We start from the raw sequence: 52,921 nt of genomic DNA, 5'->3' as shown, positions 1-52,921 counted from the left end.
CAAAATGTCTTCGTACTATTGCTGCAGGCGATGAAGTGCAAATTGGTCAAGTTAAGGTTGGTTTTATCCAAACAAACCACTCCATTCCTGACTCTTGCGCTGTGTACTTTGATACACCAATCGGTACTGTACTTCACACAGGTGACTTTAAAATCGACCAAACCCCAGTTGATGGCCGTTTGATGGATATGCACAAATTTGCTGAGCTCGGCAATAAAGGCGTATTGGCCTTGATGTCCGACTCTACAAACGTTGAAAAACTAGGTACTACAGGTTCCGAAAGCTCCGTAGGCCCTGCTATTAAACAAGCTGTTGGTGAAGCGAAAGGCCGCGTTGTATTGGCTACATTCGCATCTAACGTATCTCGTATCCAACAAGCTATTGATGCGGCAGTTATGTTCAACCGTAAGGTTGTTGTTATGGGCCGCAGCATGGTAAATGTTACAGAAATCGCTCAAGAACGCGGTTACTTGAACATTCCACCAAATACAATCATCGACGTAGATGTAATGCACAACTACACTGATGATCAAATCATGATCTTAACAACAGGTTCTCAAGGCGAACCAATGGCAGGCTTGTCCCGTATGGCTACGAGCAATCACCGTACTGTAGAATTGGCACCGAATGATACTGTTATCATCTCTGCTACACCAATTCCTGGTAACGAAGGTGCTGTAGGTAGAACCATCGATAACTTGCTTCGCCTAGGTTGTCATGTAGTATACGGTAAAGATCGTGGTATCCACGTATCTGGTCATGCGAGCCAAGAAGAGCTTAAAACAATGCTTAACCTTGTTCGTCCAGAATACTTCATCCCAGTTCATGGTGAGTACCGCATGTTGCGCCGCCATGGTGAACTTGGTGTAGCTATGGGCGTAGATCCTAAGAAAGTCCTTATCGGCGACAACGGTCAAATCTTTGAGTTCGATAAAGATGGCGGTCGCAAAGCCGGTCGTGTACAAGCTGGCGCTATCTTCGTAGATGGTCTTGGCGTTGGTGACGTAGGAAACATCGTTATCCGCGACCGTCAACAATTGGCTCAAGAAGGTATGGTTATCGTTGTTATGGCGATGGACAAAGCTTCTGGTACAATCGTAGCTGGTCCAGACCTCGTGTCTCGTGGCTTCGTATACGTACGCGATGCAGAAGAACTTATGATTGCTGCAGAACATCGTGTAGACCAAGTCCTTGAAGAATGCGAAATGCAACGTATCAAAGATTGGACTACTATTAAGCAAAACGTACGCGACGCGTTGGGGAAATTCTTCTATGATAAAACTCGCCGCCGTCCTATGATCTTGCCGATTATTCAAGACGTATAATCAAATACAATATATGAAAGTACCGCACCTCATGGTGTGGTACTTTTAACATGTTAAAAGGAACCTTTTAAATCTACCATAAATAGCGGTGCTATCGCATTTATCTACTACATAGGGTATTTGAAGTTACCTTTTTAAACTGTTATAATTAAAAGATACCAATTAATCTATCTTCTTTTATTTAGAATGGAGATTTATGAAACAAACAAATACAAGAGCGATGGTAGAGACAGCATTTGTATCGGCCATCGTTGTTATGTTAACCATAGTAGGTTCTACGGTTCCTATCCTCAGTTTGTTAGCGACCTTGGTTGCGCCAGCTGGGATTGCAATCATTGGTATCCGTTGGGGCAGCCGATATAGTTGTGCTGCATCAGTGGTAGCATTCGTTCTTGTTTCCCTTTTAGTAGGTCCATTAATGGCAATGGCGACCATCTTGGCATATTCCTTGCCTAGTATCTTCCTCGGTGAAGCTTTCAGAGCCAATTGGTCTTTTGGTAAGCTCATCGTTATACCAGCTATTGCACTTACGTTAACGAGCCTTATAGGGATTCTCGTGTCTGCAGGACTTACATCCTTTGATTTATCTCAGATTAATCATATGATTGATGTAGACCTTAAGAATGCTATTATTGAGTCTGTGAAACAGCAACCTATGGCGCAAGAGCAAATGAATGAGTATATTAACCGCTTAGATTTTGCTTTTGATCAAGCAAAGCGTATGCTGTTAGCGTACTGGTTTGCTGCCAATGTAATCGTAACCTATATTTCCGCTAAGCTTGTATGCTATATTGGTCGTCGTACAAATAGTGTTATGCGTACATTACCAACAATGGATACATGGCGCATGCCGATTTGGGGTGCTGGTGTATTAGCAGTAGGTATTATCCTTGCTTATGGCGGACAGTATCTAGGCTATGCTAATGGCATTCTTTCAGACGTAGGCCTCAATATTGCCTTATTTGGGGGCATGATATGTGGTCTAAATGGCATTACATGTTTGCTATCCATTATGAAGTCTTATAACTTGGCAGGCATCTTTAAGTTTGCTATTATAGGCTTTTTGTATGTGATGAGTCCTATGGCACTCGTTATATATGGTATTTTAGATATGTTTTTAGATATGCGAGTACGTTTCCAAAAACGTAGCTTGTAATAGAAAGGAGGCCGTTATGAAATCCTTTCAACGAAAATGGGAAGGTTTAGAAGTTACCATTATTACCGTTATCGTATTGTTGTTATTGTTGCTGGCCTATTTGAACTGGGCTGTTGCAGTTTTAGCATTAATTATCGTAGTAGCGGCATATTTGGTTAACTACAATACCCTTCATAACCGGCGTCGTTTAGCAAGAGAACAGTTTGGGGCGATGATGAAAAACGTCACACAAGCTTCTAACTTTGCTTTACAAAATTTACCGATGGGCATTGTTCTTGTTAATAAACAAGGCACCTTGGTATGGAATAATAGCGTCTTTGCAGACTGGGTTACAGTAGACTGGAATAAACTTCAAAAAATGTCTGCTCTATTGCCTGGATTCCGTATCGATAAAATCTGGGGCAAATCCGGATATATGACGGAGAAATATGATGAAAGATATTTCCAAATTATCTATAAATTCATCGATCCTCGCGATACGCGACCAGATATTCATAGTGAAGATGAATTGGCTGAACATGCAGTCATGGCTCTGTACTTTAAGGACATTACGGCTCTCGAAAAGGCCCGTATTAAAGCTGAAGAGGATCAGCCTGTATGGGGCATGATTCAAATCGATAATCTCGAAGAATTGACAAAAGGTCTTAGTGACCGCGAGTATACTAGCGTTTGGGCAGATATTAACAATATCATTATGGATGAAATTGACCGTTATGAAGGCTTTATTCGTAACTTCCAAGACGATATGTATACCTTTGCTATTTCTCGTGGCGCCCTTCATGAGATGGAGGAAAATGGCTTTAAAGTGCTTGAACGCATTCGTAAATTGCCGTCCCCTCGTCAAGTGCCAGCTACGATTTCTGTGGGGATTAGCGAGAATGTAGGCTCTGTAAAAGAGGTTTCTAGTCGTGCTCGTGCTGCCTTAGATATCGCATTAGGTCGCGGTGGTGACCAAGTGTGTATTATGGATGGTGAAAGTACCCGCTTCTTCGGTGGCAATACAGCTGGCGTCGAAAAGAATACGCGCGTTCGTGCTCGTGTGGTATCACAAGCTTTACATGAGCTTATGCTTGATTCCGATAAAATTCTTGTAATGGGTCACAAACGTGAAGACTACGATGCATTAGGTGGTATTATCGGTGTTGTAGCCATTGCACGTACCTTGGGTAAAGAATTGCGCATCGTGCTTTCAAAAGAAACGAGCGCCATCGATAAAATGGTGACTGTTCTTAAAGAAGATGAGTTCTGGACGGAACATATTATCACCCCTGATGCTGCGAAAGCGTGGGTAGATGCGAATACGCTTACTATCGTATGTGATACGCATCGTCAAGAAATGGTAGCCGCTCAAGAGGCGCTTGAAATTTCTGAACGACGCATCGTTATCGATCATCACCGTCGTGCAGCGGACTTTGTTGAAAATCCATTGCTTACGTATTTGGAACCAACTGCATCATCTACATCTGAGCTCGTAACAGAACTTGTACAATACGCAGGTGGTGGCGTGAAACTTTCAAAAGCTGAAGCTACAGGTATTTATGCAGGTATCGTATTAGATACGAAGAACTTTGTTCAACAAACTGGTGCCCGTACCTTTGAAGCGGCAGCATTCTTACGCCGTGCAGGGGCGGATATTGAAAAGGTTAAACAATTGTTTATTGAAACCTTCGATTCCATCCAATTGCGTGCTAAAATGGTATTTGAAGCCAGTCGAACTGAAGGGATTGCTATTTCCGTAGCACCGGAAGGTTTGAAGGATATGATGGCATTAGCTGCACAAAGTGCGGACATGCTCATCAGTAATGAAGATATTGAAGCAGCCTTTGTACTTTACTCGTTGAACGACGGCGGTATCGGCGTTAGCGCTCGATCCAAAGGCAAGGTAAACGTACAGGTTGTAATGGAAGCCTTGGGTGGCGGTGGTCACAGAACCGTGGCTGGTGCCCAATTACAAGGTATGACGATAGAGGAAGCGAAGAAGGCTATCTTAGAGCATGCTCTTGAAGCCCTTCATTCCGCTGAGAAAGAGGAGGAAGAACAATGAAAGTAGTATTGTTAGAAGACGTTAAAAAGGTTGGTAAAAAAGGCGAAATCGTTGAAGTTAGCGACGCATATGGCCGCAATGTATTGATCAAAAAAGGTCTTGGCCTTGAAGGTACAGCAACTAACGTAAATAATGCGAAACAAAAACAAGAATCCATTGCTCACCACAAAGTTGTAGCGAATGATGAAGCTAAAATCTTGGCAGCTCAATTGGCTAAGGTTGAAGTAACTGTAAAAGTTCGCATGGGTGAAGAAGGTCGTGTATTTGGTTCCGTTACTGCAAAAGATATTTCCGACGCAGCTAAAGCTCAATACAAAGTAGATATCGATAAAAAGAAAATCGAAATCAAAGAACCATTGAAAACATTAGGCGTACATGATGTACTCGTTCGTGTTCATCCTGAAATTACAAGTACTATCAAGGTTAACGTAGTAGCTGAATAATAGTGTTCACCATGCTCTTTGAGTATGGTGAATTCTTTTATCCATAGTGGTTTTATAAAGGGGATTATCATGGATGTACGCATTCCACCGCATAATTTAGATGCGGAAAAAGCCGTTTTGGGGGCTTTATTAACGAATGGATCCAACTCGGGTGCCGTTGTCGATACGGTAACGAGTATTCTAAAATCTGAAGACTTTTACCGCGATGCGCATCGTATTATTTATGATGCTATCTTAGAAATCGTGCATGCTAACAAGACGGCGGACTTTATCACTGTTGGTGAAGAGCTAGATCGTCGTAAGCGTCTCGATGCGGTAGGCGGTCTTGCATATATTACATCTTTGGCTAATGAATCGGTGTCCTACAATGTGGAGGAACATGCGAAGATCATCAGTGAGAAAGCTCAGTTGCGCCGCCTTATCGATGCAGGGAATAAAATCGTAGGCATGACGTACGCTGGCGAAGATGAGCCAACGGCTATCCTTAACAAGGCGGAACAAATGGTACTAGACGTAAGTGGTCAAACACAGTCTGAATCATCATTTGCTCCTATTGGGGAGGTTGTATTATCTAACTTAGATAAATTAAATGCATTGCAACAGCATGATGGTGCTATTACAGGCGTTCCAACAGGCTTTAAAGATGTAGACCATGTCTTCAATGGTTTACAAAAATCTGACCTCATCCTCGTAGCAGCCCGGCCTGCGATGGGGAAAACGGCTTTCACCTTGAACATCGCCCAAAACGTAACGATGTTATACGACAAGACTGTAGCGTTCTTCTCCCTAGAAATGGGCAAGGAACAGCTCGTTGGTCGTATTCTATCCTCCGTGGCAGGTGTGAGCTCCGAAAAACTGCGCCGTGCGAACATGGACCCTACTGACTGGGAAAAGGTTATCGCCGCTGCGGACCGCATGAGCAAATCCAAGCTCTTTATCGATGATACACCAGGCCTTACCGTGCAAGATATGCGCTCTAAATTGCGCCGTCTTAAGGTAGAACATGGTCTCGATCTCGTTATCGTCGACTATATTCAGTTGATGCAAGGCCGCAACTCCGGTAAGGGCAGCGAGAACCGTCAACAAGAGGTATCTGAAATCTCTCGTAACCTCAAATTGATCGCCCGTGAGTTCAATGTGCCGCTCATCGCCTTATCTCAATTGTCTCGTAGTGTTGAAAGCAGACCAGATAAACGGCCTGTACTGTCTGACCTTCGTGAATCTGGTTCTCTTGAACAAGATGCGGATATCGTTATCTTCTTGTACCGCGATAAATATTACGATGAAAACTCGGAAAAAGGGGACAATGCAGAAGTCCTCATTCGTAAGCACCGTAATGGTTCCGTCGGTACCGTGGAACTCCAATTCATTGGGGAATTAACCCAATTTAGAGACGTGGAATTCCGAGATATGGGGCCGGAACAATAATGAAAACTATCGGGCCGTGTCTATATTGATGGGGCCCGACTTTATTTCGACAACTTAGTTACAAAAAAGCACCACCTATCTCGTGGCTCCAAACGACGCGTAAGTCGCCCCTCGATAGGTGGTGCTCTTTTTGTATTACGTTAGCAAAATAAGTCCCATCAATATATAATAGAGCTAGATAGTTTTCAGTGTATTGCTGGGAAAGGAGCGTGTGATGGGTAGCGGCTTTGAGTTTTTTGTATTTTACTTCTGTTGTGTGGCTCTTTGGTTAATACTTAGTGGGTTGTATTTAATTATCAAACGATTTGTATTACGTCGCAATGGAACTCCAGTAACGATTGTGTCTATACTTCCACGAGTTATAAAGGAAATACCATTTGTAGCTCGTGGTATGGATAAATATATTTATGGTTATGATATTAAGTATATCTTGAATGGTGAGACTCATACTGCTGAAAGTGTAGAGTTTTATATTCCTTTTGCACCAACCAGTGGACCTATGGTTCAATTTAGTCCGACAGGTGTGCTTGCAAAAAATGGAGAAGTAAGTATAGATAATGTGACGATAACTATTGAGTATGGCGCTGTTTCAATTGTATTAGGGGGATTAGTGTTATTAAGTTTGTTTTGATAGAAATAAATTAGCTGTCTTTAATAGTCTGTTAAACATATGGCATCTAACATTAGATTATATATCTAGTGTTAGGTGCTTTTTATTTTTCTATAAATTTACCTTTATAATAACAAACATATGTTTGAAAATACTCAGCATTTTTGTTATACTAATCATAGAAATTATTCTTCTTGTGATTCTTGTAAAATCTAGTGATTTAGCAGTTTAAGGAGGTGTTGATATGGGTTCAGCTGATACGGATCGGATGTATATGTGCATTGATTTGAAGAGTTTTTACGCATCTGTGGAGTGCGCTGATTTGGGGCTAGATCCGTTTACAACGCCTTTGGTGGTGGCCGATGGGTCTCGTGGCAAAGGGGCTATTACATTGGCTATTTCACCGGCTTTAAAAAAGTTAGGTGTTAAGAATCGCAGTCGCCTTTTTGAGATTCCTCCGCACATTGAATATTTAACGGTAAAGCCACATATGAAGCGGTATATGCAGGTATCCGCTCAGATTTATGGAACATTGCTCAAGTATGTGGCACCGGAGGATGTGCATGTGTACTCTATCGACGAGTATTTCATTGATATCACCCCCTACTTGCCACTTTACAAGAAAACGCCTCGTGAGCTAGCGCAGATGTTACTTGATGCGGTGCTAGAGGCGACTAATATTTATGCTACTGTTGGGATTGGCACAAATTTATTCCTCGCCAAAATTGCTCTCGATATCCTCGCAAAACATGCGCCTGATTTTATAGGGTATCTTGATGAAAGCCTCTTTAAAGAGAAAATTTGGTATCATCAGCCGTTGACCGATATTTGGCAGATTGGGAAGGGTATAGCCAATCGTTTGCACAAGTATGGAGCCTATGATTTACATGGCATCACCATGGTGCCAGAGACTAAGTTATATAAGGAGTTTGGCGTTAATGCAGAGCTCATTATCGATCATGCTTGGGGCCGTGAGCCGTGTACGATTGCAGATATCCATGCGTATCGTCCTATTAAGCATTCTATCTCGCATAGCCAGATTTTGTTGCGTAACTATACTTACGAAGAGGCCTACGTGCCTATGCGGGAAATGGTGGAGTCCTTGGTATTAGAGCTTTTACAAATCAAAGGGGTTACGAACCATATTCACGTCCATATCGGCTATGCAGATGAAATGGTGCGCTCCACAGGAGGCTCTAAGAAGCTTAAACAATATACAGATTCCCTACAGACGTTGACGGCGGCTGTTATTAAATTATATGAGCAGCATTGCCATAAAAATGAGCTCATCCGTCGTATTGGAATAAGCTTTGAGGATTTAGTAAATCGTTCCGCAATCCCTCAAGAGGAGGATTTATTTAGCGCCCTTACGACAGATACAGAGGAAAAGGAGCGACAAGTACAAGAGGCAATGCTATCCATCAAGGAACAGTTCGGCAAAAACTCTATTCTGCGCGCCTCTAGCTTGCAAGAGGAAGGGACTATGCGCTTTAGAAATACCTTGGTAGGTGGCCATAATGGGGAATAAATAGTGTAATGGATACAATGGCAATTGAACGAAGAACAGCAATTGAAAATAGATTAGTCGCATAAGGGGAGGTATACATTAATGAAACATCGTATGTCTCGTTTACAACGGGCGAAACAATTTATGCCCTTTGCGGCATTGAAGGGATTTGAGGCTCTATTGGCAGCGGTAGCAAAGCCAAAGGAAGCTCAAATAGAGCTATCGGAGGATCAAGTAGATGAGTTAAATAAGGTTTTACAGACTATACATTGCGGAGAATGGGTGCGAATTGTTTACTACAATAAACAAAGATATACAGAGCTTATAGGGGCTGTTGATATGATTAGTGCGCAAATGCAAATTATATCTGTTCAAGGCATAGATATTCCCTTTAGATCTATTAAGGAATTGAATCTGTATGATATGACAATATAAAGAGTTGTCTTTATATATGGTTTAAGGGCTAGAGTTAAGGTGTGATTCGGTATACAATGATGAAAAGGGTTGTAATTTAATTATATTCTCGTATAAAAATACCCTATATGATTAGCTGTTATATGACTATATATACTCTTTGTATTGTTTTATGAGAAAGGCGGTATCTGTAATGCATGAGGTCATATCATTACTTATCAATCGCTATGATTTTTTCCTCCAGTTGTTATGGGAACATATAGAAATTTCAGTATTAGCTTCTGTTATTGCTACCATCATCGGTGGATTATTGGGTGTGTTTATATACGAATATAAACGGCTAGCTGCGCCCGTTATGGTAGTGGTTAATTTCCTATATACGATTCCATCTATATCGATGTTAGGCCTTTTGTTGTATGTATCGGGTGTTGGTAATACGACCGCTATCATTGCATTGGTTATCTATGCCTTATTACCGATGGTACGAAATACATTTACTGGTCTTAACCAAATTGATCAAGCTATGTGTGAAGCGGGAATTGCGTTAGGACTTACGCGGATTCAACGTTTGTGGAATATAGCGATTCCCTTGGCCATGCCGACTATTATGGCTGGTATACGGACTATGCTCGTTATGACCATTGCCTTGACAGGTATTGCATCTTTTATTGGTGCTGGTGGCTTAGGTGTGGCGATTTATAGGGGGATTACAACAAATCAAAGTGCTTTGACAATTGCAGGCAGTCTACTGATTGCCCTATTAGCCATTACCGTTGATGCTCTCTTTTCTCTAGGTGAAAGAGTAACACGTATTAGCCCTCATATGAAGCGCTATACGATTATATTTGTTTCGATTATGACGATAATTGCGATGGGTATAGGTGGCTGGGCTATGTATTGCCATCATGTGAAGACTGATGTTATTCATATTGCAACGAAGCCTATGACTGAACAGCTTATTTTGGGGAATATCTTAAAAGAATTAATCGAGAAGAAGACTGATTTAACCGTAGAGGTTACAGAAGGTGTCGGTGGTGGTACATCAAATATTCAACCAGCTATGCTTTCTGGCCAATTTGATATATATCCTGAATATACTGGTACGGCTTGGTCTGCTGTGCTAAAACGTACAGATACGTATGATGAAAGTCTATTTAATGAGCTTTCACAGGCCTATAAAGAGAAATATAATTTTGAGTGGGTCGGCATGTACGGTTTTAATAATACCTATGGCATAGGGGTGCGTAATGAAATTGCTCAGAGTTATGGCGTAAAAACGTATTCTGATCTTGCTCGTATAGCACCATCCCTAACATTAGGAGGGGAATATGATTTCTTTGGACGTGAAGATGGCTATGCTGGATTACAACGCGTGTATGGCATGAGATTTAAAGCTACTAAAGATATGGATATAGGGCTAAAATATACGGCTATTAGTCGTGATGAGGTGGATGTAATGCCGATATTCACGACTGATGGTCAATTAAGTATCGCACCGATTACGGTGTTACAAGATGATAAACATTTATATCCATCTTATATGTCTGGTAATGTGGTGCGTAGCGAAGTATTGATTGCTCATCCTGAACTGCGCCCTGTATTAGAAAGTTTGAATCATACGATTACAGATCAAGAGATGGCGAAGATGAATTACGCCGTTGAAACGGAACACCAACTGCCAGCTGATGTAGCACATAAATTCCTGGTAGAACGAAATTTGATATAAGGTGAATATAGTTAGAACTAAAGTAAATAAAATTTGATATATGTTGAATATGATTTTGTATTGACATTTAATCTCCTTTGATGTAATATAAACATATGAACAGATATTCATATAAATAAAATATCTGATGAAAAATGTTTAGGAACATATATAACAAGATATGAAACAAGATATGTCTAATAAGTATTAGAAAAATATTACCTATTAATTTACAATACAGGATAGAAGATTTCACTATTATCAAAGGAGATATCATGGAAGAAACATTGCTATTGAAGGATTTGAACTGTCCGAACTGCGCAGCAAAAATTGAAGATCGTATCCGTAAAATGGATGTGGTAGAGACTGCAAATTTCACACTTGCTACACATCAATTAAAATTAACCGGCTCTTGGGAAGACCGTGAAGCTCTTAAACGTGACATTCAAGACATTTGTGATACCATCGAAGAGGGCGTAACCGTAGCAGATTATGAACGTAAATCTAAAGCGGCTATGAATGATCATGGTTCTGACCAGGATCGTGGTAGTGATGCTGTAACAATTGCAGTCATCGTAGCAGGCTTGTTATTCATAGCCTACGAAGGGTTGACTACAGTTGTGCCGTCTATCGGCTTGCCAGAGAGCATTGAAACACCAATTTACTATATTGCTTATATCCTTCTTGCGTTCCCAGTATTGCGTATCGCAGGCCGCAATATCTTAAAAGGCCAAGTGTTCGACGAGAACTTCTTGATGTCTATCGCTACATTGGGTGCTATTGCTATCGATGCATTGCCTGAAGCAGTAGGCGTTATCTTGTTCTACCGCATCGGTGAGTTCTTCGAAGAAAAAGCAACTGACCGTAGCCGTACAGAAATCATGAATGCAGTTGATATGCGTCCTCAAGAGGTGCGCGTTGTAGATACATGCTGCGGTGGTGAAATCGTAGTTATGGCGCCTGAAAAGGTTGAGGTAGGCTGGACTATCGAAGTTCGTCCTGGCGATTTAATTCCTCTAGACGGTACTGTTCTTGAAGGTGAAACACGCGTTAATACAGCTCCTGTAACAGGTGAACCTGTACCGGTTCGCGCTGTACCTGGCACTCAACTTATGTCTGGTTGTATCAACGAATCTGGTCGCATTACAATGCGTGTAGATAAGGTTCTTGAAGAATCCATGGTTACTAAAATTCTTGATGCCGTGGAAAATGCAGCATCTTCTAAACCTAAAATCGACCGTTTCATTACGCGTTTTGCTCGCGTATACACACCAATCGTTGTAGCTCTTGCATTGGCTGTAGCTATCATTCCATCCCTTATTACTGGTGAATGGCATAAATGGATCTACACAGCCTTAACATTCCTCGTTATTTCTTGCCCATGTGCATTGGTGCTTAGCGTGCCACTTGCATTCTTCTCCGGTATCGGCAATGCGTCTAAACACGGTATCTTATTAAAAGGTGGTCGCGTTATCGAGGCGTTGGCTAATGTGAAAGCAGTAGCTCTTGATAAAACTGGTACTATCACATCTGGTGAGTTCAAAGTTCACAGCGTAGAAACTGTAGGCTCTCATGTAAGTTCCAGTCAATTGTTATCCATGGCGGCAGCTATCGAAGCCGTTTCTACACATCCAATCGCAACAAGCATCGTGTCTGAAGCAAAAGATCAAGGCCTTACAGTGGAACCTTCTGATTTCGTTCAAGAGTTAGCTGGTGAAGGTATGGTGGGTATGACTGATGGTCAACAAGTACTTATTGGTAACCGTCGCCTTATGGAACGCTATAATGTGCAAGGCTATCCAACAGAGGCTGCTGAATATGGCACAGAAGTTCTTGTCGCAGAAGGTAATACATACTTAGGTCGTATCATCATCGCCGATGAAGCTCGCCCAGACTCTGCTGAAGCGATTGCTAATCTTAATGGTCAAGATATTAAAACTGTTATGCTTACAGGTGATGCTGAAGCAAGTGCAAATTACATCGCTAAAGAAACTGGCGTAAGTGCTGTTCGCGCTCAATTGTTGCCTCAAGATAAATTGTCCGTAGTACAAGATATTCGCTCTGAATATGGTCCAACTATGTTCGTAGGGGATGGCATCAACGATGCTCCAGTACTTGCAGGTGCTGATGTAGGTGGCGCGATGGGTAGTGGTGCTGATGCGGCTATCGAGGCAGCAGATGTTGTGTTCATGCGTCCATCCTTGACTGCTATTGCACATATCCTTGACTTGTCCAAAGCGACATTACGTGTAGCATGGCAAAACGTAGTATTCGCTATTGCTGTAAAAATCCTTATCATGGCGCTTGGCCTCATGGGCTATGCATCCATGTGGTGGGCAGTATTTGGTGATACTGGTGTATCCATCCTTTGTATCTTGAACTCTGTTCGTATCTTGCGCCGCAATTAGGTGAAAGCAGAGTTTATATCTCTGTAGAGGAACGAAATAAATTACATTCTCCTGATCTGAATGATTAGGGTTGATATAAATAACCTCTAGGTTAGTAACTGACTAACTTAGAGGTTATTTTATTGTGTGGATTAAACATTTACGATACTTTTACTATATACATTTGTACATCATAAATAGACATAAAACTGTATATGTATGTTCTAGATACACAAAACTTTCACAATTGAATTGAATAATAGCTATAAAATAGTATATAATTTATTAGATGATTACTATAAGTTCGTTGGAAGGAGGGATAGCATGATTACGGTGTATAAACATATAGAAGAAGAGTTAGTTTCCGATAGCACTGTATCAGATGCCACAAAAGGTTCTTGGGTAAATTTGGTGAACCCAGACCCCGATGAGTTATCCCTTATCAATATTTTGACGGAAATCCCAACGGACGTTTTAAAGACCGCTCTCGATATGGAAGAACGTTCTCACGTGGAGTTAGAGGATAACTACATCTTTATCGTTATTAATATTCCGGTTATCCGCGGTAACGATATGTATGATACAGTACCGCTTGGTATTTTCTTGACGCCAGACTTCTTCATTACTATCTGCTTAGAAGAGTCTGAAGTGTTGTATCCATTTATTTCTAATCAGATTTCTACGTTCTATACATACAAAAAGACGCGGTTCTTGTTCCAAATCTTGTATCGCACAGCAACTATGTTCTTGCGCTACTTGCAACAAATCAACCGCCGTACTGACGATATTGAAGTCCAATTGCGTCATACTACAAAAAATAAAGACTTCTTCCAATTATTGGAATTACAGAAATCCATGACATACTTTACATCTGCATTGCGCACGAATGGTACCGTTATGGAACGTCTATTGCGCTTGCGTGGTCATAGTTCCTATAAACATCTTCTCAAGATGTACGAAGAGGATGAGGACTTACTAGAGGACGTTATCATCGAGAATAAACAGGCCATCGAGATGGTTGAAATGTACTCCAATATCTTGATGAACATGATGAACGCCTTTACATCCATCATTTCTAATAACCTTAACTTGGTTATGAAAATGTTGGCGACCCTTACTATTGCTATGGCGGTGCCAACAATCGTATTTAGCTTGTGGGGGACAAACGTGCCGTTGCCATTCCAAGATGATCCACAGGGATTCTATGAGGTTATAGGTGTTGCATTAGTATTCTCTATTATTGCTATTATCGGTATGTGGAAAAAAGATTTGTTCTAATTTATGATAATTAGTGAATACTTAATTCAATAGTAAATAGTTGAACTATTAATTTAATAACAAATACACATGAAAAAGCTGGCTTTGAGCCAGCTTTTTTTCTTGTATGATATTACGTTGTTGCTTATTATTGGGCCAATCTGATATAATAATACCGTTATGGAGAGGTGTCCGAGTGGTTTAAGGAGCTGGTCTTGAAAACCAGTGACTCCGCAAGGGGCCGTGGGTTCGAATCCCACCCTCTCCGCCACAATTTAGAAAGCCCTTTAGGTTATGCCTAGAGGGCTTTTTATTGTATTTTGTTAATCTTTGAAGTTTGTAAAATACCCTGTATTTATAGTATGATTACTTTATATGTTTTTATTCTGTAGAAAGGAGCTCGTATGAATCGACTTAGTTTCTCACGAACTCAGATTTTAATTCTTGTCAGCGTATGGCTAACATTTTTGATTAGTTTTGTTATGCGCCTATCTTGGGCATCCTTGATGCCTATTGTTAATGAAGCGTTGAGTTTCACACCTCAAATGGGTACGGCTTATTTATCCGCTTTTTATATGGGTTATGCCATTATGGTTTTACCAGGCGGTATCTTAGCGGATCGCATTGGCTACCGTTATACGATTTTGGTGAGCTTGCTTTCTATGGCGCTCATTACGGCATTGATGAGTACCATCGATAATTACACCTATGGCTGGGTATTGCGCTTCTTATTAGGTATCGTATCTGGTCCAGTACAAGCATCTTGTTTAAGTGCTATTGGGGACTACTTTGGTCCTAATCAACGTGGTGCTGCAGTTGGTATATTTATGTCCTGTACATCTCTTGGGTTGACCACTGTAAACCTATACGCACCATATGTAGCCACTAATTATGGTTGGCAAAATGCATTCCTTTTAACAGCTGTATTACCAATCCTTGTTTTCATTCTTAGCTATTTTACTGTTCGTAAACCAAGTGCTGAAATCTTGGCACAACGAGAAGCAGAGGCGAGTGCTGCGTCTGCTCATATAGGTGAAAAGACTTCCTTAAAGGAAAATTTGCTACATGTTTTGAAAAATCGCAATATTTGCTGTCTTGCTTTTGCAGGCTTCTTTGCTACAGGCGCAACTTGGGCCGTGGCTCAATGGTCAAATTTGTACATGGTCAAACAACTCGGCGTTAATGCTATCTATGCAGGTCATGTAATGTCTGCCTTTGGTTTAGCCGCGCTCATTGCAAAGCCGACCATCGGTATTTTGTCCGATATCTTACCGATTAAGAAAAACCATTTAGTAGCTCTTGTTATGTTCTTATTCGCACCAGCATTGATCCTCTTTGCGAGCACTACAAATCCAGATATGCTCTTCATAACAGGTCCAATCCTTGGTATTGGTGCTTTCATGCATAGTGCATTGACCAATGCTCTCGTAATTCAATCCGCAGCACCTCATTTACGTGGTACTACAGCAGGGTTTGTAAACTTATTCAACCAAATCGGTGTTATGTTGGCACCTATGATTTTAGGTAGCATGTTAACGGCTACAGGTAGCTATCAATCTGCATTGATGACCCTTGCCATTGCACCAGTTATCGGTGCTATTGCATTGTTCTTTGTACGTCTTAAATAATGTGAAAGCATCATACAATAGGTTCCTCTGATTGTATGGAAACAAATAAAATATGAAACAAAAGAGACTGAATTAGATCTCCTAAATAGGGGACAGTTCAGTCTCTTTTTATACGTTACGAGTAACTATATTTTTTGATTATGGTTTTTGCGGTGCATGATAATCAGGTTGCGGTCTCCAATCACTCATAGGTGTATTTGGATCGGGCATGTCCTGATTTTGAATGTCGAGAATCCAATCACTAGGTCGAGGCCCTTGAGGCGGTGGTGGTGGAACGGGTCCATATATACCTAATTTAGAAGGAAATAACCGTGGTTGATTAGATGTATAAGGAGATTCTAATTGGTTTAGCGGTTTATAGATACCTTCTGGTGGCTGAACTCCAAATAATGGCCTATCTTCTGTTGGAGCCGGTGTACTTAATGGTTTATATGGACGAGGTGGTACGTATGGGTTCTTAGATGTATAGGTAATACGCTCTAATTCCAATGCATTATGTAAAATAAATTGACCTATTTCAGCTACAGGAGAACCCTTTGTAGCGACGTGAGCACCTGTAGATAGAACAGAACGCTGATTGTTAGCAGTTCCTATAGGTGCGCCATTTACTTGGTAGAATTTCGCCGGTGCTACATGCCAATCCATGAGGTAAATATCTTTAGATGTGTTACCACGATGGTATGTATAATTAGTTGAATAATCAGCAATAATATTCTGCTTTTTATAGAGACTAATTGTACGAGCGTGAAGCGTACTATATGTAGGACCTGACTGTGCTAGGCTAAGTGTACTTAAGTCGATATACACAGTCTCCGAAGGGCTATTATAAGCAACTTGGTATTGAGTAGGCTTGTTCTCTAATTCATATTGTGAAATCGCACTAGCTGATTGTAATGTTGCTAATGCTAGTATTAAAAAGGGATATAGTTTTCTCATCTTTGACCTCTCTTATGTGGAATTAGTATACCATAGTCAAACATGTAATTCTATAAAAAATGCATATAAAAATCCATAGTATGTATATTGTATATAATTGTCATTTTGTTATATGATTAATGCATAGTACAGGAGGTCTAGATATGGAAATTATCTGTTTTGGCGATAGCATTACCCGCGGTTATGATGTGCCTTATGGCCAAGGTTGGGTTGAAATTTGTGATGCATCTATAGAGGGTGTACATTTTACAAATTATGGTGAAGACGGCTGCTCCGTTCAGGGCATGATTTATAACATTGAAAAATGGCTACCTACAGCTGTAGCTAATTCAACGCGTCATATCTTCTTAATGTGTGGTACTAATGATATCTTACAAGGTCGAGATAGTGCATATGTGTTCAAGACCTTGGTGAAAGCTATTGAACTAGCGAGCACAAAGGGGAAGGTTATTATTGGTTTGGAAACACAAATCGATAGTGATATGGATGGACTCGACATTGTGGTGCGAGAGGTCAATGAACAACTGAAAGCCTATGCTGCAGAGCATGATTTGAAGGTTATAGACTTTTATACATCATTATACGAAGCGGATCAAATCGGCCAAATTGTCTTTGCCGGTGAAGTACATCCTAATGCAAGAGGCTATCGTTTGATGGCGTATAAAGCGTTAGAAGTATTTACAAGATTATCGTAAAAAAATAAATCTAAGAATTCAATTGATAAGATGCATAAAAAAGCCCCGAATGAGATACCTCATTCGGGGCTTTGGTGATTTATATAGTCTTTAGGTGTGAAGGCTTGTAGCTTTCACCATTATAGTTAATTCGTAACGAATTATAGTTAGAATTAGCGAGTACGTGCGTTAGATACGCGAGCGGATTGTGCAATTGCGTATGCAGTACCTTTAACTAAATCGTAAGTATCAGCAGTGTTGCCAGATACTGTTACAGCTGCTACAGTGTCGTCAGTAACTGCGAACAATGCAGTTGCGTAAGGGTGTTGTGCACCATTTGGAACTGTTACAGCACCAGATTTAACAACGATGTAACGGTTGCCGTTGTTGAATACGTCGTAATGAGCAGCTTGTTTTACACCATCATAGCTTTCATTGTAAGCGAACAATGCAGCTACTTCACCGCCTGCTACTTGACCAGTTTGTTGCATGGAACGCAATTTAGCAGCTGCTACAGCTGTTGGTTGAGTCATGTTAACAGTGATACGCAAGGAGTTGTTGTTTACAACTGCTTCAGTGATTACGTTTGTAGAGAATACATTTGCAACGCCGTCGCCAGCACGGTTGTAGGAGCTAGCAGTTTTCACTTGGTAGCCGTTAGTGTATGCAGGCAAGTCGTAAGTGTAAGATTTGCCGTTCAACAACAAGTCGAATGCGTTTAATTGGTTAGTTTTATAACGGGAAACATATGCACTGCCGTTACCATTAGCTGTTACGGAAGTTACAGTTTCTTGGTATACAGGTTGGCTGTTAGTAGCGATAGGGTCCATGATTTGAAGACCTACAGCTGTTGTTTCAGGTGCTACGAAGATTGGATCGCCTAATTCTTTAGATACAGGCATTTGTTGAGCCATGTCACCTGCTGTGTAAGGTACCGCTGGTAATGGTTTGTAACCAGGGCGTGGTGCGCTTGTTACATAACCAGATTGGTACGCTGGTGTAGCTGCTTGAGGTGCAGCGTAAGTATATTGCTCAGCTGCAGCGCGTTCGTAAGCACGTGCATTAGCATCAACAGATGCTGCGAAAGCAGAGAAAGACATAGTTGTAGCTGCAAATACTGCGAAAGCAGCTGCTAAATGTTTTTTGTTCATAATAATTCACTCCTAAATACATGATTTTTTACAAATAACACAAATACTAACATGTATTATATATGAAATTCTGTTAATTGTAAATAAAATATAAAATATTTTCTTAATTATAAACAAATTTAATCTAATGAGTCAAATATTGTACAATTTGCCTTTAATTACCCCATAATTAGGCACAGAATATCATATTACTATATAATAATACGTAGTATAGTAATATATTATATCGAAAAAATTAGTTTAAATCTATACTTGAGGAAAAGAAATTTAAAAATAAGATGAAATTTATGATTTCTATAAATTGAGATGGTGAAAGTTTCACTAGGGAGGTCTCATGAGTATTAGCGTCTATTATGGACGAGCAGGATCTGGTAAAACACGTGCCGTATATGAACGGATACGTCAAGTTATGACCGATTGTCCAGGGGAACCCATAATCTTACTCGTTCCTGAACCAGCTACGTATCGCGTAGAGCGAGAGCTTGCCGAGTTTATGCCTGAAAAAGGCTTTACCACAGTTCGCGTTGTAGGCTTTGGTCGTTTGGGGTACCAAGTATATCAATCCATAGGCTCTAAGGGGGCCGGTCAATCAAGCTTATCTAGCTTTGGCCGGTCTATGTTGTTGCGCCTTGTTATGAAACGAAAACAAAAGGAACTAGGCCTCTTAGAACAGGCTACCAAGCGGCCTGAGTTTTCCTCTGTATTGCAACAGCTCTTTTCTGAGTTTCGTGCCTTCCGCGTAGGTCCTACAGACTTAGAACGTGGGGCGGAGTCTGTAAAAAATAAAGTATTACAAAAGAAATTGCGTGAACTTGCCATTTGTATGGCTGCCTATGAAGAGGAAATCAGCCGTCATGGGGAGCGCGATATCGATCCTATTATGGAAATTGTAGAGGCCTTGCCTCAATCTCCATTAATGGAAAATAGTCACGTCTTCATCGATGGCTTTCATTGGTTTACACCTACACACTATGAGTTGATTTACACCTTGTTTGATTTGGCGAAGGAAGCAGTTATAACCATAGATTTACCGATGGCTCCAAAGGCCTTAAAGCTCGCTCGTCGAGGGGAACATCTCTTTAGTCGTCCTTTAGAAATTTACGATACCTTAGTGGCTCGTTATGGTTCTAGTATTAACTGGGTTGGATTTGATGGGAAACGGGGTCCTCAAATCGTACAAGAACTAGAGTCTAATTACTTTACTAGTCCTAGTAAGCCAAATTCTACAGATACTACGATTCCGCTCATTCGTGGCTATAACAGAGAACGGGAAGCTGACGCTATAGCTCGTCGTATTTTGGACTATGTGGAATCTTCTCCGGAGGCACGGTATCGTGATGTATGTATTATGCTTCGCGAGTCGGAAACATACGGAGACACCTTAGAGAAGGTTTTCGCTCGCTATGGTATTCCACACTTTATCGACCGTCAGCGTCCTATGAAAAATCATCCGCTAGGCGAATTATTGACGGCTCTCTTTGATATTGTGCGCCATAGTTACAGCCGGGACAGCATGTTCCTTTTGCTGAAAACGGACTTGATGCCTCTTACTCGTGAGGCCGTAGATGAATTAGAGAACTATGTGCTCGAGTTTGGCATTGATCATTATAAATGGGAACGTGAAAGCTGGCCGTATTTACGAGGCTTCCACGAAGGTCAAGACGAAGCTAGTCACGTAGATGCACCGCGTAGAGCTCGTGTTAATCAAGCACGACAAACCATTATGGATATATTATCGCCATGGTTTGACTTTGCTGCTCATAGCGAAGGCCATACGGGGGCCGAATGGGGTGAACAGCTCTATGGTTTATTAGAAACATTGCAAGTGCCACAGCGCCTCTATGAGTGGGCGAAGGATGCAGAAACTGTAGGTGATCAAGAGTCTAAAGCTAGCCATGAACAGATGTACAATGCAGTTATTTCTTTCATAGACGAAATCTCTATGGTCATGAAGGACGAAGTGTTGACCTTAGATGAGATGATGCTACTCCTCGAAGAAGGCTTGAGCGATGTAAATTATTCTATGATTCCACCATCTCTAGATCATGTGGTGATTACCACCATTGAACGTGGTTATAGCCAATGGTGGCCTAAGGTGTTCGTCATGGGCCTCAACCAAGGCATCTTCCCACAAAGTATGGGCGACGAAGGACTTATTAAGGATAAGGAACGTCAAGAATTGGCGGAGGCCGGTATTACCCTGGCTGAAGGAGCGTTGCCGAAGGCTTTCAACGAGAATTTCCTACTATACCTAGCTATGACACGGGCATCCGATTCGTTGACCTTGTCCTATGCAAGCTCTGGTGAGGATGGAACAGGCCTTGAGCCATCCCTCGTGGTGAAACGACTAGAATCCCTTGGTTACGTCGCTAAGGCTGTAGATATTCCTCTATCCATTGCACCTGATACCGAGTCTGATTATGTATGGCGTCCGCTTCAAAGCTTGTCTTTATTATCGGAGCGTTGGGGGGCTCTCTTTAGTGGTCATGAGGTCAATCCATTATGGTGGGGCCTTTATAACTGGGCTCGTGAAAGCGACACCTATCGTCCTCGTTTAGGTGAGGTGTCTCGTGGTATTCGAGATAATAACGATGTACCGGTTATTACGAAGGATTTAGTAAATGGATTATTCCTATCTAAAGGCTACATGTCTGGTTCTGTAACGCGTCTAGAGAGATATCAGCAATGTCCGTTCAAGTTCTATGCTCAATATGGTTTGAAACTGGAACCGCGTCGTGTACGCTCCTTTGGTGCTCCTGAAATTGGTACATTCCTTCACGCTAACTTAGAGCGTTTAGGTAATTATCTATTAGATAACAATAAACAATGGCGTGACCTCAATGAAGATGAACAACAAAATTTGTGCCGTACCGTAGCGGAAGAAATTTTACAAGAAAATCAGGGCGGTGAGGAAACGAGCGATGCCTACCAAAAGGCAATCGAGCAGCGTGTACAACGAACATTACATGTGACGGTAGACCGCCTTGTAGAGTGGTCCAAGCGCAGTGATTTTGATACGAAATACTTAGAACAAGATTTTGGACGTCAAGGTGGCTGGGATCCGATTCGTGTGCCTCTTGGAGAAGATCGCTATTTACGCCTTATTGGTCAAATTGACCGTATCGATGAATATACCCGAGACGGTCAAACCTATGGTATGGTTATCGACTACAAATCGGGTGGCGCACATGTAACGGCACAAGATGTGTATTATGGTCTTAAATTGCAGCTCATGACATATCTATTAGCCTTAGAATCCGCTTATGGTAACACGCAAGGCGAATCTATGGCTCCTGCGGCTGTGGTGTATTCCTATGTGAAGAACCCTAAAATCCCTGCTGGCGCGCCTATATCTTATGAAGATGCAGTAGCCTTGGCTAAAGAAAGTGATGCGTGGCAAAATAGCGGCTACTTCTCAGATGATGTTGAGTTGTTAACGCATATCGATAATAAGTTCTTATCCTACGGTTCTAAACGAGGTCCATATGTGCCGATTGCGACGAAAAAGGATCAAACAATTTCTAGTAGAGACTTGCATAAGGTTAAGAACACCGGTGAATTTGATGTAATGTGCCGTTATACTAATCACGTAATGGCTGACATTGGTCGTCATATTGGAGAAGGACAATTCCCAATTCAGCCGTACCAGTTAAATAAGAACAGACCTTGTACTTACTGTGATTACAATACCATATGCCGCTTTGACTCTAGTCGCAATCGATATAATTACTTATCTAGACTATCCGAAGATGATGCATTAGAACGGATGAAAGAGGTTCTAAACGACGAAAATAGCGATAACAACGGGAATCGCAATAATGGAAACAACAGTAGCGAAGGAGGTGAAAACCATGGGTGTTAAATGGACGCCAGAGCAGGAGTCTGCCATTATAGCGCCTAAGGATTCGTCCTTAGACAATCAAACCTTGCTAGTCGCTGCAGCGGCTGGCTCAGGTAAAACCGCTGTTCTCGTAGAGCGCATCATTACGCGTCTTAAAGATATGGATAATCCTTTATCCGTGCAAGAGCTCATGGTTGTAACCTTTACAAAGGCGGCGGCACAAGAGATGAGTGCTCGTATTGGGCTTGCCTTGGCAAAAGCCATGGAGTCTACTGATGATGAGGCTATGCAGCAGCGTCTTGAACGACAGCTTAATCTCTTACCATCTGCTCATATCTCTACGTTGCATTCCTTCTGCCAATGGGTGATTCGTTCCTATTTCTACAAGCTCGATATTAATCCAACGGCTCGCATTGGTAACGAAGCAGAAATGGCACTCTTACAACAAGAGGTATTAGCCGATTTATTGACTAAATCCTATGAAGAGGGTCTTTATAATATTTATGAGTTGGCAGACTTCTTCAGTGATGATAAATCTGATGCAGGCTTAACGGCGAAGATTATGTCCCTATATAACTACGCTATGTCCCTTGCTAATCCTGATGGATGGCTACGTAAAGCATTAGCACCTTATAAAGAGGCGATGGAAATAAACCCAAGTGATACGCTATGGGGTCAATATATGTGGAATCAACATATAGCTGTCATAGATCGCATTCGTGAGCGCTTAGAGCGGCTGGAACAAATCTTGCTCGATCCAGTAGGGCCTCACAAATGGCAAAACATATACGATAACCAATTAGCTGCACTAGGCATGCTTTTAAATGCTCAAACCTGGGATGATATGGGGGAAGCTTGTAAACATACGGATACCTTTATAAAAGACCGCTTTAATAAACTTGGAGAAGAGGTTGACCCTAGTTTACAAGCAGAGTTTAAATCTTTAGGTTCCCAAAATAAAGATGACCTTAAAGCGATGCAAGCTGCTGTATTCACAGTGCCGGAAGCTACCTTACAAGAGCAGTTCAAGGCTCAATATCCTATCATTGAAGGTTTAGTAGAGATTACCATTGCGTTCCATAAGGCGTATCGGGATATGAAACAAGAACAAGGCATCATGGACTTTAGTGACTTGGAACATCTATGTTTAGCCCTTCTCGTTGAGCCTGGCACAGAGGATGATCCTCAGCCGTCTGACGTGGCGAAGGAGCTGCAAGATACTTTCAAAGAAATCATGGTCGACGAATACCAAGATACGAACGGTGTGCAAGAGACGATTATCAACTTGATTTCTCGCGTCGATAATCGGTTCTACGTGGGCGACGTGAAGCAGGCTATTTACAGTTTCCGTATGGCCGACAGTTCCCTGTTTATGGAGAAATATAACACCTACGGCGGTACTGATGCGGTAGAGCGCCGTATTGATTTGGCGAAGAACTTCCGATCTCACGAAAATATCTTGGCTGCCACAAATTTCTTGTTCTATCAAATCATGACGGAAGAGGCGGCAGAGCTTAACTATACAGAGGCAGAATCCCTCATTCCTGGTCGCATTGTAGAGGATGCGCCTGAGGACTGGGTTGGAGGCGACGTGGAATTGCAGCTTTTAGATGTGAGCAAGGATACCCTCGGTGCTAGTGAAAGCGATGAAGACGAAGGGGATGACCCTGAGAACAACGAACGCGAGCTAGATTTCATTATTCAAAAGATTAAGGAAATTCACGCTGCTAAGAAGCAGGTGCAAAATCCAGATGGTACATTCCGTCAAATCGAGTGGCGAGACTTTGCGATTTTGCGCAGATCCTTGGCGGGGTGGGGCACCCGTGCCGTAGAGGCTATGCGTCAAGCAGGCATCCCTGCGGTGGTAAACGAACGGGATGGTTACTTTGAAGCCCAAGAAATCCAGCTCTTGTTAGCGTTGTTATCCATCATAGATAATCCTGAACAAGACTTGCCGATGGCAGCGGTCTTGCATTCTGGTCTCGTTGGGCTTGATGCAAATGAGTTAGGTGCGTTGCGCTTGTCTGGTGAGGGTTCTTTGTGGTCTCTCATGCCTGCTTATGCAGAAGAGGCACAAGATGAGCGCTTATTATCCTTTATTGGACATATGGAGCGTTGGCGTACCTTGTCACGTCGTCACGGTGTGACCGATTTATTGTGGGATATTTACGAATCCCAAGATTATGTAAACTATGTGGGTGCCATGCCAAATGGTCTTGTACGCCGTGCGAATGTTCTCGCCTTATACGACCGCGCTAAGGGCTATGAGGCCTCTGGCTTCCGTGGACTCTTTAGATTCTTGCGTTTTGTTGAAAGCTTGCGCGACAGTAATCAAGATATGCCTCTTGCCAATGTGGTCAGTGAAGCGGATAATGTAGTGCGCCTCATGACCATTCACAAGAGTAAGGGTCTCGAGTTCCCTGTTGTATTCTTATCTGGGATGCAAAAGAAATTCAATATGATGGACCTTCGCTCTGAGCTTCTTATCGATAAGAACGCAGGCCTTGGCTTAAAGGGATACTTCCCAGATATTCGAGTATCCTTCCCGACCATGCCGTGGTTCTACGTGAAAGATGTCAAAGAGGCAGCCCTGAAAGCCGAGGAACAGCGTATTCTTTATGTAGCGTTAACACGAGCACGAGATAAGCTGTTTATGACAGGCTTTGTGAAAGGCTTTAAAAATTCTAAGGGTGGGTTGAGCACCTTAGGTGAACTCATTAAAAATGCTGCCTCTGTAGAAGGCCAACAATTGCCAACGGATATTATCACTCAAGCCAATACGTATTTAGATTGGCTCATTATGGGCTTTGCTCGTCATTTAGACGGCGGCAATCCATTGCGTGTAGCCATTGAGTACGAAGGGCCAACCTATTTTGACTTACCGGACAAGAAATGTCGTATCAAGGTTGAAATTCACGATGGCTCTCTTTACGGTGATCTCGATTATAAAGCAGATATTGACGAAACCACTATCAACAAGGTACGTGAGTTAAAAGCTGTTAATGCTGTAGAATTACCACAGGAAATAGTAGACCGCTTTAACTATACCTATCCGTACAACGATGCCACACGACGGACTGCTAAAATCTCTGTTAGTGAATTGAAACGACGATTCCAAGAACGAGAACTAGAAGCAGGGACAATTGATACCCTTAATACACCTGCTGAAGCAGTAAATACGGTAGAGGCTGGCGCTCAACGAGCTGTTTCAGATACAATCTTAGGTCAAGCTATTAAGTTAGATATACGTAATGCTGATAGGAATGCTACCAGTAATGAAACTGTACCAATTAGAACAGTTTCTGCTGATGATTTAGCGAACTCTGTATTCGGTCGCAAGCCTCAAGCATTACAGTCCGAAGAGGATGTGTTAACAGGGGCTCAATGGGGTACCTTGATGCATGAGGCCATGCAATGGTTACCTCTTACTAAGTACACGCAAGCTTCTTTAACAAAAGAGCTGGATGAATTGGTAACGAAAGGGACTTTCACAGAGGAAGAACGAAATTTATTAAGCGATACCAGTCTTTATAAATTCTTCAGTTCTGACCTTGGAAAGCGTCTCATCAACGCTAAGCGTATCGAACGAGAATTGCCGTTTAGTATGCTCTTTGAAGGAAAACGCGTATATGACACCTTAGAGGATGGCGAAAATCTATTCCTTCAAGGTATTATCGATACTGCCTTTGAAGAAGACGGTGAATGGGTTCTCGTAGATTACAAGACAGATCGCGTCAAATCTGGAGAAGACCTTATCAAGCGCTATAAAATACAAATGGACCTCTATAAAGAGGCCTTGCAACGATTGACGGGCATGCCGGTAAAAGCATGCTATATCTATAGCTTCCGCTTGCATGATGCAATTGTTGTAGATTAATTTAGCCATTTACATATGATTAGCGGATTTCTCTATTCGTGTGTGATATGTTGTAATAATTAGATATGTAATACACATAAAAAGGGTTATAGGACAAAACGTGTTGGTTTTATAGGCGATGGAGCCAGTAAATTACTGGCTCCATCGCTATTTTAAGTTCTTTTGATAAACTTAGAGGGTGGACAAAATGTGTTGGTAAAAAGTCCCAAAATCCTTGATTTTACTGGCTTCAATAAGGTTATATCTTCTTAGAAAATCGTGTTCTAAGTGGAGGGAATAATCATGCTGGTAAGATGTATAAATTGTGGATTTTCTTGTCAAAAATATGGGAAAACTAAAGCTGGATCACAACGATGGCATTGTAAGCAGTGTAACATCACCTTTACACAAACTATTGATAATACTACTAAATGTTTTCATCGATTTCTAAATTGGTTATTTAGTAAAGAAACATAACAGGACATGCCTGGGCAGGGCCGTACATTTCGTAGACAGATAGCGGATTTCTGGCAAATATGGCCTATGCCGCCCAAAATTGAAACCTCGAGAGATGTGGTATTCGTTGATGGTATTTACTTAGCTAAAAAAGCTTGTATTTTGATCTGTTATGATGGTGAATATGTATTGGGGTGGTATTTATGTAGGTCAGAACAGTCTCGCTCATGGCAAGCTCTTATGCAGCGAATAGCGACCCCCATTGTGGTCGTTTCTGATGGTGGACCTGGTCTTAGAAAAGCATTAAAAAAAGTTTGGCGTACCGCCAAGCTTCAACGTTGTATTGTTCATGCCGTATGGCAAGTACATCGTTACACTACTAGGCGGCCTAAGACATTAGCAGGCATTATGTTAAAAGATTTAGCAAGCGATTTATATAACGTAAAAACACAGGAAGATGCAAAAATATGGATTCAACAATTATTTAATTGGAGGGTGACTTTTAAAGAGTTTCTAAGTGAAATGACACGTGATAGTAATGATAATTTAAGAGCTACGCATGAACGATTACTAAAAGCCTATAACTCTCTAGTGGTATTAATTAATACAGAGACAATGTTTCGATATTTAGATGAAACATTGGTGTTGGATAAAGAATGTCCGAGGACTAATAACCCTATTGAAGGCGGAGTAAACGCACAACTCAGACGTTTATTGCGTTACCATCGAGGAATGTCTGTAGAAAAACGTATAAAAGCGGTCTTTTGGTGGTGTTATTTACACTCACCAAGACCGCTTTCTGCAAAAGAAATACTTAAGGTAATGCCAACTGATGCAAGTATTTCTAAAATATATAGTTCTATGAATGAAAGAGCCCAACTTCAAGGCATAATTCCAACTTGGGGAGATGCCATTTCTTGGGGTGATTTGCATAACTATGACAAATTATCTTTCAATGATTGGGATTAAAGTACCAACACGTTTTGTCCTATAACCCCATAAAAAAGCTCTCTATCCTTGGATAGAGAGCTTTTGTGTTATATATGCGGTAATATAGGCAAATTCAAAGCCTTTTTCTTTTTGTGTTTTGCTGGTGCGAATACTTTTAGTACACGCGGCAATACTTCGATATCTACTGGCATGGATGGACCTTGATCGCCGTCCATATTAGTAGGTAAATCACCGATATTAGATAATAGTTCAATATGAGCTTTTTTTACAGTTAGTGTTGTTGTATAACGGGAATTATAGATGGCGCCACTGATGATGAGTGGTAGTACGCTTAGGATATCGAGGATGAAGTATTCCTTAAAGATGATGATACGCATATAGCCATCGTCTACAGAGGCTTCTGGCATAAAGCGTTCAAAGCTAGATACTACATTGGTAAGCAATGCTAACACGAGCGGTGATTTACAGATAAAATCATCGTTCTCTGTTTGGATGCGATATGTGTAGTCCTTCGTTGTGAACAATGCTTGGCCTGCGCGCAAGAAGTAGGCGAGTGGGCCTAAAATGCTTTTTTCCTTTGGGGTAACCTCTTCGATTACCTTTGGAATAACACCGGCTGCGATATTGTTGCAGAAATATTTATCATTGCAACGACCGATATCAATGGTACGAGTTTGATTGATATCAATTCGTTTGATTGCTTGTGTTGGGTTTTGGTGAATGCCAAGGGCACGAGACATATCGTTAACAGTACCTACTGGTATAAAACCAAAGGTAGATTTGAAGCCCCCTTGGGCAATACCGTTTACGGTTTCATTTACGGTGCCGTCACCGCCCATGCAGAATACAGCATCGAATCCGCGTTCGCAAGCATCCTTTGCAAAACGTGTAGCATCTCCTTCACCGGTGGTGAACTTGACCTCAATCGTTTCGAATAAGGTGCTCAATTTCCATTGTAAATCGAGGGCATAACGGCGCGCCGCACCGCCACCCGATACAGGGTTTATGATTACCAAACAACGGCTCATGGTATAACTTCCTTACTTTCAAAAATGAGATATAGCTATTATCTATCGTAAATTGACAGTCTTAGATATGGGCTCTATAATTGTATTATATGCACTTAATCACATATGACATATTTATTCAAAATAAAATATATTGCACAATATATTATACTCATTTTAGCCGTTCTTTGAAAGTATGAAAGATATAACGGGCCATAAGGTTAGGGGATAGTAATGGGACGACAAGATTCTAAAGATAAATACAAATTGTCCGCGGTGGACTCTATTGAAAGATTACCTCTTAGTGAACAAGTTTATTTGACATTAAAAACAGCTATCTTAACAGGCGAATTGATGCCGCAAGAAAAGCTTAACGAAGTAAAAATTGCAGAGCAATTGCAAGTGAGCGCTACACCTGTGCGTGAAGCATTCCGTAAATTGGCGAAAGATAATCTCGTAGTGATTGTTCCTTGGAAGGGCGTTACTGTAAAGTCTGATACACCAGAGGAAATCATTGCATTGTATCAAGTGCGTGAAGTAATGGAAGGCCTTGGTGCAAGACTTTGTGCACGTCATGCTACAGATGAACAAATTAAAGAATTACGTGAGATTTGTAAAGAAATGCATGAAATCGAAGATGCTACAGAACGTGTTGAAGTAAACAGTCGATTCCATACAATGATCGCTCATTACTCTGGTAATGAACGCGTTGTAGAATACCTTGCAAGCTTCCGTGAACGCGTTAATCGCGATATGTATATTAGCTCCTTTAATGCAGTGCGTACCCATGATTGCGACGATGAACATGATCATATCGTAGATGCCATTGAGCGTCATGATGAAGTAGCCGCAGAAACTGCTATGCGTCAGCACATTAACAATGCATTTATCTTCAAAAAAGCAAATGCAGAGGTACAACATAAAAAACTTAATGAAGTATAATGCCTTTTGTTGGGCATGCTATATGAAAGGCTCCGCTATTGGCGGAGCTTTTTATGTAGTAGATGTTTACTGTATTTAATTAATTTAATTTAACTTAGCTTAGCTTTGAATCAGCTTTTGCTGGTGTATTGTTACGTGTATGACTTAGAAATTCTAATCGTTTGTAGTGTGATGAAAGATGCGCATTACAGCTTTTATAATCTACGATGCGCAGCCTTACGAGTTGTGCTGCGTCAATTTGGAATGCTTCAGCGATTTTAAATAAAATCTCTAAGGACATGCCAGATATACCTGTGCCACATTCTAGCTTGCTTAAATAACTGCGGCTAATGCCCACGTGGTGTGCTAGCTCATATTGAGACATGTTTAGAGATATGCGAATATGGGCAATTTTATGGCCTAAACAAACATACTGATGCTGTAAGACCGGATCTTCATAGGTGTTGATTCGTAGCTCAGTTAGAGGTGTCGATGCAGATTTCATAGGGATTCCTTCCTTTTCCCTGCTCTCTAAATATAGTATACTGAGACTGTTGGTGATTGACTAATATAGAAAACTAGATAATTATCGGATATTTCAGATAATTACACGTATTGTGAAAGTCGTAGGATAGTACTGTAAGTAGAGGAGGCAATATGGAAAAATACATTGCAGTTGCCCTCGGTGGGGCCATTGGAGCATTATGTCGTATGACTCTTGGTGAATGGGTTATGACAAAGGTGAGCTCTTTTCCGTATGGCACGGTCGTAGTAAACCTCATCGGTTGCCTCATTATTGGCCTCGTTTTAGGGCTTTACATGCAAAAGCCAGATTTACCACAATGGGCTAGATTTTTCCTAGTTGTAGGTGGACTAGGTGCCTTTACAACCTTCTCTACCTTTGCTTTTGAAATGCTACAACTAATGATGTCTGAGTCCTATGTACAAGCTTTATTCTATGGCTTTGTACAAGTTGTAGGGGGCTTAATCCTTTGCTGGGTGGGTGTACTACTTGCGCGTATACTCTGTACAATCTAATTAACAAATAAGGTGACTTGAGTTACAGCGTAAATAAAGCCATTTTTATATGATTACTACATAAGACTATTTAGGTCTTATTCGGAATATATTTATAAACCAATTTGTAAGATATTCAGAATAGGATTAGATACATTTTGTTGTTATAACATACATTGTATAGAATTCAGAATTTAACATTTGAGAAGAATTTAGAATTTAATACTTGAGCAGACTTTAGAAATTAATATGTGAGTAGAATTTAGAATTCAATATATGACATAGAATTTTGAATTAAAGGGGAAAGAAATGAAATCCATTAGAACACAAGATGCTGTAGGGCATGCATTAATACATGATTTAGTACGTATTGTTATCGGCGAGGTGAAAGATACGCCGTTCCGCCGTGGCCATGCGATTACGGAAGAGGATATTCCAAAATTACTAGATCTTGGTAAAGAGCATATCTTTGTTATGGAGCCTGAAGATGAAGGCTTCTTACACGAAGAGGATGTGGCGCGTGCCTTGTACGATATGGCAGGCGGTGAAAATATGCATGACGGACCTATGGCGCAAGGTAAAATCGAAGCCATTGCAGACGTAGATGGCCTCTTTAAAGTAGATGTAGAGCGACTACATGCTATTAATAGCATTGGCGAGCTTACCATCGTAACAAGATTTAATAATACACCTGTGAAAGCAGGTGATAAATTAGCAGGCATGCGTTGTATTCCATTATTGTTAGAGGAACAACAAGTAGAAGATGCGAAGAAAATCGCTAATGGTCATCCTTTACTCAATGTAAAACCATTCGTACGCAAAACAATGGGTATCGTTACTACAGGTTCCGAAGTATTTGAAGGCCGCATTAAAGATGCTTTCACCCCAATCATTGAAGAACGTTGTGTTGAATTCGGTGTAAAAAAAGTAGCTCATGAAATTGTAACAGATAATACAGACGATATCGTGGCGGCTATCGACAAGGTAAAACAAGCTGGCGCTGATATTATTTTCTGTACTGGTGGCATGAGCGTTGACCCAGACGATTTAACACCAGGGGCCATTAAACGCTATGCAGATCGGGTAGTGACTTATGGTTTACCTGTATTGCCAGGCTCCATGGTTTGTATTGCATACTGCGCAGATGGTACACCAATCCTCGGCGTTCCAGGCGGTGTATTATTCAGCAAACCGACTGCTTTCGACGAAATCTTACCACGCCTTGTAGCAGACGATGAAATCACAAAAGAAGATTGTATTCGAATGGGCCATGGTGGCTTCTTGGGATAATCTTTTTATAGAATATCTAAAAACTGTATAAGTCTATACAAAAAGCGGGTAGATATCTACCCGCTTAATTTGTTAGTGCCATTATAGTATTAAAATGATTTTTTTCCTAGTGTAGGATGGCTACAACGTTTTAACGTAAGGGTGTCAATCATGTGGACTGCTTCGTCCAATGTAATGTCCTCACGCTTTGTCGGTGTTTCCAGAACTGCCAAAGGATGGTCAGTACCTACCTCACCAGAGGGCAAGTAAATATATTCTTGGTTTATAGTATCACCAAAAATATACCCCGCTTGTAAATGTTCTTTATGAATGCGACTCATGGTCTCTCCTTACATAATTTCTTTCAGTCTAAAGTCTAGATAGTCTGCAGATACGAGCTCTAATTTGGTGGATCCAAACTCCTTTGGAATACGTTTAAAGGATATTTGGTCGTGTAAATGTCCAAAGATGCACATATCTACATTGTATGTCTCCATGAGATCCGTAAAACCGGAAGGCGTGTTGGATTCATTGAATGGCGGATAGTGTAACAATAGGATTTTTGTTACTGGTATCTTGTCTATATCTATAGTTGGTGGATTGTTTTTATCAGAGTCCGTAGTATCCAAGTTTGTTTCTGATTCGAATGATTCTATTAGTGTTTCTATAGCTTTATCCATTTCTTGCAGTGCTGCTTCGGTGCGCATCAGTTCTCTATCGTAAATGGATTGGTCTGTTTCAGGTGTGAAATGGGAGTCTCCAGGGCAGAGGTAAGCGCGTGTGCCACCAAAGGCAATGATGCGTGGACCTTCTGCTGTTTGAATAAGCTGTGCTGTACCATGACCTTGTAAGAAGGTGATAGCATCGCCCATGAGGTTTCGCATCTTGTTGGCAGAGGCCCACCAGTAGTCGTGGTTGCCGCGGATCATATATTTCTTGCCCGGCATGGAGGCAATTTCTTGTAAGTCGCAAGCCGCTTCATCGAGGCGAAGGGCCCAACTCATGTCACCTACGAGAAAGACTATATCTTCGTCTGTTACACGGGTCATCCAATCTTCTTTGATGCGGCTCCAGTGATTATCCCAGTGGGGACCAAAAATATCCATCGGCTTCGTCGGAGGATTGCCAGATAGATGGAGATCGCCGATGGCAAATACTTTCATAAATATCCTTTCAAATATATACTCAAAGCTATTTAGAACAAAAATGTATTATCAAAACTCTTTAGATTAAATGTGTATCATTAAACTATTTAGAGGCGTGGAAGTACGGTGCAATGTCTTGGATGATTTTTGCAGCCCGCTCTTCGTCACAAGTTTGAGGAATTTTGTAGCCCACATAGAGTGGTGTTGTTACATAACGTGCCACAACCTTGATATAGTCGTAGCCGTCCTCAAGATTATATACAAAATAGTTATAGGAATGGCTATAGTTGGCGATGCTGCGCAATACATAGCGTAATACTTGTTGTAATCTTAGCGCTACGGAGCGTACAGGTGCATCTGGTTTAAAGCGTATATTGTACTCAAAGAAGCCAATGATGGGCTGTGTAGACAAGGTGATGCGCACATCTTGATCCTCGTGTAAGAGCCAGCCTTCCATATTTTGAGCTGTAATATCTTCGTGGTAATCGTAATCTTCAAGGCCTATGATTTGGCTGTGCGGATGACGAATGGAACCACCGGACATATAGCCATGGTTTTTAAAGAATAATACAGATTTGAATTCTTTCCGTTGTCGTGTTTCGCGCCATTTATCAAGGCCGAATTGGAGAATACGAGCCGCTTCATCAGCCGGCAAGGTGGAAAATTCACCTTCGTCCGTTTCTGTTTCGATAATAACCGTGGGCCATGTTTTATCTAGTACAGGATATTTGTTCATGAGCCATATGATATGACCAGATGTATCTAGGATATCCGTTAATTTTGCACGATCACAGAAGGGGCAGCGCACTTCTTCATTCCGAATATTAACAGGCTTAGTGCGCCCTAGTGCGATGTTAAATCGTAGTGGTTTATTCATCATGTGCCTCCTTCCTCGTAAGAAAATCTATACTCTTAATCATACCATAATTAGCCCATTCGTACATGAAATAATGGTATAATAATAGGGTATTATTTTAACGATAAAGGAGGCCTTATGAAACCGACGACGCTCGTATTTCCCATTGATGAACAAAATCGCATATTGCTAGGTCGTAAGAAACGTGGTTTCGGGGCTGATAAATATAATGGATTTGGCGGTAAACTCGAGGCTGGTGAAAGCTTCCGAGACTGTGCTATTCGCGAATTATTTGAGGAATCTGGACTTCATGGTCGCCCTGAAGATTTAGAATGTGTGGCTGTCTTTGATTTTCAATTTCCTTTTGATGAAAGCTTAACACATGTAGGTTATGTGTACTTTTTGCGTGCTTTCACAGGCAATGTAGAGGAAACAGACGAGATGGAGCCTCACTGGCTAAAAATCGATGAAATTCCCTATAAACACATGTGGGATGGTGACCGCCAATGGTTGCCAATGTTGCTAGAAGGCAAGAAGTTAAAAGGGCCTATCGTATTTGGCCGAGACAACAGTACGGTAGATAAGATGGATCTGACCGCGGTGGACACCGTTCTTGAAAGCGAACACTTGGCGCGCATTGATCTATATATTAACGGATAAGTTGGACCTTATTAGCTTATATCAAGATAAGGCTAGTGGATATTAAAGTACAAAAAGGGGCTATGTAGTTACGAAAGTGGTACTAGAGTCCTAAATTTATAATATTTTGAGGTAATATGACTGATAAAAAGAACCCTAAGTGGGTGCCACAGCTGTTGGCGTGGTATGATGTGAATAAGCGAGATTTGCCGTGGCGCGATTGTGGAGACCCTTATAAGATTTGGGTGTCCGAGGTGATGAGCCAGCAGACGCGCATTGAGGCAATGAAGCCCTACTATGACAACTGGATGCGTTTATTTCCATCCTTAGAGGCCTTAGCAAAGGCTACTGAGGATGAAGTTGTTCACGCTTGGCAGGGGCTTGGTTACTATAGCCGTGCTCGCAACTTGCGCCTTGGTGTAAAGGACGTCGTTGAAAACTACGGTGGTATTGTGCCCCGTGACCGCAAGACTATGGAGTCATTGAAGGGCGTAGGATCTTATACGGCTGGGGCCGTGCTATCTATGGCGTACAACGAACCAGAGGTAGCTGTAGACGGCAATGTGCTGCGTATTTACGCTCGTTTATATCGCATCTTTGATGATATTTTGAGCACTAAAGGTAAGAAGGCTATAACTGCTATTGTAGAGGAAACATTACCTCACGATCGGCCTGGTGATTTTAACCAAGCCTTGATGGACTTTGGATCTGCCGTATGTATTCCAAAGACGCCGCGCTGTGGAGAATGTCCTATTGTAAACATGTGCGAAGCATACCAACATAAGGATACGGACAAATTACCTGTACGAATCAAGAAAACAAAGGTTGTAGAGGTACCTGTATTTGTAGGTATCTTGCAATACGAAGACTATTATCTATTGCATAAACGCCCTAATCGTGGGTTGTTACGGTCTATGTGGGAATTCCCATCTGTAGAAATGATATCTGCTTTTGATGAAGGGGAACAAGGCCTTGAAGAATTAGTTAAAGATCTAGGTTTTGAACTAGCTTTACAACCTGTATTAGTAAAACAAATAACACATATTTTCTCTCATCGGAAATGGTTTATGAAAGCATTCCGCGGCGATTTGACGTACGTAGGAGATGCTGAAAATATAACGATTGGAGCTATCCAAAAGCAATTGCCAAAGGACTGGATGCTCATCAAGCGCGACGAGTTCGCCGATTATGCTTGGGCAGGCCCTCATGGTAAACTGACGGAGATGGCAAAATAATTTATAGGAGCAATGAATGAGAATTCTATTTAATATTATATTCTCTGCTATCCTCATAATAGGATTGGTAGGCTTTTGGGCGCTTTTCCTCAACTTGTGGAAGCCTAAAAAGAAATGGCCTGCTTGGGTAGGTTATCTAATTATTATCGGTGCGTGGTTCGCTGCCATCCGATACTATATACTCAATCAAGTAGATCTATACGGAACGATGTATTATCCGTTGATGAATATATTCCGTACTGAAAGTTACGGTTTCCTTTTTGGTCTATTCTTGGCTATTCCTGTATTTATCGTCCTAGGTTTACTATACTGGGCGGTTAATAAAATTTGGAGCAAAACGCCAGAGGAAAATAGAACGGGCCGTCGCGCATTCTTTAGAACGGCAGCCACAGTGGTGCCGTTAGCCACAATCGGTGGTTCTAGTTATGCTGCCTATGTAGGTCAACATGAGATTGAGGTCACTCATGAAAGCTTCGGTTATACAAACCTACCGCCTGGGTTAAAGGATTATAAAATCGTTCAACTCAGCGATATTCATGTAGGGCCAAGCATCGACTTAGACGATCTTGATGAAATTTTAAAGCTCGCCCTTGTAGAAAAGCCTAATCGCGTTGTTATCACTGGTGATTTAATCGATAAACTGGCTTGGTTGCCACAGGTTTGTGAAAGACTGACGACCTTTGCAAAACAAATTCCTGACGGTGTAGATTTCATTTTAGGCAATCACGAATACCATCACGATGTGAATAAGGTGTTAGAGGAATTGAAGCACAATACACCGATGAATATTCTTGTGAATAGCAATATTCAAATTATGGGCGGTAAACAACCTGTATATATTGCAGGTGTTGCGTACGACAATGATCGAGAAAAAGAAAAACGTGAAGCTATGATTGATAAGGCTTTATCTGGTATTCCAGACTATGCCTTTGTTATTCTATTGGCTCATCACCCTGAATTCTTTGAAGAAGCCATTGAACACAAGATTCCGTTGACCCTTTCTGGTCATACCCATGGCGGTCAAATTGTATTTATGGGGATGCCTTTAGTACCAACAGGTACACCATATACAAAAGGGCGCTACGTTGAAGAACAAAGCGTGTGCTACGTCAATAACGGTACAGGTCACTGGTTCCCAATTCGTATTAACTGCCCACGAGAAATTACAGTCATTACATTCTTTGATGGCGTAGCTTAGGTCATAAGCTATGCTCCTTATAGGGATACAATCATGTATAGTAAATCCTTTATCCATAAATTTCTTATATGTACCATTCTACTTGTGCTATTTGATATCTCTCTACTCTACGATATGACAACGGATATATATAAAGGATATCTCAAAATAGCAATACTAGTGGCAGTTGGATGCCATTTAGATATATACCTGGAACTCAGTAAACAAGAAGAACTGATAATACAAGCATTCAAAAATGATACATTTAACGAGACCTATGAACTACTAAATACGAAACAGATGGTTTTTATCATATCTTTGATCCTGGTAATGACTATAAAACTTGTGAGATATTAGAGAAGTAAAAAGTGGAGTATAAAAGAGTATTTATATAGAGTTTTTTGTTTTGTGGGAGTAGTAATGTGAAACGTGTTTTTAAATTTTTATTTTATAGTATTATAATCGTAGCTATTATATTTCCTATAGTTCAGATTGTATATCGTCTTTTAAATGGTATTCCAATTGATGAATTGCTAAGCTCATTACCATATGTATATTTTGGTGTAGTAATATTTTATGCTTTAGGTTTTCTTCTTATTAAATATGTAATGAAGTCGTAATTTAAAATAAAGCCCCGATACGTTATGTATCGGGGCTTTGTCCGTTCATTTGAGGTATGAGAGGATGTTACAGATATGTCATAGAGTTGAGAGAGTTTATTTCATGCGAACTGCTTCAGCAAATTCGTCTTCGGTCATGAGTTTTTCTTCCAAGATGATTTCTTTGATAGAGCAACCACGTTTGTATGCTTCTTTTACAACCTTAGCGCTCTTGTCGTAGCCGATATATGGTGTTAAGGATGTGGCAATCATGAGAGATTGTTCTACGAAGAAGTTGAGTTTTTCAGGTACAAATTCTACGCCGTTGATGCAGTGTGTTGTGAAAGAGTTCATAGCGTCTGAGAGGAGGCGACAGCTTTCAACGAAATCATAGATCATGATAGGCATGTACACGTTCAATTGGAACGCACCGCTGCCTGCACAGAGGGTCATCGTCGTATTATGACCGAATACTTGGGCGCATACCATGGCTAAGGCTTCACATTGTGTAGGATTTACCTTGCCTGGCATGATGGAGGAGCCCGGTTCGTTTTCAGGAAGATGCCATTCGCCATAGCCACAGCGAGGGCCAGAGCCTAAGAAGCGAACGTCGTTAGCGATTTTGAATAGTGTAGTAGCCAATGTGTTAAGTGCACCGTGAGCCATCATAAATGCATCTTTCAAAGATAGGCCTTGGAATTTGTTATTCTTAACACGGAATGGCGCGCCTGTTACCTCTGGCAATACAGTTTCCATAACGTCTAGATAGCCTTTAGGCGTGTTTACACCTGTGCCGACCGCAGTGCCACCGAGAGCTACGTCGAGTAGGTGGTCAGCGTTTTGCACGAGCATAGTTTTGGCAGTTTTTAGACCTTCCACAAAGGCGCTAATTTCTTGGTCTACCATGATGAAAGTAGCATCTTGTAGATGTGTACGACCAACTTTTTGTAAGCCTTTACCTTTTTCTTGCAATTTTTCAAAGGATTGGATAAGGCCGTCCAATGCAGGAATTACGCGTTTTGTAATTTCAAAGTACGCGCAGATATGCATTGCCGTAGGGAATGTATCGTTTGTACTTTGGCCGCGGTTTACATCGTCGTTAGGATGGAGCAGGTTGCTTTCATCTAACTGTTTTGCTCGGTGAGCAATTACCTCGTTCACATTCATATTAGTCTGTGTGCCAGAACCTGTTTGGAATACAGTTAATGGGAACTCATCATCCCATTTGCCGTCCATGATCTCATCGACTACTTGAGCGATGAGTTTCGCTTTTTCCTCAGTTACTGCGCCACATTTTGCATTGGTTAAAGCACATGCTTTTTTTACAAGCGCAAGCGCTTTGATTTGTTCAATAGGGATACGGTGGTCACCAATCTTAAAGTTATTGAACGAGCGTTGCGTTTGAGGTCCGTAAATTCGTCTAGCGTCGACTTCGACTGGTCCCATTGAATCGTATTCAATTCTTGTTTCCATAATGTTTACAACCTCCTTAAAAGACATGCCGACCTTATCGTCGGTACTTTAATTATATAAAATCCTGTATATTTGTACAGAATAAAAGATAATGATTTCTATTTTCATATAGAAGAGAGTTGTATATGCGATTTGTGCATATACATCTTTTCCCTTCTCCCAATATATATGGGATGATTTATATTTAATTTGTATACATGTTTCATATAAGGTCGATTTGAGAGGGGAAAGGCGATAGTCCAAAAACGACTTAGCGGCCCCGCGTAGCGGGGTGGGTGGCTTTGGAGGCTTTTGGACTATTGCCTTTTCCTACATAGTTGAGGGACTAATGAAACATGTATACATTATAAATATCGTATATATATTGAAATCATCGCTTTAACACGTTAAAATGGAAGTAGCTTATTATATTGTTGTAAGCTCTAGTTTCACAGAGGAGGTAAGTACTTATGAAACATGACTTTATGAGCCATGACCTTCATCTGCCGGAACTGACACTACGTGGGATGCTACTTGGTGCATTGATTACTGTAATTTTTACAGCATCTAACGTATATCTCGGTTTGAAGGTTGGTTTGACATTCTCGTCATCCATTCCGGCAGCCATTATTTCAATGGCAATCTTACGTTTCTTCAAGGATTCTAACGTTCTTGAAAACAACATGGTACAAACTCAGGCTTCTGCAGCCGGTACTTTGTCCGCAATTATCTTTATCTTGCCAGGTCTACTCATGCTTGGGTATTGGAACGGTTTCCCATTCTGGCAAACATTCTTGCTCTGCGCATGCGGTGGTTCTTTAGGTGTGTTATTCACCATTCCATTGCGTCGTGCTATGGTAGTAAATAGTGATCTACCATATCCAGAAGGCCGTGCAGCAGCAGAAATTTTGAAAGTTGGATCTCACAATGCTGGCCAAGGTCCACAATCTAGCTCCGGTATGGGTGATATCGTATCCGGTGGTCTTGTAGCTGGTATTATCAGTCTTTGTGCAAATGGTTTCAAAGTGCTCGGAGACAGCATGAGTTTCTGGCTTCCTGTAGGTAGCAAGGGGATTACTCAAATTCCGTTGGGCTTCTCTACAGCATTGTTAGGCGCTGGTTACCTTATCGGTATTGCTTCTGGTATCGCTATCCTAGTTGGTGTACTCATCGCTTGGGCTGGTTTTGTACCTTATTTAACTAATATGTTTGCTCCAGACGGCGGTGCTACAGCTAAATTTGCAATGGCTGTTTGGAAATCTAAAGTTCGTTTCATCGGTGCTGGTGCTATTGGTATCGCAGCGATTTGGACTTTGATTACATTGATTAAACCTATCATCGAAGGTATGAAAATTTCTGTTAAATCCATGAATAGCAGTTCCACTGAACGTGCATTGCATCGTATGGATACAGATATGAGCACAAAATCTGTTATCATCGTGTTCGGTATCATCCTTTTAGGCTTAGTTCTTACATTCTGGGATTTCGTATCTGCAGTACCTATTAGCGCAGGCTTAATGTGGACACTTGTTATCGTAGGTGTTCTCGTAGCATTGCTAATCGGCTTCTTCGTAGCTGCTGCATGTGGTTACATGGCAGGTCTTATCGGTACATCTGCATCTCCAATCTCCGGTATTGGTATCTTGGCGACTATTATTTCTTCCTTAGTGGTGTACTTCATCGCTTCTGAAAATAACTTGTTCGCTACAGAAGCAGGCGTACAATTCGCTACAGCTATGGCTATCTTCATGACATCCGTAGTTATCGCCATTGCATCTATTTCTAACGATAACTTGCAAGACTTGAAAACAGGTCAACTCGTTGGTGCTACACCTTGGCGTCAACAAATTGCGTTGTTACTTGGCTCTGTAGCTGGTGCAGTTGCAATTGCTCCTGTTCTTAACTTGCTTTACCAAGCATACGGCTTCACAGGTGCGTTACCACGTCCTGAAATGGACCCTAATGCTGCATTATCCGCTCCACAAGCAACTTTGATGACTACAATTGCTCAAGGTATCTTCAGTTCTAGCATGGATTGGGATTACATCTTGATTGGCGTTGGTGTTGGCGTCGTAGCAATTATCGTTAACTTAATTCTTAAGAGCACAACAGCTTCTTTAACATTGCCTCCATTGGCAGTTGGTATGGGTATTTACTTACCTCCAACATTGGAAGTGCCTCTCATCTTAGGTTCTTTCATTAGCTATTTCGTAGGCCGTTACCTAGTAGCTCGTGCTAAAATGCGTGCTGGCGAACTCGCTGAGTACGATGTTGAACAATCTAACCGCCGCGGTGTTCTCTTTGCATCTGGTTTGATTGTTGGTGAAAGCTTGATTGGTGTAATCATAGCTGTTATTATTGTATTGTCTGTTACAACTGGTGGTGGTGAATCTCCACTTGAATTAGTGGGTCCTCAATTTGAAAGCACAGCACAATGGTTAGGATTGCTTGCATTCATCTTTGCTGGTCTATACTTAATTCGTCGTGTTGTAGCACACAAATTCAATAAAGAAGAAGCTTTAGCGATGAAAGCTGAGCAAGAACAACAATAAGAGGTTAAACAATGAAATTAAAACAGTCTGTACTCATCATGATGGCTGCTGCATTGCCAGTAGTATCTTTCGCAGCAAGCGAAATTCCTGTAACTAAAGACACTGCAACAGTGCAAAAAGTTCAAGCTGATACGAATAAAGTAAATCGCAACGATTTAACATACCGTATCTCTAGTACTGCTACACCGGAGCAAAACCGTGCGTTACGCTCTGTAGCATCTAAGGTTGATCGCGATGCAGTTGAAGTAGTAGCACCTAATGCAGACCGCTATATGGACCGCAAAGAGGTGGCTGTATCTCCAGTGGAATCCACTACAGATCATCTTGATCTAGTGTTCCCAACAGTTAAATCTGTTAGTCCAGTTGTAGAAAAAGCAATCAATAATACTATCAAAAAATACGTTGCTAAAGTACAAAACGACGTAGAAAAATTGAATGCCAAAGACGCTGATAAAACAAATGTAGTTATGTACTACGATGTTAAAACAGACAAAAATGGTATTTTCAGTGTATTGATTCATACGTACACAATGCGTGATCGTGATGCTAATGGCGTCAACTATGTAAAAGGCTTCACATTCAACACTACAACAGGTCGTCAATTATCCTTGTATGACCTTGGTGGCCTTAACAAAAAAGACTTAGTGAATGCTATCGAGAATAATCAAGATGTGAAGAATCAATTGGGCGGCGAAGTAAACATCGACAAAATGCCTACTGAATTCTACACAACTGATGACTATTCTGTTGTAATGGTATTGCAACAAGACGTGGATGCAATCCACAGTGCAGGTACCGTATATGTACCAGTTGGTAACTTACGGGACCGCCAAAATGATGTAACAAAAAAATAATCGAACTGTGTGAATTCGATTATGTGTGTATAGTAACAGCTGTTTAATTGTGAAAGAACCGCTCCTTCGGGGGCGGTTCTTTTTTTGCATTATAGATTTAATAATAGTCTTATAATACATTTTGGTGGGGATACAATAAAAAGCCGTGTAAGAACACGGCTTTTTATTATTTTTTATTATTGAGTTTATTTAATTATTTATTTGTTGTATCGTAGTAGTTTACGCGTGGAGGCAATGGGAATTGGATCGCTGCATCTGCTTTTACTGTCTCTGGTTCTGGTAATTCTACGACTACATTGTTTTTGAATTTCTTTTTGAAAGCTTTCACAGTGTCCTTTTGAACGGAGTCTGCTGTGATGATAAGAGCGCTTGTATCGTCATTAGGACGTATGGAAATGATATTACCTTTTGGCTCTTTAGCTTTGTATAAATCAAGAGCATCGGATTGATAATCTTCAAGTTGCGCTTGATTTAATTTACCTTGAGATACTACAAGAGCACTTTCAAGTTGTGGGTCTTGAGTTTCAGAAATTGCATGAGCCACAGCATCAGCTTTTTTCTTATCTGTTAAAGAAGCATGTAATTTACCACCATCCCAGAAGAGGGCACCGTCTTGACGGAATTTAGTGAAGTCATTGCCATAGCCTAATGTTTTGTCGATAATAGTAGCTGTTTTGCTTTCTACTTGTTGTTTGAACAATGTATTGTGGAAGGCAAGTGCTTGCTCTGTTTGTGTCATGCGGTATGCAATCTCAGCTGCTTCAGCACGAGTTACATATTTTTCAGGGTTGAATAATGTGCCAGGAGCGTAGTTTGTGAAGCCAAGGTATGCAAGTTCACGAACTGCGTCTTGAGCCCAAGGAGCTACGAATTTTTGGTCTCCATAAGCAATACTATCAAGTGCTGTTGGATCCTCTGTTGTGTATCCTAAGTAGTGAATGTAGTTGTCTGCTACTACAGCAAATTCTTGGCGAGACATATATTTTTCAGGTTTATATGTGTTATCGCCATAACCGCTGATAATATTTTTGCGCGCTACAGATTCGATGGCAAGAGCGGACCAACGATCAGATGTAATATCTTTAAATTTGCTAGATAAGAAGGCTGCTGTACCATCATCTGTGATGTTGTTGAAGAGAGCAGCTACTTCTTCACGAGTCATAGGTTGGTTAGGTCGGAATGTACCGTCAGAATAACCTTTCATAAGATTTGCTTTTGTTACAGTACTGATAGAGTTGGCAGCCCAGAAATCGCTAGGTACATCAGAGAAGATGTGGGCACGGATTTTTTGAATATCTTGAGGCGTACCAATAGATGTATTTACAACTATAGGTGTGGCAGCTTTAGCAGCATCAAATTTAGAAGACTCTACTTTAGTTGCTTCTACGTTAGTAACATCTGTTTTTGGTGTAACTGCTTTTGTATTGTCTGCGGTAGACGCTTCAGCTTTAGTGGAGGCTACTGCAGGAGCATGAGTTGTAGTATTAGCAGAAACAAAACTAAGGCCTGTTGTAGCTAATAGTGTGCCTAAAACAAGGGCACGTAATACATAAGGGGTATTCTTGTACATAAAAATCCTTCCTAATTATGGTAAATGGCTAACGTTTTATAGCCGAAGAATATAAACTTTTACCAACAAAAAAATCTATATCCATTATATAGCGAATGATAAGGCATGCATAGAGATATAAACAAAGCAGCGTAATACTAAACGTATACGCTGCCTTGGCTGGTTGAGTGAACGCCGATTAGCGTTTTACTGTCATTTTTACTTTGGAACCGAATAATTTAGACATTCCTTGTTGAGTTTCTTTGGATGCAGTTGTTACAACAGCGTAAAGTTGGTTGTTTTCTACATCTGGGAATGTAGCTAGAATTGTACCAGCTTTTTCGTTTTTGTTGTAATAGTTGCGGAAGTTCGCATCGATTGCATCGTATTCAGTTTGGCTGTATTGGGATGGTTCAACTACAACGTAGTTATTTACAGTGGAATCACCACGTGCTGCAAGGTTTGCTTTAACTGTGGAAATATCGCTATCTGTTTTCAATGCTACGTGCAATTGATTGTCACGCCAGTACATTACACCGTAATCTTGGAACGCATCTTCTGTTTTGTATGTTTTATTCAATTCAGCGAATACTTTATCTTCCAAAGCAGCTTGTTGTTTTTGATCAAGTGCTTTTAACGTGCTGCGACGAACAGGACGAACTGTGCGAGTAGGTTCAGTTTTTTGAGCTACTGCAGCATTTTTATTGCCTTTTACGTCTTTTTCAACTTTTTTTGCATCAGCTTTTACGGCTTTGTCAGCTTTAGCTACATCTTTTTTAGCATCTTTGCTTACTTTGGACGCATCCTTTTCTGCTGCTGTATCAGCTTTTTTTACATCTTCTTTTACAGCTGTTTCAGCTTTTGCTTCAGTTGTAGTATGTTTTGGTGTTGCAAGGCCAGCACCATTAAGCATGCGGTTCAAGATTGTTGCCGCTTGTGCTCTTGTTACAGGTTGTTTAGGGTTAAAGTTTTCAGTTGCCCCAGATGCTACGATGCCACGTTGTGCCATGTATTGGATATCTGCCAAGTAAGCAGAGGAGATGCTAGCTTCGTCTTTGAATGTTACTTTTTCTGTTTTTACAGGTGTAGAAAGATTCAATTTTTTAGCTAGGTTAGCTGCGGAAGCAACGAATTGTTCGCGGTCCATAGTTTTGCTAGGTGTGAAAGCTGTTTTAGATGTGCCTTCCATTACGCCTGCAGCACTTACTAATTTGATAGCAGAGCTAGACCAACGATCTGCTTCTACATCAGAGTAGGAAGTAGAAGCTTCTTTAGTTACAATATCAGCTAATTCTTGCTCATTTAAGTTGTGTTGTAATACTTTACCGTAAATAGCAGCAGCTTGTTCACGAGTGATTTGTGCACTAGGTTTGAATGTATTATCAGCATAACCAGAAAGGTAACCAGCTTGTGTCATTGCTTGGATAGCATCGCGAGCCCAGTTATCTTTTGTGTCAGGGTAAACGCCAGCAGGTAAGTTTTCTTTAGCTTTTACAGCTTTTTTACCTTCTACCTTAGCAGCATCTTCTTTTACATCATTTTTAACAGATGTATCAACGCGTTTAGCGTCATTTTTTACAGAAGTGTCAACACGTTTTGCATCGTTTTTCATAGATGTATCTACACGCTTAGCATCGGCTTTAGCGGATGTATTAGCATGTTTTGCATCATGTTTTACAACTGTAGTGCCATGTTTAGCATCATTTTTTACGGATGTATCAACGCGTTTAGCGTCATTTTTTACAGATGTATCTACACGTTTAGCATCGTTTTTTACAGAAGTATCAATACGTTTAGCATCATTTTTAACAGATGTATCTACACGGTGTTCATCAGCTTTAGCAGCTACTTCAGCTTTATTAGCTGTAGCAGATATTTCAGATTTTACATGAGCCGCAGTTGTTTCAGCGTGAGCCATGCCGAATGTGGAACCGAGGGCCAATGTAATTGCCAAGGATAAAGATAATTTATTTAGTTTCATTGAAAAGGCTCCTTTCAAACTATACTTATATAAAATAAATTATAACACTTTTTAAATTTATACACTACTATAAGAAAATGTAATATATAAGGATAAAAATTACATGAATTTGAAATTTAAAGCCTATTTATATAAATATTCAATGAATTATAGGTAAATAACGATAAGAGAACCATTGAAGAATACAAAATGATAAACATTCCCAAAATCTAGAGTTTACGGGACTTTCACAAGAATCATTTATAAATAAGTAGGTATATGTGATAAAATGCAATGTTTATTATTACAAAAAGTCATAACGATATGAGAAATAAAAGGGTACATACTAATATAGCAATCCTTTGGACATTTTCTATATGATTAATTTATAATTATATCGATAAAGCTTTTGAATATTTATTTGAAAGCATAAGTAATGTTTCGGGCAGAAAATTATTGAAAAACTTTCACTAGAATTCTTGCCATAACACATACATATCAAAATTTTTTATTAGGTTAAGTACTAGAAAAGACGAGGACGATAATATGAAAATTCATCTTTTCCAACAGTGTTTGATTGACATGTTCTACCCACATGTAGGCATGGCTGGTGTAGAAGTACTTGAAAGATTAGGCTGCGAGCTCGTAGTGCCTAAGAAACAAGTATGTTGTGGCCAAATGTTCACTAACTCTGGTTACAATGACGCAGCTATGGATGCAATTAAGAATACAATCGAATGCTTCGAGAACGCTGAATATGTAGTCAGCATGTCCGGCTCTTGTGCATTTGCTATTCGTGACGAATACCAACATTTCTTGGAAGGTCAACCTGAATGGCAAAAACGCGCAGAAAAATTGAGCGGTAAAATTTATGAATTCACTGAATTCATTACTGATGTATTAGGTGTTGAAGATGTAGGGGCTCGTTTCAACGAATCCGTTACATATCATACATCTTGCCACGTTACTCGTTTGATGGGTGTTAAAGAACCTCCATTCAAACTCCTTAGAAATGTTAAAGATATTAACTTGATTGAATTACCACGTGCAGACCGTTGCTGTGGTTTCGGCGGTACATTCTCCGTTAAGAACCCTGAAATTAGTGAAGTTATGACACGCGAAAAAGCATTGGAAATTGCTGGCACAGGTGCTAACGTAATTTCTGGTTCTGACCAAGCGTGCTTGATGAACATCGCTGGTATGCTTGACCGTCTTCATAAAGAAGGCGAAATCGATCGCCGTATCAAAGTAATGCATATTGCTGAAATCTTAAACTGCCGTTAAGGAGGAGACGACATGGCACTTATATATGACAATCGCCCCTATAAGACACGTATAAAAGAATGTTTGGCTGACGATTTCAAAGTTGCAGCTATCAAAAAAGCACAAGACGTGTTTTATGATAAACGTAATACAGTAGTTGCGGACGTTCCTGAATGGTTAGATTTCCGCGCAGAAGCAGCTAAACTTCGTGATCACGTGCTTAATAATTTGGATTACTATGTAAACCAATTTGCTGAAAACGCTGAAAAAGCTGGTTCTAAAGTTCACTTTGCATTCGACGATAAAGAAGCGACTCAAATCGCTTTAGATATCCTTCGTGAACGCGAAGCTAAAATGATCGTTAAATCCAAAACTATCTTAACTGAAGAAATTGGTTTGAACGAAGTTCTTGAAGAAGCTGGTATCGAAGTAAACGAAACTGACTTGGCTGAATTCATTTTGCAAACAGCAGTGAGCCCACCATCTCATATCGTTGTACCAGGCCTTCACTTCGAACGTAACAAAATCCGCGAAATTTTCGCTGAAAAATTAGGTTACACTGGTACTGAAAACCCTACAGAAATGACTCACTTCGTACGTGGTTATGTACGTGAGCGCTTCTTGAAAGCTGACGTAGGTGTTAATGGTTGTAACTTTGCGGTAGCGGCATCCGGTACTTGTACTATCGTTTCCAACGAAGGTAACGGTCGTATGTCTAGCTCCATTCCTAAGACTCAATTGATCTTCTTAGGTACAGAACGTATCGTTCCTGACTTCAAAGCTCTTGACGTTATGATGGAAATGTTGAACCGCTCTGCAGTAGGTGCTAAAATTTCAAACTACTTCTCCATGATGACTGGCCCTGGTCGTGCTGGTGAAGCAGACGGTCCTGAAGAAACTCATATCATCATTATTGATAACGGTCGTTCCGGTATCTTAGGTGGTACATTCCAAGAAATGTTACGTTGTATCCGTTGTGGTGCATGTATGAACATCTGTCCTGTATACCGTCACATCTCTGGTCACGGTTATGGCTCCGTATATCCAGGTCCAATGGGTGCTGTATTGACACCATTGTTCAAAGGTTACGAAGTAGCAGGCGATCTTCCATATGCGTCTACATTGTGCGGTGCATGTACAGAAAACTGTCCAGTAGCTATTCCATTGCATGAATTATTGATGGAACACCGTCATATTATGGCTGACATCGAAAAAACTCGTCCAAAAGCAGAAGAAGCAATCTTTACTGCAGCAGCTAAGATGTTCGGTAACTCCACATTATTCGACCTTGGCACAAAAGCTGGCGCTATCGGTATGAACTTGATTAGTAATAAAGAAGGCAATATGCCTACATGGACTCAAGCTGTTCCAGTTATGAACGGCTGGACTAAATCCAAAGAAATGGGTACATTGAAGTTCAAAAAATTCCGTGACTTATATGCTGAACATGAAAAGAACAAGAAGAAGGAGAAAAAATAATGGATGAAGCTAAACGTAAACAATTTATTGCACGTTTATCTCGTGCATTAGGCCGTGATCAAGAAATGTGCCCTGCATTCGTAGAGGGTTTTGATTACAGCCATGGTCCTCAAGAAACTATGTTCAAAGATTTGAATAAAGATCAAATTTTGACAATGTTTAAGGAACAATGTCAACGTGTTGGTACAAAATTCGTTGAAACTACACCTGATAAATTAGGTGAAACAATTTTGGCAGCTATTGAAGACTGGGGTAACGGTAAAGTTGTATTCCCAAGTGTTCCAGAAGTAAAAGAATATAAATTAAAAGAATTATTCGAACAAGATGCAGCTAATAATGGCGGCATTCGTACATACTTCCAATGGGATCCAGCTAAAGGCCGTGAAGAATGTATCTCCAACACTGCTAATGCAGATATCGGTATTACATTCCCATACTGCGGTATTGCTGAAACTGCTACTGTAGTACAAGCGTCTGGTGAAGAATCTGGCCGTTCTATTAGCTTGTTGCCTACTACACATATCGCTGTATTGTACACTGATACAATCAATCCACGTATGACTCAAACAATGGAACATTTGGCTGAACGTTATCACAACGATCCATCTAAATTCCCTACAAATATCTGCTTGATTTCCGGTCCATCCCGTACAGCTGATATTGAGTTGGTTACTGTAGATGGTGCTCATGGTCCTATCCAAGTAACTTACGTTTTAGTTAACAGATAATCCTACAACTAGGTACTGTTATAACTAAATAAGCTTAAAGGTGATCTTCCTATGGAAGGTCACCTTTTTATATGCGTAACTTTCTATTATGATATAGAGTATCTTGAAAAGGTAGAGGTATCGCTACATCTATGGAGATTAACATATTTATAAAACTTGCAGAATCCGCATAGAAAAACTTATATAATTTGAATTATTTTACTTGTAAATTTTTCGATATATGATATACTGAGTTCATAACCTATTATTGTGATATGAATTAGAAGAGGTGTATTATGAATATTCCATTCTTTACAGATTACCTCATGCTAAGCAATCCATTAAGTATCGGTATTATCGTAGTGTTTGTACTTGCGTTAATCGGTATTTATGCTTTGCAACGCAAGGGCACATCCTTTGGTAATCTCGTTATTATTGGTACTATTGTTGGTGCCGTACTTGGTATTGCTATTCAAATTATTGCAGGCTTCCCAGATGATCCATCTAAAGTGGTTTACATCAAGGAAAGTACAAAGTGGTTCTCCCTTGTAGGGGGCGGCTTTATTGATTTGATCCGCATGCTTGTTATTCCTATCGTATTTATTTCCATTGTACATGTTATCTTGCACATGGAAGCAGGTGCAAATCTTAAGAAATTAGTGGTTGCCATGGTTTCTACAAATCTTGGCATGGTAGCTGTTGCTGCTATCGTTGGCCTTATCTTGGGTAATGCTTTCGGCTTAGGTCAAGGCTTTGATATCGTTGAATCTGGTAAAAAGATTCGTGAAATCAAACCAATGGTTGATACATTCCGTGCGTTGATTCCAAGTAACCCAATTCAAGCTGCTGCTGAAACAAATGTTATCGGCATCGTAGTATTTGCTATCATCTTGGGTAGTGTTGCTCGTTTGTTGAAGAAAACAGGCACAAATAGCATGGAAATCTTTACTAAGCTATTTGATGAACTTCACCAATTAATTTCCTGGGTTGCAGACTTCATTATTGGTCTTATGCCTTACGGCGTAGTTGCTTTATTGGCATCTACATTGGCAACACGTGGCTTGCAAGCTATCTTAGACATGGGTCTATTCGTAGTATTGCTTTACGTTGGTCTTTTGATTATGTTCGTTGTTCAAGCTATCTTGATTGCTAGCTTTGGTTACAACCCAATTACATACTTCAAAAAAGCAAAAGCTCCACTCTTGTTAGCTTTCACATCCCGTTCCTCTATGGGCGTATTGCCATTGACTGTTGAAACGTTGACAAAACGTCTTGGCGTAAATGCTACAACAGCTAATACAGTAGCATCCTTCGGTACTACTGCGGGCATGCAAGGTTGTGCCGGCGTATTCCCAGCACTCGTAGTTGTATATATCTCTAATGTAGCAAATATTCCATTCGATTTGACTATGTACATCATGAGTGTTATTGTTATCGCTATCGGTTCTGTTGGTATCGCTGGTGTTCCTGGTACAGCTACAATGGCTGCATCCGTATCCCTTAGTGGTACAGGCCTTGGTGCATACTTCACATCTATCAGCCCAATCCTTGCTATCGATCCATTAATCGACATGGGCCGTACATGCTTGAACGTATCTGGTTCCTTAACAAATGCGCTTGTAGTAGATAAAATCATGGGCACTATCGATAAAGATGCCTATAACAATCCTAATGAAGGTCGAGTTTAATAGGTAGACTTAAAATTATCTCTACACAGTAGAATTTAATAATAATGAAAGAACAGCCTTTGGGCTGTTCTTTTTTTATGTGATTAGGATTTTTCAATACCCTAATTAAAAGTGATTATTATTACAGATTGTAAAGCATATTATTTGTAATTGATATTAAAATTGTGAGCTTGGCTACTAACATATGTATGCGTATATGGTATACTAACCAATACAAAGTTTTGTATTATGCTTAATAGATATAAGCCAAGAGGGTAATAGTATGATTACACAAGAATTGAAAGATCGATTAATTGCAGATTATCCAAAGTTTGAAGATATGACGCACAAATTCTATAAGAAAGAAATGTCTATTGCGGACTATAAAGGCCAATCTGGTGCTTATGGTAGTTACGCCGAACGCGGTGCTAACTCCGGTATGAGCCGTTGGCGCTTTAATGGGGGCCGTATGACGCGCGAGCACATGCAGTTCTTAGCAGATGCTATTCGTAAATATAACTTACAACACGTACATTTCACTACCGGCCAATGCTTACAAATGCATGGCCTCGATGGCGATACTATTTTAAACCTCTATAAAGAATGCTATGACCATGGTATCTATAATCGCGGTGCTGGTGGAGACAATCCGAATGTAGTGGCTAGTATTTTGCGCGGTATTGATCCTCGTGAAACCCTCGACATAACGCCGTATGCAACGGCTATTAGCGAGTTCCTTTTAGAGCAAATGTTCTACATCAAAATCCCTCGCAAGTTTAAAATGGGCATCGACAATGGCTTTGATAGTACGCCTCATGCTACATTCAAGGACCTTGGTTTCAATTTAACGAAACATAATACTTTTGATGTATACGCTTGTGGTGGTATTGGCCCAAATCCTCGCATTGGTATTCCTGTGGCACATGATGTGCAACCTGAGGATGTATTATATCATGTGAAAGCTATGCTTATGGTTTTTGCTAACCATGGCAATTTCAAAAACCGCGGTAAGGCTCGTACCCGTTACATGCCTGCTGAAATGGGCGGGGCTGAAGCTTTCATCAAGACTTATGAAGAAACATTGGCAATGGTGAAAGAAGTTGAGCAATTAACCATTAATCCAGCTGACTATGCGTATGAAATTACGAAAACAGGTAAGCGTGATAATTCTGTGGAAAATGATCGTATTCACCGTCAAAAACAAGAAGGTTTATACTACGTTGAATACCATCCGGCAGGTGGCGATGCTAATGTAGAACATCTATTGGCTGCTCTCGACTATGCAGTAACACTGGATCAAGTGGAGGCTCGTATTGCGCCAGACCAAGCATTGTTCTTTATCAACCTTACTGCTGATGAGGCTCGTAAAATTGCAGAATTAACAGATGACAGTGCAGAAAATGACTTCCGCCGCTCCGTATCCTGTGTAGGCTCTACGGTTTGTCAAATCGGTATGCAAGACTCCAATGGTCTGTTGAAAGATATCTTTGCACATCTTGAAGAAAAGGGCATAGATACTAAAAAACTACCTCGCTTACACATCTCTGGCTGTCCACACTCCTGTGGTACACACCAAATCGGTGAAATTGGCTTTCATGGTGCTGTAAAACTAGTAGACAAGAAACCTACAGTAGCCTTTATCCTTGTAGACGGTGGCTCTGAACACATGGGCTCTGAAAACTTTGGTAAAATGGCAGGCAATATTGTAGCCACAAAAATTCCAGAATTCTTAGAAGCCTTGGCTAACATTCTTAACCAATCTCCAGAACCAGACTTTGGTACCTGGAGAATGACACACAAAGCG

Annotated in this window: 38 protein-coding genes, 1 tRNA gene and 1 pseudogene; 30 read left to right on the top strand and 10 right to left on the bottom strand. The window is 40.8% G+C overall.

All coding sequences use genetic code 11. The annotated features are described in order from the left end of the window. The 13 genes from QZR70_RS00435 to QZR70_RS00375 all read left to right on the top strand — a co-directional run. On the top strand, positions 1-1,325 hold a 1,325-nt coding region (locus QZR70_RS00435; RefSeq protein ID WP_295792320.1), incomplete at its 5' end, for a ribonuclease J. Between the two features lie 196 nt (positions 1,326-1,521). Next, positions 1,522-2,481, top strand: coding sequence for a DUF2232 domain-containing protein (locus tag QZR70_RS00430; RefSeq protein WP_295792318.1), 960 nt, complete (start codon positions 1,522-1,524; stop codon positions 2,479-2,481). A 16-nt stretch (positions 2,482-2,497) separates the two neighbouring features. After that, positions 2,498-4,525, top strand: coding sequence for a DHH family phosphoesterase (locus QZR70_RS00425; protein ID WP_295792316.1), 2,028 nt, complete (start codon positions 2,498-2,500; stop codon positions 4,523-4,525). Next, on the top strand, positions 4,522-4,968 hold the full coding sequence (rplI, locus tag QZR70_RS00420) for a 50S ribosomal protein L9 (protein ID WP_105089868.1): 447 nt from the start codon (positions 4,522-4,524) through the stop codon (positions 4,966-4,968). The genes QZR70_RS00425 and rplI overlap by 4 nt, the downstream gene beginning before the upstream one ends. Before the next feature lie 69 nt (positions 4,969-5,037). Continuing rightward, on the top strand, positions 5,038-6,396 hold the full coding sequence (gene dnaB / locus QZR70_RS00415; protein ID WP_039968875.1) for a replicative DNA helicase: 1,359 nt from the start codon (positions 5,038-5,040) through the stop codon (positions 6,394-6,396). A gap of 214 nt (positions 6,397-6,610) precedes the next feature. Then, a complete protein-coding gene (locus tag QZR70_RS00410) occupies positions 6,611-7,027 on the top strand; it encodes a hypothetical protein (RefSeq protein ID WP_295792314.1) in 417 nt (138 codons plus the stop codon). 223 nt (positions 7,028-7,250) lie between these two features. Further along, a complete protein-coding gene (locus QZR70_RS00405; RefSeq protein WP_295792311.1) occupies positions 7,251-8,534 on the top strand; it encodes a DNA repair protein in 1,284 nt (427 codons plus the stop codon). An 81-nt stretch (positions 8,535-8,615) separates the two neighbouring features. Next, a complete protein-coding gene (locus QZR70_RS00400) occupies positions 8,616-8,948 on the top strand; it encodes a hypothetical protein (RefSeq protein ID WP_295792309.1) in 333 nt (110 codons plus the stop codon). A gap of 172 nt (positions 8,949-9,120) precedes the next feature. Continuing rightward, a complete protein-coding gene (locus QZR70_RS00395; protein ID WP_119206772.1) occupies positions 9,121-10,653 on the top strand; it encodes a glycine betaine ABC transporter substrate-binding protein in 1,533 nt (510 codons plus the stop codon). A gap of 254 nt (positions 10,654-10,907) precedes the next feature. Then, positions 10,908-13,040: a heavy metal translocating P-type ATPase gene (locus QZR70_RS00390; protein ID WP_119206770.1), complete on the top strand. Its 2,133-nt coding sequence runs from the start codon at positions 10,908-10,910 to the stop codon at positions 13,038-13,040. A gap of 303 nt (positions 13,041-13,343) precedes the next feature. Next, positions 13,344-14,297, top strand: a complete 954-nt coding sequence (locus QZR70_RS00385) for a magnesium transporter CorA family protein (protein WP_119206768.1) — start codon at positions 13,344-13,346, stop codon at positions 14,295-14,297. A 161-nt stretch (positions 14,298-14,458) separates the two neighbouring features. After that, positions 14,459-14,547 (top strand) — tRNA-Ser (locus QZR70_RS00380). Positions 14,548-14,680: 133 nt separating this feature from the next. Beyond that, positions 14,681-15,904 carry an MFS transporter gene (locus tag QZR70_RS00375; RefSeq protein ID WP_039968878.1) on the top strand — a complete coding sequence of 408 codons (1,224 nt, stop codon included), beginning with the start codon at positions 14,681-14,683 and terminating at the stop codon, positions 15,902-15,904. Positions 15,905-16,042: 138 nt separating this feature from the next. Here the strand turns inward: QZR70_RS00375 and QZR70_RS00370 are convergent, their stop codons facing one another. Beyond that, positions 16,043-16,840, bottom strand: coding sequence for a hypothetical protein (locus QZR70_RS00370; RefSeq protein ID WP_287539353.1), 798 nt, complete (start codon positions 16,838-16,840; stop codon positions 16,043-16,045). Between the two features lie 143 nt (positions 16,841-16,983). Here QZR70_RS00370 and QZR70_RS00365 point away from each other — a divergent pair, with 143 nt between their 5' ends. Continuing rightward, positions 16,984-17,535, top strand: coding sequence for a GDSL-type esterase/lipase family protein (locus QZR70_RS00365; RefSeq protein WP_295792300.1), 552 nt, complete (start codon positions 16,984-16,986; stop codon positions 17,533-17,535). A gap of 152 nt (positions 17,536-17,687) precedes the next feature. Here QZR70_RS00365 and QZR70_RS00360 read toward each other — a convergent pair whose 3' ends face one another. Then, positions 17,688-18,665 (bottom strand): hypothetical protein, encoded by a 978-nt coding sequence (locus QZR70_RS00360; RefSeq protein WP_105093665.1) that lies wholly within the window; start codon positions 18,663-18,665, stop codon positions 17,688-17,690. Positions 18,666-18,999: 334 nt separating this feature from the next. Between QZR70_RS00360 and QZR70_RS00355 the strand changes: the two genes are divergently transcribed. The 3 genes and pseudogenes from QZR70_RS00355 (at position 19,000) to QZR70_RS00345 (ending at position 27,787) form a co-directional block, all read left to right on the top strand. Further along, the gene (locus tag QZR70_RS00355) at positions 19,000-22,527 is read left to right on the top strand and encodes a PD-(D/E)XK nuclease family protein (protein WP_295792299.1); all 3,528 of its coding nucleotides are present in this window, start codon (positions 19,000-19,002) and stop codon (positions 22,525-22,527) included. Continuing rightward, complete coding sequence (gene addA, locus QZR70_RS00350; protein ID WP_295792297.1) at positions 22,517-26,383, top strand: helicase-exonuclease AddAB subunit AddA; 3,867 nt, start codon at positions 22,517-22,519, stop codon at positions 26,381-26,383. Before QZR70_RS00355 ends, addA begins: the two co-directional genes overlap by 11 nt. A 282-nt stretch (positions 26,384-26,665) precedes the next feature. Continuing rightward, positions 26,666-27,787: pseudogene (locus QZR70_RS00345) on the top strand (IS1249 family transposase). A 68-nt stretch (positions 27,788-27,855) separates the two neighbouring features. On the opposite strand, the gene QZR70_RS00340 reads toward QZR70_RS00345, so the two are convergent. Continuing rightward, positions 27,856-28,797, bottom strand: a complete 942-nt coding sequence (locus tag QZR70_RS00340; protein WP_295792295.1) for a diacylglycerol kinase family protein — start codon at positions 28,795-28,797, stop codon at positions 27,856-27,858. Positions 28,798-29,010: 213 nt separating this feature from the next. Here QZR70_RS00340 and QZR70_RS00335 point away from each other — a divergent pair, with 213 nt between their 5' ends. Further along, positions 29,011-29,718, top strand: a complete 708-nt coding sequence (locus QZR70_RS00335) for a GntR family transcriptional regulator (RefSeq protein ID WP_295792293.1) — start codon at positions 29,011-29,013, stop codon at positions 29,716-29,718. A 94-nt stretch (positions 29,719-29,812) separates the two neighbouring features. Here the strand turns inward: QZR70_RS00335 and QZR70_RS00330 are convergent, their stop codons facing one another. Continuing rightward, positions 29,813-30,202: a helix-turn-helix domain-containing protein gene (locus QZR70_RS00330; protein ID WP_295792290.1), complete on the bottom strand. Its 390-nt coding sequence runs from the start codon at positions 30,200-30,202 to the stop codon at positions 29,813-29,815. Between the two features lie 152 nt (positions 30,203-30,354). Here QZR70_RS00330 and crcB point away from each other — a divergent pair, with 152 nt between their 5' ends. Together crcB and QZR70_RS00320 are read left to right on the top strand one after the other, a co-directional pair. Then, positions 30,355-30,735, top strand: a complete 381-nt coding sequence (gene crcB, locus QZR70_RS00325; protein ID WP_295792288.1) for a fluoride efflux transporter CrcB — start codon at positions 30,355-30,357, stop codon at positions 30,733-30,735. 288 nt (positions 30,736-31,023) lie between these two features. Beyond that, a complete protein-coding gene (locus tag QZR70_RS00320) occupies positions 31,024-32,004 on the top strand; it encodes a molybdopterin-binding protein (RefSeq protein ID WP_295792286.1) in 981 nt (326 codons plus the stop codon). 89 nt (positions 32,005-32,093) lie between these two features. Here QZR70_RS00320 and QZR70_RS00315 read toward each other — a convergent pair whose 3' ends face one another. The 3 genes from QZR70_RS00315 to QZR70_RS00305 form a co-directional block, all read right to left on the bottom strand. Then, positions 32,094-32,324, bottom strand: a complete 231-nt coding sequence (locus QZR70_RS00315) for a hypothetical protein (RefSeq protein WP_005385164.1) — start codon at positions 32,322-32,324, stop codon at positions 32,094-32,096. 9 nt (positions 32,325-32,333) lie between these two features. Further along, the gene (locus QZR70_RS00310) at positions 32,334-33,146 is read right to left on the bottom strand and encodes a metallophosphoesterase (RefSeq protein ID WP_295792284.1); all 813 of its coding nucleotides are present in this window, start codon (positions 33,144-33,146) and stop codon (positions 32,334-32,336) included. Positions 33,147-33,231: 85 nt separating this feature from the next. Beyond that, the gene (locus QZR70_RS00305; protein ID WP_295792282.1) at positions 33,232-34,005 is read right to left on the bottom strand and encodes a DUF4931 domain-containing protein; all 774 of its coding nucleotides are present in this window, start codon (positions 34,003-34,005) and stop codon (positions 33,232-33,234) included. A gap of 117 nt (positions 34,006-34,122) precedes the next feature. Here QZR70_RS00305 and QZR70_RS00300 point away from each other — a divergent pair, with 117 nt between their 5' ends. The 3 genes from QZR70_RS00300 (at position 34,123) to QZR70_RS00290 (ending at position 37,056) form a co-directional block, all read left to right on the top strand. Further along, the gene (locus QZR70_RS00300) at positions 34,123-34,644 is read left to right on the top strand and encodes an 8-oxo-dGTP diphosphatase (RefSeq protein WP_295792280.1); all 522 of its coding nucleotides are present in this window, start codon (positions 34,123-34,125) and stop codon (positions 34,642-34,644) included. Between the two features lie 116 nt (positions 34,645-34,760). Further along, positions 34,761-35,858 (top strand): A/G-specific adenine glycosylase, encoded by a 1,098-nt coding sequence (mutY, locus tag QZR70_RS00295; protein ID WP_295792277.1) that lies wholly within the window; start codon positions 34,761-34,763, stop codon positions 35,856-35,858. A 16-nt stretch (positions 35,859-35,874) separates the two neighbouring features. After that, positions 35,875-37,056 carry a metallophosphoesterase gene (locus tag QZR70_RS00290; RefSeq protein WP_295792275.1) on the top strand — a complete coding sequence of 394 codons (1,182 nt, stop codon included), beginning with the start codon at positions 35,875-35,877 and terminating at the stop codon, positions 37,054-37,056. A 695-nt stretch (positions 37,057-37,751) separates the two neighbouring features. Here QZR70_RS00290 and QZR70_RS00285 read toward each other — a convergent pair. Further along, positions 37,752-39,107, bottom strand: a complete 1,356-nt coding sequence (locus QZR70_RS00285; RefSeq protein WP_295792273.1) for a lyase family protein — start codon at positions 39,105-39,107, stop codon at positions 37,752-37,754. A gap of 449 nt (positions 39,108-39,556) precedes the next feature. On the opposite strand from QZR70_RS00285, the gene QZR70_RS00280 reads away from it, so the two are divergent. Together QZR70_RS00280 and QZR70_RS00275 are read left to right on the top strand one after the other, a co-directional pair. Next, positions 39,557-41,638, top strand: a complete 2,082-nt coding sequence (locus QZR70_RS00280) for an OPT family oligopeptide transporter (RefSeq protein ID WP_105085064.1) — start codon at positions 39,557-39,559, stop codon at positions 41,636-41,638. 11 nt (positions 41,639-41,649) lie between these two features. Continuing rightward, entirely contained in the window at positions 41,650-42,492 is an 843-nt protein-coding gene (locus QZR70_RS00275; protein ID WP_295792267.1) for a hypothetical protein, read from the top strand. A gap of 193 nt (positions 42,493-42,685) precedes the next feature. On the opposite strand, the gene QZR70_RS00270 is transcribed toward QZR70_RS00275, so the two are convergent. Together QZR70_RS00270 and QZR70_RS00265 are read right to left on the bottom strand one after the other, a co-directional pair. Next, positions 42,686-44,062, bottom strand: coding sequence for an S-layer homology domain-containing protein (locus QZR70_RS00270; RefSeq protein ID WP_105085056.1), 1,377 nt, complete (start codon positions 44,060-44,062; stop codon positions 42,686-42,688). A 178-nt stretch (positions 44,063-44,240) separates the two neighbouring features. After that, the gene (locus tag QZR70_RS00265) at positions 44,241-46,022 is read right to left on the bottom strand and encodes an S-layer homology domain-containing protein (RefSeq protein WP_295792259.1); all 1,782 of its coding nucleotides are present in this window, start codon (positions 46,020-46,022) and stop codon (positions 44,241-44,243) included. A gap of 525 nt (positions 46,023-46,547) precedes the next feature. Between QZR70_RS00265 and QZR70_RS00260 the strand changes: the two genes are divergently transcribed. The 5 genes from QZR70_RS00260 to QZR70_RS00240 all read left to right on the top strand — a co-directional run. Further along, positions 46,548-47,285: a (Fe-S)-binding protein gene (locus tag QZR70_RS00260; RefSeq protein WP_119207368.1), complete on the top strand. Its 738-nt coding sequence runs from the start codon at positions 46,548-46,550 to the stop codon at positions 47,283-47,285. A gap of 12 nt (positions 47,286-47,297) precedes the next feature. After that, entirely contained in the window at positions 47,298-48,743 is a 1,446-nt protein-coding gene (locus QZR70_RS00255; protein ID WP_105089836.1) for a LutB/LldF family L-lactate oxidation iron-sulfur protein, read from the top strand. Beyond that, the gene (locus QZR70_RS00250; RefSeq protein ID WP_105089835.1) at positions 48,743-49,471 is read left to right on the top strand and encodes a lactate utilization protein C; all 729 of its coding nucleotides are present in this window, start codon (positions 48,743-48,745) and stop codon (positions 49,469-49,471) included. Before QZR70_RS00255 ends, QZR70_RS00250 begins: the two co-directional genes overlap by 1 nt. A gap of 275 nt (positions 49,472-49,746) precedes the next feature. Continuing rightward, complete coding sequence (locus QZR70_RS00245) at positions 49,747-51,138, top strand: cation:dicarboxylate symporter family transporter (protein WP_295792248.1); 1,392 nt, start codon at positions 49,747-49,749, stop codon at positions 51,136-51,138. 262 nt (positions 51,139-51,400) lie between these two features. Next, positions 51,401-52,921, top strand: a 1,521-nt coding sequence (locus tag QZR70_RS00240; RefSeq protein WP_295792245.1) for a nitrite/sulfite reductase, incomplete at its 3' end; no start/stop codon positions are given.

The organism is uncultured Veillonella sp., assembly GCF_900545205.1.
Taxonomy (GTDB): Bacteria; Bacillota; Negativicutes; order Veillonellales; family Veillonellaceae; genus Veillonella.
This window is presented reverse-complemented; position numbering and strand designations above follow the sequence as displayed.

What these genes read in the sequence shown, in the direction of transcription:
- QZR70_RS00430 (WP_295792318.1), top strand. Translation starts at nt 1,522, where the DNA reads ATGAAACAAACAAATACAAGAGCGATGGTAGAGACAGCATTTGTATCG.
- QZR70_RS00425 (WP_295792316.1), top strand. Translation starts at nt 2,498, where the DNA reads ATGAAATCCTTTCAACGAAAATGGGAAGGTTTAGAAGTTACCATTATT.
- rplI (WP_105089868.1), top strand. Translation starts at nt 4,522, where the DNA reads ATGAAAGTAGTATTGTTAGAAGACGTTAAAAAGGTTGGTAAAAAAGGC.
- dnaB (WP_039968875.1), top strand. Translation starts at nt 5,038, where the DNA reads ATGGATGTACGCATTCCACCGCATAATTTAGATGCGGAAAAAGCCGTT.
- QZR70_RS00410 (WP_295792314.1), top strand. Translation starts at nt 6,611, where the DNA reads ATGGGTAGCGGCTTTGAGTTTTTTGTATTTTACTTCTGTTGTGTGGCT.
- QZR70_RS00405 (WP_295792311.1), top strand. Translation starts at nt 7,251, where the DNA reads ATGGGTTCAGCTGATACGGATCGGATGTATATGTGCATTGATTTGAAG.
- QZR70_RS00400 (WP_295792309.1), top strand. Translation starts at nt 8,616, where the DNA reads ATGAAACATCGTATGTCTCGTTTACAACGGGCGAAACAATTTATGCCC.
- QZR70_RS00395 (WP_119206772.1), top strand. Translation starts at nt 9,121, where the DNA reads ATGCATGAGGTCATATCATTACTTATCAATCGCTATGATTTTTTCCTC.
- QZR70_RS00390 (WP_119206770.1), top strand. Translation starts at nt 10,908, where the DNA reads ATGGAAGAAACATTGCTATTGAAGGATTTGAACTGTCCGAACTGCGCA.
- QZR70_RS00385 (WP_119206768.1), top strand. Translation starts at nt 13,344, where the DNA reads ATGATTACGGTGTATAAACATATAGAAGAAGAGTTAGTTTCCGATAGC.
- QZR70_RS00375 (WP_039968878.1), top strand. Translation starts at nt 14,681, where the DNA reads ATGAATCGACTTAGTTTCTCACGAACTCAGATTTTAATTCTTGTCAGC.
- QZR70_RS00370 (WP_287539353.1), bottom strand. Translation starts at nt 16,840, where the DNA reads ATGAGAAAACTATATCCCTTTTTAATACTAGCATTAGCAACATTACAA.
- QZR70_RS00365 (WP_295792300.1), top strand. Translation starts at nt 16,984, where the DNA reads ATGGAAATTATCTGTTTTGGCGATAGCATTACCCGCGGTTATGATGTG.
- QZR70_RS00360 (WP_105093665.1), bottom strand. Translation starts at nt 18,665, where the DNA reads ATGAACAAAAAACATTTAGCAGCTGCTTTCGCAGTATTTGCAGCTACA.
- QZR70_RS00355 (WP_295792299.1), top strand. Translation starts at nt 19,000, where the DNA reads ATGAGTATTAGCGTCTATTATGGACGAGCAGGATCTGGTAAAACACGT.
- addA (WP_295792297.1), top strand. Translation starts at nt 22,517, where the DNA reads ATGGGTGTTAAATGGACGCCAGAGCAGGAGTCTGCCATTATAGCGCCT.
- QZR70_RS00340 (WP_295792295.1), bottom strand. Translation starts at nt 28,797, where the DNA reads ATGAGCCGTTGTTTGGTAATCATAAACCCTGTATCGGGTGGCGGTGCG.
- QZR70_RS00335 (WP_295792293.1), top strand. Translation starts at nt 29,011, where the DNA reads ATGGGACGACAAGATTCTAAAGATAAATACAAATTGTCCGCGGTGGAC.
- QZR70_RS00330 (WP_295792290.1), bottom strand. Translation starts at nt 30,202, where the DNA reads ATGAAATCTGCATCGACACCTCTAACTGAGCTACGAATCAACACCTAT.
- crcB (WP_295792288.1), top strand. Translation starts at nt 30,355, where the DNA reads ATGGAAAAATACATTGCAGTTGCCCTCGGTGGGGCCATTGGAGCATTA.
- QZR70_RS00320 (WP_295792286.1), top strand. Translation starts at nt 31,024, where the DNA reads ATGAAATCCATTAGAACACAAGATGCTGTAGGGCATGCATTAATACAT.
- QZR70_RS00315 (WP_005385164.1), bottom strand. Translation starts at nt 32,324, where the DNA reads ATGAGTCGCATTCATAAAGAACATTTACAAGCGGGGTATATTTTTGGT.
- QZR70_RS00310 (WP_295792284.1), bottom strand. Translation starts at nt 33,146, where the DNA reads ATGAAAGTATTTGCCATCGGCGATCTCCATCTATCTGGCAATCCTCCG.
- QZR70_RS00305 (WP_295792282.1), bottom strand. Translation starts at nt 34,005, where the DNA reads ATGAATAAACCACTACGATTTAACATCGCACTAGGGCGCACTAAGCCT.
- QZR70_RS00300 (WP_295792280.1), top strand. Translation starts at nt 34,123, where the DNA reads ATGAAACCGACGACGCTCGTATTTCCCATTGATGAACAAAATCGCATA.
- mutY (WP_295792277.1), top strand. Translation starts at nt 34,761, where the DNA reads ATGACTGATAAAAAGAACCCTAAGTGGGTGCCACAGCTGTTGGCGTGG.
- QZR70_RS00290 (WP_295792275.1), top strand. Translation starts at nt 35,875, where the DNA reads ATGAGAATTCTATTTAATATTATATTCTCTGCTATCCTCATAATAGGA.
- QZR70_RS00285 (WP_295792273.1), bottom strand. Translation starts at nt 39,107, where the DNA reads ATGGAAACAAGAATTGAATACGATTCAATGGGACCAGTCGAAGTCGAC.
- QZR70_RS00280 (WP_105085064.1), top strand. Translation starts at nt 39,557, where the DNA reads ATGAAACATGACTTTATGAGCCATGACCTTCATCTGCCGGAACTGACA.
- QZR70_RS00275 (WP_295792267.1), top strand. Translation starts at nt 41,650, where the DNA reads ATGAAATTAAAACAGTCTGTACTCATCATGATGGCTGCTGCATTGCCA.
- QZR70_RS00270 (WP_105085056.1), bottom strand. Translation starts at nt 44,062, where the DNA reads ATGTACAAGAATACCCCTTATGTATTACGTGCCCTTGTTTTAGGCACA.
- QZR70_RS00265 (WP_295792259.1), bottom strand. Translation starts at nt 46,022, where the DNA reads ATGAAACTAAATAAATTATCTTTATCCTTGGCAATTACATTGGCCCTC.
- QZR70_RS00260 (WP_119207368.1), top strand. Translation starts at nt 46,548, where the DNA reads ATGAAAATTCATCTTTTCCAACAGTGTTTGATTGACATGTTCTACCCA.
- QZR70_RS00255 (WP_105089836.1), top strand. Translation starts at nt 47,298, where the DNA reads ATGGCACTTATATATGACAATCGCCCCTATAAGACACGTATAAAAGAA.
- QZR70_RS00250 (WP_105089835.1), top strand. Translation starts at nt 48,743, where the DNA reads ATGGATGAAGCTAAACGTAAACAATTTATTGCACGTTTATCTCGTGCA.
- QZR70_RS00245 (WP_295792248.1), top strand. Translation starts at nt 49,747, where the DNA reads ATGAATATTCCATTCTTTACAGATTACCTCATGCTAAGCAATCCATTA.